The 55,331-nt window shown below is 67.1% G+C and carries 51 protein-coding genes and 1 riboswitch (1 of these 52 only partly in view); of the genes, 23 read left to right on the top strand and 28 right to left on the bottom strand.

Annotation, left to right across the window (positions count from 1 at the left end; all coding sequences use genetic code 11):
- Positions 1–37 precede the first annotated feature (37 nt).
- Complete coding sequence (locus tag P7F68_RS13990) at positions 38–1,042, top strand: glycosyltransferase family 10 domain-containing protein (protein WP_277834019.1); 1,005 nt, start codon at positions 38–40, stop codon at positions 1,040–1,042.
- 56 nt (positions 1,043–1,098) lie between these two features.
- Positions 1,099–1,971 (top strand): alpha-1,2-fucosyltransferase, encoded by an 873-nt coding sequence (locus P7F68_RS13985; protein ID WP_083491484.1) that lies wholly within the window; start codon positions 1,099–1,101, stop codon positions 1,969–1,971.
- Between the two features lie 44 nt (positions 1,972–2,015).
- Here the strand turns inward: P7F68_RS13985 and P7F68_RS13980 are convergent, their stop codons facing one another.
- The 12 genes from P7F68_RS13980 to cobU all read right to left on the bottom strand — a co-directional run bounded on the left by P7F68_RS13980 (position 2,016) and on the right by cobU (position 11,090).
- A complete protein-coding gene (locus P7F68_RS13980; RefSeq protein ID WP_277834015.1) occupies positions 2,016–3,068 on the bottom strand; it encodes a glycosyltransferase family 10 domain-containing protein in 1,053 nt (350 codons plus the stop codon).
- 30 nt (positions 3,069–3,098) lie between these two features.
- Positions 3,099–3,923, bottom strand: a complete 825-nt coding sequence (locus P7F68_RS13975; protein ID WP_002942635.1) for a glycosyltransferase family 25 protein — start codon at positions 3,921–3,923, stop codon at positions 3,099–3,101.
- Entirely contained in the window at positions 3,920–4,690 is a 771-nt protein-coding gene (locus tag P7F68_RS13970) for a hypothetical protein (RefSeq protein ID WP_277834013.1), read from the bottom strand. Before P7F68_RS13970 ends, P7F68_RS13975 begins: the two co-directional genes overlap by 4 nt.
- A complete protein-coding gene (locus P7F68_RS13965; protein WP_002942639.1) occupies positions 4,687–5,856 on the bottom strand; it encodes a glycosyltransferase family 4 protein in 1,170 nt (389 codons plus the stop codon). Before P7F68_RS13965 ends, P7F68_RS13970 begins: the two co-directional genes overlap by 4 nt.
- A gap of 7 nt (positions 5,857–5,863) precedes the next feature.
- On the bottom strand, positions 5,864–6,184 hold the full coding sequence (locus P7F68_RS13960) for a type II toxin-antitoxin system YafQ family toxin (RefSeq protein WP_002942641.1): 321 nt from the start codon (positions 6,182–6,184) through the stop codon (positions 5,864–5,866).
- On the bottom strand, positions 6,162–6,434 hold the full coding sequence (locus P7F68_RS13955; protein WP_198291823.1) for a type II toxin-antitoxin system RelB/DinJ family antitoxin: 273 nt from the start codon (positions 6,432–6,434) through the stop codon (positions 6,162–6,164). The genes P7F68_RS13960 and P7F68_RS13955 overlap by 23 nt, the downstream gene beginning before the upstream one ends.
- Positions 6,435–6,521: 87 nt before the next feature.
- The gene (locus P7F68_RS13950; RefSeq protein ID WP_277834007.1) at positions 6,522–7,115 is read right to left on the bottom strand and encodes a Uma2 family endonuclease; all 594 of its coding nucleotides are present in this window, start codon (positions 7,113–7,115) and stop codon (positions 6,522–6,524) included.
- Between the two features lie 57 nt (positions 7,116–7,172).
- Complete coding sequence (locus P7F68_RS13945; RefSeq protein WP_277834005.1) at positions 7,173–8,075, bottom strand: mitochondrial fission ELM1 family protein; 903 nt, start codon at positions 8,073–8,075, stop codon at positions 7,173–7,175.
- Between the two features lie 12 nt (positions 8,076–8,087).
- Entirely contained in the window at positions 8,088–8,642 is a 555-nt protein-coding gene (cobC, locus tag P7F68_RS13940) for an alpha-ribazole phosphatase family protein (RefSeq protein ID WP_277834004.1), read from the bottom strand.
- 8 nt (positions 8,643–8,650) lie between these two features.
- The gene (locus tag P7F68_RS13935; protein WP_002942652.1) at positions 8,651–9,433 is read right to left on the bottom strand and encodes an adenosylcobinamide-GDP ribazoletransferase; all 783 of its coding nucleotides are present in this window, start codon (positions 9,431–9,433) and stop codon (positions 8,651–8,653) included.
- Positions 9,434–9,439: 6 nt separating this feature from the next.
- The gene (gene cobT / locus P7F68_RS13930) at positions 9,440–10,486 is read right to left on the bottom strand and encodes a nicotinate-nucleotide--dimethylbenzimidazole phosphoribosyltransferase (protein ID WP_002942661.1); all 1,047 of its coding nucleotides are present in this window, start codon (positions 10,484–10,486) and stop codon (positions 9,440–9,442) included.
- Between the two features lie 55 nt (positions 10,487–10,541).
- Positions 10,542–11,090 carry a bifunctional adenosylcobinamide kinase/adenosylcobinamide-phosphate guanylyltransferase gene (cobU, locus tag P7F68_RS13925; RefSeq protein ID WP_277834000.1) on the bottom strand — a complete coding sequence of 183 codons (549 nt, stop codon included), beginning with the start codon at positions 11,088–11,090 and terminating at the stop codon, positions 10,542–10,544.
- Between the two features lie 92 nt (positions 11,091–11,182).
- A riboswitch (cobalamin riboswitch) is annotated at positions 11,183–11,416 on the top strand.
- A 140-nt stretch (positions 11,417–11,556) separates the two neighbouring features.
- Here cobU and P7F68_RS13920 point away from each other — a divergent pair.
- From P7F68_RS13920 to P7F68_RS13900, 5 genes are all read left to right on the top strand, one after another.
- The gene (locus tag P7F68_RS13920) at positions 11,557–13,386 is read left to right on the top strand and encodes a TonB-dependent receptor domain-containing protein (RefSeq protein WP_277833998.1); all 1,830 of its coding nucleotides are present in this window, start codon (positions 11,557–11,559) and stop codon (positions 13,384–13,386) included.
- A gap of 31 nt (positions 13,387–13,417) precedes the next feature.
- The gene (locus tag P7F68_RS13915; protein ID WP_002942667.1) at positions 13,418–14,404 is read left to right on the top strand and encodes a FecCD family ABC transporter permease; all 987 of its coding nucleotides are present in this window, start codon (positions 13,418–13,420) and stop codon (positions 14,402–14,404) included.
- The gene (locus P7F68_RS13910) at positions 14,401–15,207 is read left to right on the top strand and encodes an ABC transporter ATP-binding protein (protein ID WP_002942672.1); all 807 of its coding nucleotides are present in this window, start codon (positions 14,401–14,403) and stop codon (positions 15,205–15,207) included. Before P7F68_RS13915 ends, P7F68_RS13910 begins: the two co-directional genes overlap by 4 nt.
- A 235-nt stretch (positions 15,208–15,442) precedes the next feature.
- Entirely contained in the window at positions 15,443–16,291 is an 849-nt protein-coding gene (gene cobA / locus P7F68_RS13905) for a uroporphyrinogen-III C-methyltransferase (protein WP_002930826.1), read from the top strand.
- Positions 16,288–17,604, top strand: a complete 1,317-nt coding sequence (locus P7F68_RS13900; protein ID WP_277833992.1) for a cobyrinic acid a,c-diamide synthase CobB — start codon at positions 16,288–16,290, stop codon at positions 17,602–17,604. Before cobA ends, P7F68_RS13900 begins: the two co-directional genes overlap by 4 nt.
- A 357-nt stretch (positions 17,605–17,961) precedes the next feature.
- Here P7F68_RS13900 and P7F68_RS13895 read toward each other — a convergent pair whose 3' ends face one another.
- On the bottom strand, positions 17,962–18,852 hold the full coding sequence (locus tag P7F68_RS13895) for a LysR family transcriptional regulator ArgP (protein ID WP_277833991.1): 891 nt from the start codon (positions 18,850–18,852) through the stop codon (positions 17,962–17,964).
- A gap of 152 nt (positions 18,853–19,004) precedes the next feature.
- Between P7F68_RS13895 and P7F68_RS13890 the strand changes: the two genes are divergently transcribed.
- The 3 genes from P7F68_RS13890 (at position 19,005) to P7F68_RS13880 (ending at position 21,208) form a co-directional block, all read left to right on the top strand.
- Positions 19,005–19,610 (top strand): LysE/ArgO family amino acid transporter, encoded by a 606-nt coding sequence (locus P7F68_RS13890; RefSeq protein WP_002942677.1) that lies wholly within the window; start codon positions 19,005–19,007, stop codon positions 19,608–19,610.
- Between the two features lie 71 nt (positions 19,611–19,681).
- On the top strand, positions 19,682–20,539 hold the full coding sequence (gene asd / locus P7F68_RS13885; RefSeq protein WP_002930833.1) for an archaetidylserine decarboxylase: 858 nt from the start codon (positions 19,682–19,684) through the stop codon (positions 20,537–20,539).
- A gap of 234 nt (positions 20,540–20,773) precedes the next feature.
- Positions 20,774–21,208, top strand: a complete 435-nt coding sequence (locus tag P7F68_RS13880; RefSeq protein WP_002942689.1) for a CBS domain-containing protein — start codon at positions 20,774–20,776, stop codon at positions 21,206–21,208.
- 51 nt (positions 21,209–21,259) lie between these two features.
- Here the strand turns inward: P7F68_RS13880 and P7F68_RS13875 are convergent, their stop codons facing one another.
- The 5 genes from P7F68_RS13875 to P7F68_RS13855 all read right to left on the bottom strand — a co-directional run bounded on the left by P7F68_RS13875 (position 21,260) and on the right by P7F68_RS13855 (position 29,640).
- The gene (locus P7F68_RS13875; protein WP_277833987.1) at positions 21,260–22,558 is read right to left on the bottom strand and encodes an acetyl-CoA hydrolase/transferase family protein; all 1,299 of its coding nucleotides are present in this window, start codon (positions 22,556–22,558) and stop codon (positions 21,260–21,262) included.
- Between the two features lie 87 nt (positions 22,559–22,645).
- Positions 22,646–24,577 (bottom strand): sensor histidine kinase, encoded by a 1,932-nt coding sequence (locus tag P7F68_RS13870; RefSeq protein WP_277833985.1) that lies wholly within the window; start codon positions 24,575–24,577, stop codon positions 22,646–22,648.
- A complete protein-coding gene (locus P7F68_RS13865; RefSeq protein WP_277833983.1) occupies positions 24,578–25,678 on the bottom strand; it encodes an ABC transporter substrate-binding protein in 1,101 nt (366 codons plus the stop codon).
- Positions 25,675–27,918 carry a GGDEF/EAL domain-containing response regulator gene (locus tag P7F68_RS13860; RefSeq protein WP_277833981.1) on the bottom strand — a complete coding sequence of 748 codons (2,244 nt, stop codon included), beginning with the start codon at positions 27,916–27,918 and terminating at the stop codon, positions 25,675–25,677. Before P7F68_RS13860 ends, P7F68_RS13865 begins: the two co-directional genes overlap by 4 nt.
- 183 nt (positions 27,919–28,101) lie before the next feature.
- Positions 28,102–29,640 carry a DEAD/DEAH box helicase gene (locus P7F68_RS13855; protein WP_277833979.1) on the bottom strand — a complete coding sequence of 513 codons (1,539 nt, stop codon included), beginning with the start codon at positions 29,638–29,640 and terminating at the stop codon, positions 28,102–28,104.
- A gap of 266 nt (positions 29,641–29,906) precedes the next feature.
- Between P7F68_RS13855 and P7F68_RS13850 the strand changes: the two genes are divergently transcribed.
- Positions 29,907–31,079, top strand: coding sequence for a M48 family metallopeptidase (locus P7F68_RS13850; protein WP_277833977.1), 1,173 nt, complete (start codon positions 29,907–29,909; stop codon positions 31,077–31,079).
- Between the two features lie 23 nt (positions 31,080–31,102).
- Here the strand turns inward: P7F68_RS13850 and P7F68_RS13845 are convergent, their stop codons facing one another.
- Genes P7F68_RS13845 through cbiB form a run of 3 tightly spaced genes read right to left on the bottom strand, consistent with a single transcriptional unit; the run spans position 31,103 to position 34,062 of the window.
- Positions 31,103–32,065, bottom strand: a complete 963-nt coding sequence (locus tag P7F68_RS13845; RefSeq protein ID WP_002940066.1) for a cobalamin-binding protein — start codon at positions 32,063–32,065, stop codon at positions 31,103–31,105.
- A 45-nt stretch (positions 32,066–32,110) separates the two neighbouring features.
- Positions 32,111–33,115: a threonine-phosphate decarboxylase CobD gene (cobD, locus tag P7F68_RS13840; protein ID WP_277833975.1), complete on the bottom strand. Its 1,005-nt coding sequence runs from the start codon at positions 33,113–33,115 to the stop codon at positions 32,111–32,113.
- Positions 33,112–34,062, bottom strand: a complete 951-nt coding sequence (cbiB, locus tag P7F68_RS13835; protein ID WP_002930324.1) for an adenosylcobinamide-phosphate synthase CbiB — start codon at positions 34,060–34,062, stop codon at positions 33,112–33,114. Before cbiB ends, cobD begins: the two co-directional genes overlap by 4 nt.
- 183 nt (positions 34,063–34,245) lie before the next feature.
- On the opposite strand from cbiB, the gene P7F68_RS13830 reads away from it, so the two are divergent.
- The 3 genes from P7F68_RS13830 (at position 34,246) to P7F68_RS13820 (ending at position 37,052) form a co-directional block, all read left to right on the top strand.
- Positions 34,246–35,763 carry a cobyric acid synthase gene (locus P7F68_RS13830; RefSeq protein ID WP_277833972.1) on the top strand — a complete coding sequence of 506 codons (1,518 nt, stop codon included), beginning with the start codon at positions 34,246–34,248 and terminating at the stop codon, positions 35,761–35,763.
- A complete protein-coding gene (gene queF / locus P7F68_RS13825) occupies positions 35,760–36,608 on the top strand; it encodes an NADPH-dependent 7-cyano-7-deazaguanine reductase QueF (protein ID WP_002930332.1) in 849 nt (282 codons plus the stop codon). Before P7F68_RS13830 ends, queF begins: the two co-directional genes overlap by 4 nt.
- A gap of 135 nt (positions 36,609–36,743) precedes the next feature.
- The gene (locus tag P7F68_RS13820; protein ID WP_002930334.1) at positions 36,744–37,052 is read left to right on the top strand and encodes a c-type cytochrome; all 309 of its coding nucleotides are present in this window, start codon (positions 36,744–36,746) and stop codon (positions 37,050–37,052) included.
- A gap of 66 nt (positions 37,053–37,118) precedes the next feature.
- Here the strand turns inward: P7F68_RS13820 and P7F68_RS13815 are convergent, their stop codons facing one another.
- From P7F68_RS13815 to P7F68_RS13800, 4 genes are all read right to left on the bottom strand, one after another.
- A complete protein-coding gene (locus P7F68_RS13815; RefSeq protein ID WP_277833967.1) occupies positions 37,119–39,293 on the bottom strand; it encodes an EAL domain-containing response regulator in 2,175 nt (724 codons plus the stop codon).
- A 52-nt stretch (positions 39,294–39,345) separates the two neighbouring features.
- Positions 39,346–41,301 carry a sensor histidine kinase gene (locus P7F68_RS13810; protein WP_277833965.1) on the bottom strand — a complete coding sequence of 652 codons (1,956 nt, stop codon included), beginning with the start codon at positions 41,299–41,301 and terminating at the stop codon, positions 39,346–39,348.
- Between the two features lie 101 nt (positions 41,302–41,402).
- Positions 41,403–42,539, bottom strand: coding sequence for an EAL and HDOD domain-containing protein (locus P7F68_RS13805; RefSeq protein WP_002930339.1), 1,137 nt, complete (start codon positions 42,537–42,539; stop codon positions 41,403–41,405).
- A 22-nt stretch (positions 42,540–42,561) separates the two neighbouring features.
- A complete protein-coding gene (locus P7F68_RS13800; protein WP_277833963.1) occupies positions 42,562–43,584 on the bottom strand; it encodes a CDP-6-deoxy-delta-3,4-glucoseen reductase in 1,023 nt (340 codons plus the stop codon).
- 21 nt (positions 43,585–43,605) lie between these two features.
- Here P7F68_RS13800 and P7F68_RS13795 point away from each other — a divergent pair, with 21 nt between their 5' ends.
- The 5 genes from P7F68_RS13795 (at position 43,606) to mobB (ending at position 49,033) form a co-directional block, all read left to right on the top strand.
- Complete coding sequence (locus tag P7F68_RS13795) at positions 43,606–44,493, top strand: NAD-dependent epimerase/dehydratase family protein (RefSeq protein WP_277833961.1); 888 nt, start codon at positions 43,606–43,608, stop codon at positions 44,491–44,493.
- 59 nt (positions 44,494–44,552) lie between these two features.
- Complete coding sequence (locus tag P7F68_RS13790) at positions 44,553–44,963, top strand: CopD family protein (protein WP_277833959.1); 411 nt, start codon at positions 44,553–44,555, stop codon at positions 44,961–44,963.
- Positions 44,964–45,003: 40 nt separating this feature from the next.
- On the top strand, positions 45,004–46,425 hold the full coding sequence (locus tag P7F68_RS13785; RefSeq protein ID WP_277833957.1) for a sigma-54-dependent transcriptional regulator: 1,422 nt from the start codon (positions 45,004–45,006) through the stop codon (positions 46,423–46,425).
- A gap of 103 nt (positions 46,426–46,528) precedes the next feature.
- Complete coding sequence (locus P7F68_RS13780; RefSeq protein WP_277834060.1) at positions 46,529–48,520, top strand: sensor histidine kinase; 1,992 nt, start codon at positions 46,529–46,531, stop codon at positions 48,518–48,520.
- Between the two features lie 21 nt (positions 48,521–48,541).
- Complete coding sequence (gene mobB, locus P7F68_RS13775; RefSeq protein ID WP_277833955.1) at positions 48,542–49,033, top strand: molybdopterin-guanine dinucleotide biosynthesis protein B; 492 nt, start codon at positions 48,542–48,544, stop codon at positions 49,031–49,033.
- 30 nt (positions 49,034–49,063) lie between these two features.
- On the opposite strand, the gene P7F68_RS13770 is transcribed toward mobB, so the two are convergent.
- The 3 genes from P7F68_RS13770 to P7F68_RS13760 are packed head-to-tail and all read right to left on the bottom strand — an operon-like array spanning position 49,064 to position 51,533.
- Positions 49,064–50,014, bottom strand: a complete 951-nt coding sequence (locus P7F68_RS13770; protein ID WP_277833953.1) for a helix-turn-helix transcriptional regulator — start codon at positions 50,012–50,014, stop codon at positions 49,064–49,066.
- Positions 50,007–50,654: a molybdenum cofactor guanylyltransferase MobA gene (gene mobA / locus P7F68_RS13765; protein WP_277833951.1), complete on the bottom strand. Its 648-nt coding sequence runs from the start codon at positions 50,652–50,654 to the stop codon at positions 50,007–50,009. The genes P7F68_RS13770 and mobA overlap by 8 nt, the downstream gene beginning before the upstream one ends.
- A gap of 45 nt (positions 50,655–50,699) precedes the next feature.
- On the bottom strand, positions 50,700–51,533 hold the full coding sequence (locus tag P7F68_RS13760; protein WP_002930359.1) for a formate dehydrogenase accessory sulfurtransferase FdhD: 834 nt from the start codon (positions 51,531–51,533) through the stop codon (positions 50,700–50,702).
- Positions 51,534–51,711: 178 nt separating this feature from the next.
- On the opposite strand from P7F68_RS13760, the gene P7F68_RS13755 reads away from it, so the two are divergent.
- The 4 genes from P7F68_RS13755 to P7F68_RS13740 all read left to right on the top strand — a co-directional run.
- Entirely contained in the window at positions 51,712–52,179 is a 468-nt protein-coding gene (locus P7F68_RS13755; protein WP_002930360.1) for a DUF3305 domain-containing protein, read from the top strand.
- Positions 52,176–52,784, top strand: a complete 609-nt coding sequence (locus P7F68_RS13750; protein WP_277833946.1) for a DUF3306 domain-containing protein — start codon at positions 52,176–52,178, stop codon at positions 52,782–52,784. The genes P7F68_RS13755 and P7F68_RS13750 overlap by 4 nt, the downstream gene beginning before the upstream one ends.
- A gap of 159 nt (positions 52,785–52,943) precedes the next feature.
- The gene (locus P7F68_RS13745; RefSeq protein ID WP_277833944.1) at positions 52,944–55,052 is read left to right on the top strand and encodes a 4Fe-4S binding protein; all 2,109 of its coding nucleotides are present in this window, start codon (positions 52,944–52,946) and stop codon (positions 55,050–55,052) included.
- Positions 55,049–55,331 carry the 5' portion of a TorD/DmsD family molecular chaperone gene (locus P7F68_RS13740; protein WP_277833942.1) on the top strand. 350 nt of this gene lie beyond the right edge of the window, so the window shows 283 of its 633 coding nt (coding positions 1–283); it begins with the start codon at positions 55,049–55,051; the stop codon falls past the right edge of the window. Before P7F68_RS13745 ends, P7F68_RS13740 begins: the two co-directional genes overlap by 4 nt.

The following is a 55,331-nucleotide window of genomic DNA, read 5'->3' as shown; positions in this document are numbered from 1 at the left end:
AACGCCACAAAACCACGGCCTTGGGGCAGCTGTATCGATGAGTGAATCGACCGATCGCGGGGCAGATCTTGTCCTGCGCCTGAATATGGACATCGCCCCGGCCAGCCTGAACTTGCTGAGTCCGGGAGGCCGCATGCGCTGGGGGCGTTGGAAGCTCGAGCTCAACCCGCCGCCGGGTGGTCGGGCCGATTTTTCGGTCGTTCTGGCCAACGCAAGGCCCTATGACAAATTCCGCTGCGCACCGCAGAACACGCTGTTCATTGCGGGCGAGCCGCTGGAAAAGAAGCTCTACGCGCAGGGTTTCTATAAGCAGTTCGGGCACATACTCGACACCCACCCGATGTCTCGCCATCCCGGCTTGATTCTGGGGGCGCCCGGGCTCAATTGGCATGTTGGGCTCGACTTGCAGACACGCACTTACCGCTTCGGCTACGACCATCTCAAGGCTTTGCCGCGCCCTGCAAAGGACAACCGTATCGCGGTCGTATGCTCGAGTGCCAACTTCACGCCCGGGCAACGGCACCGCTTGGCCTTGCTGGATTTTCTGAAGCAGCGCCTTGGCGACCGGATTGTTCACTTCGGCAGGGGATTTCAACCTGTGGATGACAAGATGGACGCGATTCTGCCTTATCGATTCCATCTGGTACTCGAGAATACTCAGGCGCCGAACTACTGGACCGAGAAGTTGGCCGATGCTTATCTGGGGTGGGCATTTCCCGTGTATCTCGGGTGTCCGAATCTGGATGAGTTCTTCGCGCAAGAAGCGTTCTGCGCGATTGACGGCGACGATTTCGAGTCGGCAGCGGTTCGCATAGAGAGATTGCTGGATGCCCCTGAGACAACGGATGAGGTGACCGCAGTCGCAGGTGCGCGCAATCGGGTGCTGGATGAGTACAACCCCTTTGCCTGGGCCGCGCATTGGGCCGATGCCCTTTACCGGCCTGTATCCGAGTCCGATGTGGTAGTCCGGATTCACAAGGCGTTCCGACCGTTTCCGCGTGGCTTGATTTACCGGCTTCGCCATGCGCTTGGCGGCATGTAGGCCGAGAAGGTTTCGATGATCTTTGCAGCAGGAATGTTCGGGTGGGTTGCCTTGCGATGACGGATCGTGTGCTGATTGCTATCGTGAAAGGAGGGCTGGGTAATCAGCTTTTCATTTACGCCACAGCCAGGGCGCTGGCGCTGAAGACGGGTCGGAGTTTGTATCTGGACGCAGTTCGCGGATACGTGGCCGATGATTTCGGTAGAAGCTATCGACTGAATCGTTTTGGGATCGACGCAGCGTTAATGCCGGAGTCGTGGAGAGTGGCGCCAGATTTGCGGCACCCTCGTGCGAAGTTGATCAGGGCGCTGAATAAGTTTATTCCAAAGAAATGGCGCTTCTATGTGGCAGAGCGGAGTGATACGCGACCCGGTGAGCTCCTGAAGCATGGGTGTAAAGCCAAGCGTGTGACGCTTCTCGGGTACTGGCAAGACGAAGCCTATTTTACCGATTGCGCCTCCCGTTTGCGCGAGGAGCTTTGCCCGCCGACGCCTGATTCTAGCGCGGTTCGTGCGCGTGGCGAACGCTTCAGAGGCGTCGAGTCGGTGTTTCTCCATGTCCGGAGACATCGATACTCCCCACTATTGGATGTGGGCTACTATCAAAAGGCGGTTGATAAGGCTTGTGCTGAATTGCTCAATCCCGTATTCGTCATTTTTGGCGACGACATCGAGTGGGTCGTCAATAATGTCGACTTCCGTGGTGCTAGCTATGAGCCCCAAGATTATGACGGTGGTGACGAACTCACGGACCTTTGGCTGATGACTCGTTGCCGTCATGCGATTATTGCGAACAGCTCCTTCAGTTGGTGGGCTGCTTGGCTCGGGGGCGCGGCTGGTTCGGAGCGCCGCGTATGGGCGCCCAGTCGATCCGGACTGCCGCTGAAGCGTGCCGAAGGCTGGGAGCCTGTCGAGGCAGAGCCCGCGTAAGCTCAGCCGGTTCTCACGGTTCTCGACTGGGCATGGGCTGCATATCAGAGTCTTGCTCTACTCAGCTGCTTTTCGATCAAGTACCGCAAGGCATTTATTGGATTCTTGTTGACTCTTCGTCGGCTCTTGATCGTTGCGGAGCGTGAGACGAGGCTTGATCTCGAAGGTGTATGGTGCTCATTCACGAGTCTCGCAATGGTTGCGATAGTGCCATATTTTTCGAGAACGAGATTTCTGCTCTCAAGGATGGCAGGTAGCCTTTTCTCGTACCAATTTTCGCGGATCGCCTGCTCCAGGAGCTTGGCTGTGCCCTCGGGGTCGGTTATATCGATAAGGACAAAGCTCTCCGATGGGAAGTAGTCGTGAAGGTTCGTGCAGCCGTAGTAGAACGGCAGACAGGCGCCAAGAAATGCATCCGCGAGTTTTTCGGTCCAGTGATGGGGGCCAGAAAAATTCTCGATAGCGAGGTGATAACGGTAGTCGTCAAGTGCATCTGCTTTGTCGATGAGCGGCCTTACGCCGTGGCCGTAAATGTCGATTGAGGGCAGCTTCGCCTTGAGTGCCTGGGTGAAGTCGTAGCGCGCTCGGTGCAGGGTGTTGCCTTGTCGCTTGGACGAGCAGACGGTCGAGACATCCAAGGTTTTCTCTGTCGGAACGTGACTGACGAGTGTGTCGTAATCGCAGCGAGGGGGCGTGTCTGCATAGAACCAGATCAGCGCGGGTTGCTCGAATATCTGACCGGGGTGATGGCCCAAGGCCCAGCTTTCCTGTGACGACAGAATCCACTGATATTGCTTGAGATAAGCTCTGCCGTAGATCTTGATTGAAGAGGGCTCTGTTGTGATCAGCAGTGTGTTGCGCGGGTCGCAGGCGAGACGCTCTTCCCATAAGGGGTGCCGCTCGCCTGCGATTGAGGGCAGGTCATCATATACAACCAGCCAATCGTATTCCTGACAGTGGCGGTCAAATATGAACGTGCAGTTTCCCCAGTGCTGAAAATTGCCAGGGAACATTTTTAGCCAGCCTTCACCGTCGTGGCCGGGTTTGTACTTGCTGAGGAACTTGATGCGGATTTCCGCGCAGGGTGTTAACGCCATCTTTGGCAATCTGTGCTCGCTTGCAGGTTATCAAAAGCCGCGACGTCGTTTGACCCATCCGCGGCCTGCATCGTAAATGCCCTCCAGTGCGAACAGACTGCGTCGCAGCGCGCGTCCGATGGCATAGGATAGCGCGGTGGATCCCGGTTGCGGCAGGGCAATCAGATGGAGATTCTCGTAACTACGCCCCGTTATGTCGGAGATGCCGTCCCTCTGGGTGACGATTGACGTGCTGATAGCTAGTACAGTCAGCGTCTTGGACAGGGTGCGTGCATACCAGCGGTCAATCGCGCGGTTGCGGGTAAGCCATTTCCAGATGGTGCGCTCAGTGGGAAGTTTGGCCAGTAGGGTGGAGTAGGCGCTTTCGTTGACGATATAGGCATGTGCTGCATTACACCCATAGATTTCGCATAGCTCATAGTGCTTTGGGAGTTGTAAGCGCTTCATGAATGGTCCGATGGGGTCTGTGTAGCCGAGATAGCAGATGTCCCATTGGAGCGTATCCAGGGCTTGTTCAATTGGGGTGAGTAGGTCGTCGAAGTCAGGCTCAAGCTGGATGTCGTCTTCGAGGACAAGTACTCTTTTCCAGCTGTTTCTCGACGCATGCTCGATTGCTGAGCGGTGCGAAAGCGCGCAGCCGGCGCGGCCCGCCCAGGTCTTGTCGCGCTTGTGACCGTGGAAGAAGGGTTTCTCTCCAAAGCCAGGAAGGGCGACGCCCTTCACTGCGGACAAGCGTGTGGGTACCAGAGGGCGTAGTCGATCTGCGGCCTGATCCAGGAAGCTCTGCCACCGATCGGTGCGCTCGTCGAGGTTGATGACCAAGACGCCGTCGGCAAGGCGCGATGCAGCGCTCATCCCTGTTCACTCCAGTACTTTGACAGCCATGGGGCAGCTCGGATGTAATGGTGCGGCTTTCCGTCGGAGTAGCCAGTGATCGCCTCTGCTGGGTCAGGTCGCCCATGAAAGACCAGAATCCGGCAGTCTGGCGCAACTTTTGGAGTGACGAACAGATTCAGTGGGAAGATGGGGCGGCAGTTCCACTTGTAGCTCTGCACCCACTCTTCGGGCCACCAGTTCACCTTCTTCATTGCGTGGGTGAGGAAGGCTTGCTCAGTGTTGAATATACGACGGTCTTCTGCGTGCGCCATTTCGCGCAGAAAGGTCTCATACACCTCGTTAGATTTCCCCGCATCGAAGCGGAAAACCGACGAGTTGCCCACCGCAGGGCGACGGCCGAGCAGCTCTTTGCGGCGGCTCACCCAGTTGTGGATGATGCAGTACTCGCCCGGCTTGTAGTCGAAGAAACAATCGAGCTTGCCCATGATGATTAGGTCAACATCCATGAACAGGGTTGGGCCCTGCAGGTTGCCAAAGCCGTCTTGAAGCACCATGAGCTTGACGAGGATGTCGGGCCAGCCGCGCTTGACGCCCGGATTTTCTGGAAACGGGATAATGCGGATAGCGGGGTCGAGGCCTGTAGGGTCGTCGGTGCAGCAGTGGAAAAGAAAGGGGCGGTCCAGGTTTCTCGAAACCGAACGGTAGAGGGTATTGACGTAGTGCGCGCCGTAGCGTGTGCCCCATTTGAGGCAGAGGATGTTCACCGGGTCTGGGCGAGTGGTCACGAGCAGTCGCTTCCTTTGTTGTCTCTGGGCTGTCTTGGATATCCGGTCAGGCTTGAGTATAGCGACAGGGTCGCCGATTGCATTTCGTCCAGCAGGTAACGGTAACTGGGGCCAACCGTGGCGTTCAGTCCGGTAAGTGCGTGTTTGATGCTGCGGGCAGCGCCCTCCACGTCCCCCTTCGCCACCGCCCCCTGCGGAAACAGCTCCGCCAGAATTTCCGCCACCCCCCCGTGCGCATACCCCACCACCGGCCGCCCCATCGCCAGCGGCTCGAGCACCGTGCGCCCGAACGACTCCGGTGTGCTCGACAGGCTCAGCACGCAGTCCGAGATCGCATAGATTTCGCGGACGTCGCTTCGATGCCCGGTAAACACGATGCGCTCACCCAGCCCTTCGGCCTGCACGCGCTCGCGGATTTCCTTCGCGTAGCCGGGCCGCTTCGGGTCATCGCCGCCGACGATCAGCCCGACCACGTCCAGTCCGTCCGCGACCAATTTGCCGGTGAGGGTGATGAAGTCGTGATGTCCCTTCAGCCGCGTGAGCCGCCCCGGCAGCGTCAGCACCTTGCGCTGGCCGATCCGGGGGAACTCGGCGTGGAAGCGCACCAGCCACTCTGAAGATGGCTGGTAGTCGCGTGGAAACTCCGCCGGGTCGATGCCGCGCGGGATCACCGTGATGCGGTCATCTGTGAGATGCGGCCAGCGCGCCGGCGGGTAATGCGTGCGGATGTAGTCGCGCACCGTGTCGCTGACCGCGATCACGCGCTCGCCAGCGCACATGATGGCGCTGTATCGGCTCACCGAGTGCATGCCGTGCACCGTGGTGACGAAGTGCGGTCGGGCGCTTTCCGGCATGCCCCGCCAGGCGAGCCAGGCCACCCAGGCGGGCAGGCGCGAGCGCGCATGCACGATGTCGAAATGCTCGACCTCGAAAAGCCTGCGCAGCGCGCGGTACTGCAGGAAGGTGGTCGGCGATTTGCGCCCGAGGTCGAGCATGATGTGGCGCGAGCCCTCGCGCTGCAGCGGCTCGACCAGCCGCCCGCCCTTGGACAGCACCACTGATTCATGCCCGGCCGCGACCAGCGCGCGTGCGATCTCCAGCGTGCCGCGCTCGACGCCGCCGCTGTCGAGCGCAGGGAGCAGTTGCAGGACCTTGAGGGGCTTCATTTACGCTTCAACCCTCGAAGAGGTCCGTGTGCGTGCCGGTGCGGACGAAGGTGATCTGCTTTTCGTCGGCGGTGTAGATGAGCAGGAAGTCGCCGCCAACGTGGCATTCGCGGTGATCGGCCCAGTTGCCCTTGAGCGGGTGGTCGAACCACTCGGGGCCGAGCGGGGCGTCGTTGGCAACGAGCAACAGCATGACCTCCTTGAGCCGCTTGAGGTCGAAACGGCCGGAGCGGCTGAGTCGTTCCCAGTCCTTGTGGAAGGCTTTGCTGAAATCTGCCGCGCGCGGCAGCGATGCCCGCTTGGTTTTAGCGGGCTTTTTCGAGCGCATCGAACAGGGCGTCGGTCGATTCGAAACGTGCCTGGCGCGCCTTCATCATGGCGCGTGCCTCTTCCATGGCGGCGCGCGTTTCGGCGTTGGGGACCTTGAGCTCGAGGGGAAAGGCCTGGTCGTTGACGACGCGCTTCAGGAAGATGCGCACGGCGTCCGACATCGACAGGCCCATGGCGGCCAGCGCCTCGGTGGCCTGGGTCTTGGTGTCGTCGTCGACGCGGATGTGGAGCATTGAACTCTGTGCCATGGCTTCCTCGTTTGCTGTGTGCGGATTATGTATCGCATATGAGATGCGATCAAGGCGCGTGGTTCCTTTCCGAGGGGGTCCGTGGCCTCAGTATTCCGGCTTTGGCAGCCTGGCCACGAGCGCATCCCACGCGATCGACACGCCGGGCAGCACGCCGATGGGGGTTTCGTCCTTCAGCTCGTAGATCTCCGGACGGCCGTACTGGCTGTTTTCGAGCACATAGACCGTCAGCGTGCGGTCGCCCGGATGGACCAGCCAGTATTCGCGCACGCCGGCGCGCTCGTAGGTGCGGCGTTTGGCGATCTGGTCGTGGGCGGCCGTGCTGGGGGAGAGCACCTCAAGCAGCCAGTCGGGCGCACCACGTATGCCGCGGCGGTCGATCTTGGCCGGGTCGCACACCACCAGCACGTCGGGCTGGACCACGGTGTCGATGGCGTCGTCGGCCTCGTCCTTGCGCGGCAGGCGGACGTCGACCGGGGCGATGTAGGGGCGGCAGGGCTGGCCGTCGAGCTGGCTGCGAAGCTGGTAATAGACGTCGCCCGCGACTTCCTGATGCTCGATGAGCGGCGCGGGCGCCATCAGGAAAGCTTCGCCGTCGATGAGCTCGTAGCGCGCGTCGTCCGGCCACTTGAGGTAGTCGGCGTAGGTGTGGTGCTTTTCCTCTTTCAGTGCGAGACCCATGGCGGTGCCCCTGGCGGGTTGCGACGATGTCCGTATTCTAGGCGATCGTGCCGCGCGCTATTGCGGCCATCGAGACAGGACCGCGTCCGCGACGCGGTCGGCCTCGCGCAGAGGCGTTGGCGGCGTGTGCAGCCGGCCCTCACGCTGCCAGCCCGCGAAAGGCGTAACGAAACCCTCCTGCTGCAGCTGCGCCACCCCGGCCGTGATTCGCGTCTCGCCCAGCCGCGGCACCGCGAGCAGGCCGGTGGCGGCGCCGGCGGTCAGGCTCTCGTACACCATGGATACGCTGTCTTCCGTCACCCAGGACTGGGCACTGCGCGCCACCTGCGCCATCGCCCAGCCGGGCGGGGTGTCGGCCACCGGCCGCACGTCGACCCCGCGTTCGCGCAGGGTGAGCAGGGCGGCTTCCGTTTCGGCCGGCGTGCGCCGCGAGGTGGTGAGGGTCCACCGCATACCGGGCGTGGCGGCGAGGATGGCGTCGATCTGGGTGAGCAGGCCGGGGGTGTTCCAGCCGTGGTGTTTCGATGGACCGCCAATCAGGAACAGACCCGTGTCGGCCTCGCGCTCGGCGCTGGGACGGGCGGTGTTGAGCACGCCGCGGGTGGCGAGGACATTGGTGCGGGCGGGCGGCTTGTCGTGCTGCGGGATCACGCACAGATCGAACCAGCCCAACGGCAGGCTGGGCCGCATCAGCGCGACCAGCTTGCCGCCGCGTGCGCGCCGGGCGGCGAGGCCGGCGAGGTGGGTGCGGTGGCCGGCGACGAGGATCAGGTCCGGGGCGGGCAGGTCTGCGCCGGCTGGGAAGCGGCCGCTCAGCCAGTGCCACAACGCGCTGCGACCCGCCGGTGCTTCGATCCAGTGCGCGTCGATCGCCACGCGCGCAGCCAGCGCCTGCGCCAGCCCCTGCAGCTGGCTGCGGTGGCCGGGCTTGTTGTCGGTGATGAGCCAGAGGGTGAGCATGTCAGGGCGACCTCAGCGGTTGAACCACTTCAACACCACCCCCCAACGCTCGACGTCGATCCGCGTCACCTGCCCGCAGCCGAAGTCGAGCCCGATCCAGCGTTCGGGCGGCATGCCCAGCAGGTGCCCGGCGATTGCGCGCAGCGGCCCGCCATGGGCCACCACGACGAGTCCATCTTCACCATTTCCGGCTCCGGTCACCTCCTCCAGCCACGTCAGTACCCGTGCCGCCATCTCGCGCGGCGACTCGCCGCCCGGTGCGCGAAAGCCGAGCGGGTCCGCTGCCCAGTCGTCGATCGCGCTACCGATGTCGGCGAAGCTGCGGCCCTCCCAGTCACCGAAGTGGATCTCCTTGAGGCGGTCATCCTCGCGCGGCGTGCCGAGCGCTTCGGCGAGCAGGCGTGCGCGCGCGAGCGGGCTTGTGTGCAGGGCGAAGGTTTCGGGCAGCAGCGGGCGCAGGCGCTCGGCGACGGTGGCCGGGCATTCGGCAAGGCCAAGGTCGGTCTGGCCATAGCAGATGCCGGGCGCGACAGCGGGACGGGGGTGGCGGATGAGATGGAGTTGCACCGGAAGGCTCAGCGTAGGGCTGGACTGAGGGTGGTCGTGACGATGCCCACATAGCAGGCAAGCTCGGTCACCTGCTGCACGGCGCCGAGCAGGTCGCCGGTGTGCCCGCCCAGACGGCGCAGGCAGAGGCGGGCGAGCCATACGGTGAGGAGCGCCGCCAGGCTCAGCGCAGCCAGCGCCGGCAGCGGTGCGAGCAGCACCAGGGCGGGCAGCAGGCCACAGGCGGCGGCGATGGCGAGGTCGTTGCGGCCGAGGCGGCGCACCACCGCAGCCGCCTTGCTGCCATCGTCGCTGCGCGCGTAGGGCAGGGCGTGCAGCACCGCCGTGGCGGCCAGGCGTGACAGCGCGTGGGCCACGAACAGGGCAATCGCAGCGGCAGCGGGGCTGGCGCTAGCCAGCTCGATCAGGGCCGCAGCCTTGGCGAGCAGCATCAGCACCAGGCCGATGGCGCCATAGCTGCCGATGCGCGAGTCCTTCATGATCGCCAGGATCTGCGCCTTGTCCCAGCCGCCGCCGAGACCGTCGCAGCTGTCGGCGAAGCCGTCTTCGTGGAAGGCGCCGGTAAGGCGGATCGTCACTGCCATGGACAGGATCACCGCCAGGCTGGCCGGGAGGAACTGGGCGAACAGCAGCAGGCTTGCCGCACCTGCGCCACCCACCACCCAGCCCACCAGCGGCAGCCAGCGTGCGGCGTGGGTGAGGCGCTCCGGTGCCCACGCCACCCAGCCCGGCACCGGGATGCGGGTGAAGTAGCCGAGGGCGATGCAGAACAGTTCGAGCTGCGTGCGCATCGGGCTTCAGCTCTGGTCGCTGACGCCAGCCGACTCGAAGCTCGCCATTTCGTTGAGGAAGTTGACCGCCGCCTGCACCAGCGGGAAGGCGAGCGCTGCGCCAGTGCCCTCGCCCAGGCGCAGGTCGAGCTCCATCAGAGGCTCGACCTGCAGGAAGTCGAGCTGCACGCGGTGCCCCGGCTCCTGCGATCGGTGGGCGAACACGCAGTAGGCGAGGATGCGCGGATCGATGGCGTAGGCGACAAGCAATGCCGAGGTGACGATGAAGCCGTCGATCAGCAGCAGCATGCGCTTTTCGGCCGCGCCGAGCATGGCGCCGGCCATCATCGCGATCTCAAAGCCACCGTACTCGGCCAGCACTGCCAGCGGATCGCTCGGCCGGCCGCCGCGCTCGAGCGCTTGCGCCAGCAGGCTGCGCTTGCGGAAAAGGCCGGCGTCATCCAGCCCGGTGCCGCGGCCGGTGACGTTGTAGAGCTCGGCGTCGTGGTCGGCGCCCACCAGGCAATGGGTGATCAGGGACGCCGAGGCGGTGTTGCCGATCCCCATTTCGCCGAAGCCGATGCAGTTGCAGCCGTTGCCGGCGAGTGCATGGGCGATGCCGCGCCCACGCTCGAGGGCGGCATCGCGCTGCGCCGGCGTCATCGCCGGGCGGTCGATGTAGCTCGCCGTTCCGGGGCCGATCTTGGCGTCGATCAGGCCTGGGCGCTTGCCGAACTCATGATTCACGCCTGCGTCGACCACGCTCAGCCCCAGCCCCATCTGGCGGCTGAAGACGTTGATCGCGGCCCCACCGGCGAGGAAGTTCTCCACCATCTGCCAGGTCACGTCCTGCGGGTAGGCCGATACCCCGGCGCGTGCCGCGCCATGGTCGCCGGCAAAGACGACGATGTGCGGTTGGTGCAGCTCGGGGGCAGGCGTCTGCTGCACCAGTGCGATCTGCAGCGCGAGCGCCTCGAGCCGCCCGAGCGCGCCCACTGGCTTGGTCTTGCGGTCGATCTTGTGCTGGATGGCGGCGCTGAGCAGGGTGTCGGGCTGGGAGAGCTGGAAGTTCATGATTTACGGATGCCGGGTCGCGGGCCTGCCGGATGCAGACGGAATGAGCGCGAGTTTAGCCGTCCTTGAGCACCAGCGGCAGCCCCGCAGCGACGAACACCACGCGTGGGCACGCTGCCGCAACCGCTTGGTTGAGTCGGCCAGCCTCGTCGCGGAAGAACCGGCCAAGCGCGGTCTCGGGGACCAGCCCCAGGCCGACTTCGTTGGCGACGAGGATGATGTGCCCCGGCAGGGTCGGCAGCACGGCCAGCAATGCGTCGCGCTCGCGACGGAAGGCAGGCAAGTCTTCGGCGCTCGCGCCCGGGGGCAGGTGGTGGGCATCGGTGAGCAGGTTGCTCAGCCACAGCGTCAGGCAGTCGACCACCAGGCAGTGCCCGGGGGCGGAGGCCTCGCGCAGCGTGTCCGCGAGCGCAATCGGCGCCTCCACCGTGCGCCAGCCGGCGGGGCGGTCGGCCTGGTGGCGCCGGATGCGCGCAGCCATCTCCGCATCCAGCGCCTCGGCGGTGGCGATCACCGTCACCGCCAGCCCCGACGCCGCCGCCCGGCGCTCGGCCTCGCGGCTCTTGCCGGAGCGGGCGCCACCGAGGATCAGTTCGCATGTCATTGTTCTGGCGGGTCCTTGTGTAGGGAACGTCTGTATCTTATTGCAGTGCACGATACCGCCCCGTACGGTATCATCCGCGCCGACTGCCCCGGAAGGGGCAACGCGTTATCGGTGCCCACGGGCGTTTCTCGCCCAGGGTTAAACGGGAAACAGGTGCGCGGCCCCTCGCAAACGAGGCCGCAATGCCTGTGCTGCCCCCGCAACGGTAAGTGCGCGCAAGGTGGGTCATGCAGCCACTGGGTCCTCGACCCGGGAAGGCGATCCATCCGTCCGGCTCAGCCGGCACAGCGCACGAGCCCGGAGACCGGCCGGAGCGCGAAATGGCGGATGTGCCGCGGGGTGGCGGCGACGGGCGTGGTGGTTTCTCTTTCTGCTCTCTTCGGTTCTACCTGGGTCGCGGTGCGTCCATGTGCTGGATGGCTTGTCGCATGCGGGGACGCATTGCGCAGCTCAGGGAGTCTTTTCGATGAATCTGCGTTATTCCCAACTTGGCCTCTGTATTGGCGGCCTGGCGTCGGCAGTCCTTGCCGTGCCGGTCTACGCTCAGGAGCACATTGCACCGACGGTTGTCGTTACCGCAACGCGTCAGCCGGTCAAGGCCAACGAACTGCTCGCCGACGTCACCGTGATCGATCGCGCCCAGATCGAGCGCGCCGCGGCATCCAACGTCGTCGATCTGCTTAGCCGTCAGCCCGGTGTCCAGTTTGCCCGCAATGGTGGTCCCGGCGCATCGGTCAGCCTCTACCTGCGGGGCACGAAACCGGATCAGACCAAGATTCTGGTCGACGGTGTCCCGTTCAACTCCACGGCCTTGTCGGGTTCGTCGCTGCAGTACCTGTCGCTCAACAACGTAGAGCGTATCGAGATCGTCCGTGGGGCCGCGAGTGCGATCTACGGTGCGGACGCCATTGGCGGAGTGATCAACATCATCACCCGCACGGCTGAGCCCGGGCTGCGCCTGGACGGATATGCCGGTGCTGGCAGTCGGGATACGCGTCAGGGCGATCTGGCAGTGTCGGGCGGGGATGAGCGGTGGCGCTTCCGCCTTCACGTCAACTCGCTGAACACCGATGGCTTTTCGTCCCGCAGGGGCGCCAGCAATCGCGATGCGGATGACGATCGTTACCGCAACGAGGGCTATGGTGGTGCGCTGTCCTTCCATCCTGCCGAGGGGCACGAAGTGGGCGTTTCCTTCCTTGAACAGTCGGGAACGGTGCAATACGACAGCTTTGGCGGTAGCGGCAACTTCGATGACCGTGCGAGCTTCAAGACCTCGGTATTCAACGCATTCGTCCGTAACCGCCTGACCTCGTCGTGGTCCAGTCGCCTGTCGTATGGGCGCACCGACGAGGATCGTGCGGACTACAGCGAGCCCGCGCCCTGGGATCCTTTGGGCATCACCCGGCGGGAGAGCACCAATGAGACCTTGAGTTGGCAGAACGACATCGCGCTGCCGATCGGGACGGGACTTGTCGTGGTCGAACGCTTCGAGCAGGTGGCGCGCCCGCGCGAGACCTTCGCCGAGGGAAATGTGCAGATCGACTCTCTTGGCCTGGGCTGGACTGCCGATCTGGGGCCACATAGCTGGCAGGCAAATGTCCGCCACGATGACCATAGCCGCTACGGGGACAAGCTTACCGGCGGGGTGTCCTACGGCTATCAGCTTGCGCCCGACTTGCGTGCAAGCGCAGGCGTCAGCAAGGCATTCAAGAGTCCGAGCCTTGACCAACTCTACAACGTCTCCTATGGCAATCCGGACCTGAAGCCGGAAAATGCGCTTAATCGCGAACTGGGGCTGACCTGGGCAAGCGGTAACCAGCTGGTTTCCGCGACCTATTTCATCAACACGATCGAGGACATGATCGGCTGGAGCGGCGGCTACGCGAACGTAGACAAGGCCAGGATCCGTGGCCTCACGCTCGCCTATGCGCTCAACGTCGATGGTTGGGACTTCGCAGCCAACGCGGACTTCCTCGATGCAAAGGACCGCACGACCGGGTTCCGGCTGGGGCGGCGTGCCAAGCAGTCGATGAATGTCTCTGCCACGCGAACGATTGGGGCATGGACGCTTGGTGGGGAGTGGGCGCTGGTCGGGTCGCGGTACGACACCAACTTCGAAACCAACCGGCTCGGCGGCTACGGACTCGTTAACCTGACCGCACGCTATGCAATCGATCGCGACTGGTCAGTCGAGGCGCGCGCAGACAATGTGTTCGACAAGCAGTATGAGACGGCGCGTGGCTATGGAACACCGGGTGCTGGCGTGTTCATCGGTGTGCGCTATGCGCCGCGCTGAGTCCTGAAGTCGCGCATTCGGGGGCCCGGCCATGTCATGTCGTCGCCGGCACGTGCTTTCGCTGATCGCGCTTGCAGCGCTGGGCTGCGGCGCATTGTTCGCAGCGCTGGTGGCGGGTGAGATTCCGATGGGGCTTGCAGATGTTGCTGCCGCTTTGAGTGGCGCGCAGCATCTGCAGGCCGCCATCATCCTCGAGCTCCGCCTCCCGCGCGCCGTCGCGGCGTTCGTCAGTGGCGGCCTCCTCGCCACCGCGGGCGCGCTCATGCAGGTGCTGCTGCGCAACCCGCTTGCCGACCCCTACATCCTTGGCATCTCGGGTGGGGCGGCGGTGGGGGCGCTGGGAGCAATCACGCTCGGGGCAGCGGCGTTCTGGATCGATGCGATGGCCTTTGCCGGTGCGCTCACGGCGATGCTGGTGGTGTTCGGCCTGGCGCACGGCGACGGCAGCTGGACGCAGACGCGGCTGTTGCTCACCGGCGTCATCGTCGCAGCCGGCTGTGGCGCGGCGGTGTCGATGATGCTGGCGCTGGCATCGGATACGCGGGTGATGCCGATGCTGTTCTGGATGATGGGCGACGCCAGCGCGGCGGCGCGGCCGTGGCCGGCAGTGGTCGTGCTGGTACTGGCGCTGCTGGCGGTGATGCCGTTCGCGCGCGATCTGAACGTGCTCGCGCGTGGCGAGCTTACGGCGCGTGCGCTCGGCGTGCGCGTGCAACGGCTGCGCATCGTGCTCTACGTGCTGGCCTCGCTGCTTACCGCCACCGCGGTCACGCTGGTTGGCTCGGTGGGTTTCGTTGGCCTCATCGTGCCGCACCTGGTGCGGCTCGTCCTCGGCAATGACCAGCGCGTGCTCATCCCCGCGGCGGCGCTGGTGGGCGGCACCCTGCTCACCCTGGCCGACACCGCGGCGCGCACCATGCTGGCGCCGCAGCAACTGCCGGTGGGCGTGCTCACTGCGATGATCGGCGTGCCGGTGTTCCTGTTCCTGCTTTCGCGCAGTCCGCGCAGCAGCACATGAACGCTGCTCGCCGCCTGCCCGTCGATGCCGCGCCCTTGCTCGAGGCCGAACGCCTCGCACTGCAGGTGGGAGAGCGCTGGCTGTGTTGCGAGTTCAGCCTGAGCCTGGCCGCGGGCGAGTGCCTGGTGCTGCTCGGGCCCAATGGCGCTGGCAAGACCACGCTGTTGCATACGCTCGCCGGCCTGCGCGAGCCCACGGTGGGGCAGGTGCGCCTGGGCGGCCTGCCGTATGCGGCGTGGCCTGCACTCGAGGCCGCGCGCTATCGCGGTCTGCTCGCCCAGCAGCAGCCCGACCCCTTCGCCGCCGGTGTGCTTGAGACCGTGCTGGTGGGGCGCCACCCGCACCTCGGGCGCTGGGGCTGGGAGGGCGCGGAGGATGTTGCGATCGCGCGCCGGACGCTGGCCGAGGTGGGGCTGGCGGGCTTCGAGCAGCGCGCGGTGCATACGCTGTCGGGCGGCGAGCGCCAGCGCGTGGCGATCGCCGCACTGCTGACGCAGGCGCCGCGGCTGTTCCTGCTCGACGAGCCGCTCAACCACCTCGACCTGCACCACCAGATCGCCACACTCGAGCTGTTCCAGCGCCTGGTGCGCGAGCCTGGAACGGGGCGCGGCAGCGTGATGGTGCTGCACGACATCAACCTTGCTGCACGCTATGCCGACCACATCATCCTGCTCGATGGCCGCGGTGGAGTGATTGCCGGGGACCGCGACACTGTGCTGCGTGCCGACCTGCTTGGCCAGGCTTTTGGTCACCCGTTGCGCCGCATCGAGCACGAAGGGCGGGTGGTGTTCCTGCCGGACTGAGGTGCCCCGGCGAGTGAAGCCGTTGAAGCTGATGCAGAGGCCGAGCGCGTCTGCCCGGATGCGCGCCACAGAAGGCGCCTTAGCCTGTGGCCGAGCGTGCATTGCGCGTCGTAAGGACGTACGCTCTCGCCCTCTGGACGCGACCTGGCACGCCGGGCTGCGTCATCGACATGAAGCTGGACGCATTTGACCTCGCCGCAGGGGTGAAGGCGGCGGCCGGTATGGAGCAATTGACATGACTATTCCCGATCTTGCCGTTCATCGTCCCGGTCCCCAGCCCGGCTGGGTGTATCTGGTGGGGGCAGGCCCTGGTGATCCGGAGCTGTTCACGCTGCGCGGTGCGCGTCTGGTGGCCGGGGCGGATGTCGTCGTGTACGACAACCTCGTTAGCCCAGCCATCGTCGAGCTCGCGCCTGCCGCGGCGGAGCGTATCTACGTCGGCAAGAAGGCCGCCGACCACTCGCTGCCTCAGGACGAGATCAACCAGCTGCTGCTGGAGCTCGCGCAGCAAGGCAAGCGTGTCGTGCGCCTGAAAGGCGGCGACCCCTTCATCTTCGGTCGTGGGGGCGAGGAGATGGAGGTGCTGGTCGATGCGGGCATCCCGGTCGAGGTCATCCCCGGCGTAACCGCGGCGGCGGGTGTCGCCGCGTACGCGGGCATTCCGCTCACTCACCGCGACCACGCCCAGTCCGTGGTGTTCGCAACCGGCTTCCTCAAAGAGGGCAAGGTCGATCTCGACTGGCCGATGCTGGCGCGTCCGCATCAGACTGTGGTGATCTACATGGGCATTTCGCGGTTGGCCGATATCTGTGCGCAGTTCGTCGCCCACGGCCTGCCGCCGGAGACGCCGGCCGGGGTCATTGAGCGCGGTACCACGCACGCCCAGCGCGTGGTGGTGGGTAACCTCGCGACACTGGCGCAGCGTGTGCTGGAAGAAGGTGTGCGCCCGCCCTCGCTGACGGTGATCGGCAGCGTGGTCGGCCTGTACCCCAAGCTCGCCTGGTTCGAACCCCAGGACCAGCCCAAGTCCTCGCCGCTGCCGCATGCCGGTTGCGCCGTGGTGCACGGCAAGGGCGCAGCGTGAGCGCTGCAGGTGGGCGTGCCTGCCCGGCGCTGCTCGTTGCCGCACCAGCCTCCGGCCAGGGCAAGACCACCATCACCGCGGCGCTTGCGCGCATGCACACCCGGCTCGGACGGCGGGTGCGGGTGTTCAAGTGCGGGCCGGACTTCCTCGACCCGCAGATCCATGCGGTGGCGAGCGGGGCTCCGGTGCATAACATCGACCTCGGCATGTGCGGCGAGGCCGACATTGCTGCGCGCCTGCACGCTGCCGCCGGCGAGGCAGACCTGATCCTGGTCGAAGGCGTGATGGGGCTCTACGATGGCACCCCTTCCGCCGCCGACATTGCACGCCGTTTCGGGATCCCGGTGATGGCCGTGATCGACGCACGCGCGATGGCGCAGACCTTCGGCGCCGTCGCACACGGCCTGGCGCACTATCAGCCGGGACTGCCCTTTGCGGGTGTACTTGCCAACCACGTCGGTAGCGCGCGCCATGCCGACATGCTACGTGCGGCGCTGCCTGCGGGCATGCGCTGGTTCGGCGCAGTCATGCGCGACGCCGAGGCTGCGCTGCCCGAGCGCCACCTTGGCCTGCTGCAGGCGGCGGAGATTGCCGACCTGGACGAGCGCCTCGACCGCCTTGCCGATCATCTGCAGCAGACGGGCGCGGCCGCGCTGCCGCCCGCGGTGAATTTTCCACCAATGGCGCTGCCCGCCCCCCCGCCGTTGCTGGCGGGGCGGCGCATCGCCATTGCTCGCGACGCTGCCTACGGCTTCATCTATCCGGCCAATCTTGACACCTTGCGCGCACTGGGTGCCGATCTGGTGTTCTTCTCCCCGCTCGCGGGCGAGACGCTGCCGGCGGGCAGCGCCGCGGTATGGTTGCCCGGTGGCTATCCCGAGCTGCATGGCGCGGCGCTGGCGGCCAACGTGCGCCTGCGCGCCGACCTCCATGCCCACGTGGCGGCCGGACGGGCGCTGCTTGCCGAGTGCGGTGGCATGATGAGCCTGCTCGAAGCTGTAGTGGACAAGGCAGGCGTCGAGCACGCCTTTGCCGGCGTGCTGCCGGGGCGGGCGATCATGCAGCAGCGTCTGGCTGCGCTTGGCATGCAGCAGGCGGACCTGCCCGAAGGGCGTATCACCGGTCACACCTTCCACTATTCGAAGACCGTGACACCGCTCGAGCCCTGGCTGCATGCGCAACGGCCGGATGGCGGCGAGGGCGAGGCGGTGTATCGGCTCGGCTCGATTACCGCCTCCTACATGCATTTCTGGTTCCCTTCCAACCCGACCGCCGTTGCGGCCCTGCTGGCTGGCAACGCCCGCGCGGCGTAGGCACCTCGCGCCGCCCGATGGCGTGCCGTAGGAGCGACGCAAGTCGCGAGCCTTTCGTCGTCCCGCCACCCCCATCGCCTTCAGCCCCTCGCGGCTGGCGCCGCTCCTACGGGGGGCGCACGCGGTGTGCTGTAGGAGCGACGCAAGTCGCGAGCCTTTCGTCGCACCCGCCCACCCCCATCGCCTTCAACCCCTCGCGGCTGGCGCCGCTCCTACGGGGGGCGCGCGCGGTGTGCTGTAGGAGCGACGCAAGTCGCGAGCCTTTCGTCGCCCCGCCCACCCCCATCGCCTTCAACCCCTCACGGCTGGCGCCGCTTTCCACCGAACAGCGCGGTAAGGGCGATTGCCGGGGGCTGGTCATCCGGGCGTACCCAGCGCTCTCGCGGCGGCTTCCGCGATCGCGCCTGCGAGCCGCGCCATCACCGGGGACTGTACCTGCCAGTGGTGCCAGTAAAGCACCACCTCCTCACGTTGCGGGGCGAGGTCGATCAGCTCGCCGCGCGCCAGGTGGGCGCGGGCCTGGATCTCGGGGATGAAGCCGTAACCCAGGCCGGCGACCGCGAAGGCCATGAAGCCCTCGGAAGAGGGCACGACGTGGTGAGGGTACTGCCCGGTATCCAGCCCGAAGTGACGCTGCAGGAAGGCCTCGTGCATGTCGTCGTTGCGGCCAAAGATGATCGCCGGCGCGTGCGCCAGCGCGCTGCGGCTGAGGCCGCGCGGGAACCAGCGTGCGCGGAAGGCCGGCGAGGCAGCGCACAGGTAAGGCATCTCGCCAAGCCGGATCGCTGCGCAGCCGCGCATCGGATCCGGGCGGGTGGAGACGCAGCCCAGTACCTCGCCGTCGGCCAGCAGGGCATGAGTGTGATCCTGGTCGTCCACCACGCAGTCGAGGACCAGGCCCTCTTCACGGACCACCTCGGCGACGGCGCCTATGAACCAGGTTGCGAGCGAGTCGGCGTTGACGCCAACCGCAAGGCGCATCGGGCCGTGGCGCTGTCCCGGCTCCAGGGCGCGTCGCGCTTCGGTCTCCATCAGTCGTAGCTGGGCGAGGTAAGGCAGCAGGCGACGGCCGGCCGGCGTCGGGCGCGCCGGCTTGCTGCGCACCAGCAGCACCTGGCCGAGTTCGGCCTCCAGCAGCTTCACCCGTTGCGACACCGCGGACTGGGTGAGCGCCAGGCGGCGCGCGGCGCGCTCAAAGCCGCCTTCCTGCAGCACGGCTTCGAAGGCGAGCAGGCGATGGTCGATCATTAGCAGTTTTTGTCGAAAATGAATTAAATCGATTTTACTTAATAGTGCGTTTCTGCGGCGCTACATTGGGTCATTGCGGTGCTGCACCGCTCGCTGCATACAAAGGATCGCGCGGGCGCTGCCGCCGACCCATAACGACAACGGAACGCATCATGAGCAATGTCTACTTCAACGGCTTCATTCTCACGCTCGGCCTGATCATGGCGATCGGTGCGCAGAACGCCCACGTGCTGCGCCAGGGGCTGCGCGGCGAGCACGTGCTGCTGACCGTGAGCGTGTCGGCACTGTGCGACATGGCGCTGATCCTGGTCGGCATCGCAGGGCTTGGCAGCCTTTTCGTCGCCAGCCCGGACCTGATGGCAATGGCGCGCTACGGTGGCGCCGCATTCCTGCTCTGGTACGGTGGCCGCGCCCTGCGCTCGGCGCTGCGCGGGGGGCGGGAAATGAACCTCGCCGAGCACAAACGCATGTCGCGAGGCCAGGCCCTGCTCGCGGCGGCCGGTTTCAGCCTGCTCAACCCGCACGCCTATCTCGATACCGTGGTGCTGCTCGGCTCGATCGGTAGCCAGCAGGCGGAGGATCTGCGTCCGCTTTTCGCCGCCGGTGCGATCAGTGCGTCGATCGTGTGGTTCGTGCTGCTCGGCTACGGTGCGCGTCTGCTCGTGCCGCTGTTCTCCCGTCCGCTGGCGTGGCGCGTGCTGGACGGGCTGGTCGCCCTGATGCTGTGGGGGATCGCCGCATCGCTGCTGCTGGCATAGGGTGAGACCGGGGCGGCCGCTATAATCGTGGCCTTGGCGCCTGCTGCGCCGCTCTTGTCCAGGATCTCGCCGTGTCCGAACGTCTCACCGTTGCCCTGCAGTACGTCCTGCCCAAGCGTCTGCTTACCCAGCTTGCCGGCAAGCTGGCCGGTCTCGAGGGCGGACGCGTGACCACTGCCGTCATTCGCTGGTTCATCAAGCGCTACGGCGTGGATATGGCCGAAGCGGCCAATCCCGACCCGGCAAGCTACGCCAGCTTCAACGCCTTTTTCACCCGCCCGCTGCGCGAAGGTGCGCGGCCGCATGCCGAGGCCGACTTCGTGTGCCCGGTGGATGGTGCGATCAGCCAGTTCGGGCCCATCGAGCGCGACCAGATCTTTCAGGCCAAGGGGCACTTCTATTCCACCGCTGCGCTCGTGGGTGGCGACCGCAGCCTGGCTGCCTGCTTCGAGGACGGTGACTTCGCCACCCTGTACCTGTCGCCGCGCGACTACCACCGCATCCACATGCCCTGCGCGGGACGCCTCACCCAGATGATCTACGTGCCTGGCGAACTGTTCTCGGTCAATCCGGCCACCGCGCGTGGCGTACCGGGCTTGTTTGCGCGTAACGAGCGTGTGGTGTGCGTATTCGAGGGCGAGTTCGGGCCCTTCGTCATGGTGCTGGTGGGTGCGACCATCGTCGGCAGCATGGCGACCGTATGGCACGGCGTCGTCAATCCGCCGCGGCGACCGGACATCGAGAAGCGCGCATACGCCGAGGGCGAGGTCGTGCTCGAGCAGGGCGCTGAAATGGGGCGTTTCCTGCTCGGTTCAACCGTGGTGATGCTGTTCCCGCGCGACGTGCTGCGTTTCAGTTCCGAGTGGGTCGCAGCGCGGCCGGTACGCATGGGCGAGGCCATGGCGCAGTGCAAGAAGGTTGAGGACTGAGCATCCTCGCTTGCACCGTCGCGGTGCGAGCCATGCTGCCCATGCACGCTGGTGAGGCATGCTGCAGGCGGGATATTGCGCTGCAATATTCTTGTAACGTCATTATGCTGTCAAAAAGATGCGCTAAAACAGGTGCTTGGCGCCTGCTGTCGGGTTACGGCAGAGGGTGCCGAAGCTGGCACGGTTGAAGCTTTGATAACTGTGCCTTTCCACAAGAGCATCAGGAGACAGATCATGCCCAGCCGTCCGATCCATCAGGTTCTCGCCGAGCGTCCCTTCGTCAGCGTCTCGGTCTTCAAGCCGGTGCGCGAAGTCACCCGCATGATGCAGGACCTGCACTGCAGCGCTGCCCTCATCACCGAGCATGGCGTGCTCACCGGCATCTTCACCGAACGGGACGCCACTTTCCGCGTGCTTGCCGCCGGCCTCGATCCCGACGCCACGCCGGTCGGTGAGGTGATGACCCACAACCCGCAGACGCTGACCGATGACAAGCCCTTCGGCCATGCCCTGCATCTGATGTTCGAGAACGGCGTGCGCCACGTGCCGGTAGTCGATGCCGACCGTCGTCCGCTTGGCGTGGTGACGGCGCGCGATGCGCTTGCGCTCGATGCCCTGGACTTCGGTTCCGAGCTGGTGCGTCGCGAGGAAATCACCGTCATCCTCTGAGCGATCCGTGCTGCGGGGCGACAGCCCTGCAGCACGACTTCCCGGTTTCGCTTACAGCAGCCCCATGCGCTTTGCAGCCTCGCGCAGTTCGGCGCGGAAGTCGGGGTGGGCAATGCCGATCAGCGCTTGCGCGCGTTGCTTGGCGGTCTTGCCGCGAAGTTCGGCGACGCCATACTCGGTCACCACGTAGTTGATGTCGTTCTTGCTCGTGGTGACATGAGTGCCGGGCGAGAGCACTGGCGCGATCCGCGACACGGTGTCGTTCTTTGCCGTCGACGGCAGCACGATGAAGGCCTTGCCGTCCTTCGAGCGGTTGGCTGCGCGCACGAAGTCCACCTGGCCGCCGGTACCCGAGTAGGGCAGGTGGCCCAGGCTCTCCGAGCCGCACTGGCCGAGCAGGTCGATCTGCAGCGTGGCGTTGATCGCGCACAGCTTGTCGTTGCGCGCTGCGATGTAGGGGTCGTTGGTGAAGTCCACCGGGTGCATCTCGACCGCCGGGTTGCGATGCAGGTGGCGATACAGGCGCCGCGAGCCAAGCGCAAAGGTGGCAACCGTCTTGCCCGGCATGAAGGTCTTCTGGCGGTTGGTGACGGCGCCGGATTCGATCAGCGACAGGATGCCGTCGCCGATCATCTCGGTGTGGATGCCGAGGTCGCGCTTGTGCTGCAGCTGCATGACGACCGCGTCGGGGATGCCGCCGTAGCCGATCTGCAGTGTGGCGCCGTCGTCGATGAGGTCGGCGACGTACTTGCCGATGGCTTCCTGTACCGGGCCGATCTGCGGCAGGCCGACCTCGAACAGCGCCTCGGCGCTTTCGACCAGGCCGGTGACCTGCGAGATGTGGATGTGGCAGTTGCCGTTGGCGAACGGCACGTTCGGGTTCACTTCGAGCAGCACCACGCGGGCGCGCCGGATCGCTGCCATCGTGTAGTCGGGCGCCAGCGCCAGGCTGAAGTAACCGTGCTCGTCCATCGGCGAGGCCATCGACACCACCACGTCGGCCGGCGACAGGCCGCGGTCGATCAGCATCGGCAGCTCGGAGAAGTAGGCGGGAATGAAGTCCACCCAGCCCGCCTGGCCACCGGCACGGGTGGCACCGCCGAAGAAGTAGGCGTCGTGGCGGATGTTCGCGCGCGTCTCGGGGTCGAGGTAGGCAAACTTGCGCAGCGGCAGGATCTGGCTCACCGCGACGTTGCGCAGCGCGTTGCGGCGTTCGGACAGTGCGTGCAGCAGCGCGGGCGGCTCACCGACGCCGGTGGGTACGACCACCGTGTCGCCGTCGCGCACGAAGCCGGCGGCATCGGCGGGTGTCATGCGCCGTTCGAGATAAAGGGCTTGCGGCTCGGTCATGCTGTCCTCCGTGGCAACGGTGCTTTTAGTGGCGTAACCGCGGATTATACCGGGTTCCATACTGGTGCGTATGGATGCGATGTGGCGTCAGGCTGTCGCGCCTGTTTCGCTCATGCTTGGGGCAATCGCTGGGATGCGAAGTTCGAAGCAGCTGCCCCTGTCCTTTGTGCTGCTGGCCGTGAGGCTGCCGCCCAACACGTTGGCGACGGCGTTGAAGGCGATGTGCAGGCCCAGTCCGGTGCCGCCGCGCCCCTTGCGCGTGGTGAAGAAGGGTTCGAACACCTGCTCCAGTACGCTTGCGTCCATGCCTTGTCCATCATCGCTGACGGTCAGCCTGATGCGTCCGTCCTCAGCGCGGCGTGCGGCGATGACGATCGTGCCCTGCTCGCGATCTTCGAATGCGTGGATCAAGGCGTTGTTGATGAGGTTGGCCAGGACCTGCCCGAGCGGGCCCGGATAGCTGTCGAGTTCCAGGCCGGGCTGGATGTCGGTCTCGATCGAGAACGGCAGGCGTCTGATCGAGGGCCGCAGCGTGATGATGATCTCGTCGACGACCTCGTCGAGCATGAAGCGACGGCGCTGGGCACTCGACTGATCCACGGCGACCTGCTTGAAGCTGGTCACAAGGTCGGCGGCACGGCTCAGGTTCCGCGTTGCGATGTCTGCCGCCTGGTCTACGTTGAGCAGGAAGGCATCGAGGTCCGCGCGCCGCAGCCCGGCCTGCATGCAGCGGCGGAAGTCGCCGGCCTGCCCCTGCAGCGTGCTCACCGCCATCAGCCCGTTGCCGATCGGAGTGTTGAGTTCGTGGGCGACGCCGGCCACCAGGCCGCCGAGGGCCGCCATCTTTTCGGCGCGTACGAGTTCGTGCTGGGTACGCTCGAGCTCTGCCAGCGTGGCCTGCAGCGAACGGTTGCTTTCGGCGAGGGCCTCGGTGCGCTGGGCTACGCGCTGCTCCAGGTCGAGGTTGAGCGATTGCAGGTGCGCGGCCATCGCCTCAAGGTCGCCGGACAGGGCATTGAGCTCGACCACCGGGCCACGCGGCCAGTGGCCCTGCCTGCCGTGCGCTGTGTCGCGGGCCTGGGCAATGATGCTGTTCAGTGGCGCGAGCAGAAGCTGCGCGAGGCTGCGTGACAGCAGTACGCCGAGCAACAAGGCGATCGCGAACGCCGCCCCGATGGCGATCACCATACGGCTCACACGTGGGTTGTCGAGGCCGGTCGGGGCAATGGTGACGAAGCGCCAGTTGAGGGCCTCCGAGAGCGCCAGCCCGGCGTGGTAGCGCTGCCCTTCGAAGTCGATGTAGGGGGGCAGGGGGGTGCCTGCAAGGCTGGCCTGCAGAAGCGGCAGGCCGTTGAGATTCATGCGTCGGGCACCCGGGCCGTGGCGGGACTCGGTGATGACCTCGCCACGGCTATCGATTACCCAGAGTGCGGCAAGGCGAGTGCTGCCGGTTTCTTCCAGGGTGCTCAATACGGCGTCGAGCGGCACCTCGCCGATCAGTACGTGCGAGTCACCGGCCGGTGTCGCGACGCCAACGGTGAGCACCCCCGAGAGTGCGGACAGGTAGGTGTCACTCCAGGTCGTGCTGCGGGTCGCCTGGGTTGCGCGCAACAAGGGGGTGGATGACAGATCGCTACCGAGGATCTCGTTGCGTAGCCTGCTCATCGACGAGTCCAGTCCTGCCGCTGTCACACGCCCGTTGGCATCGACGAGGTAAAGCGCTCGCAGCATCGGAGTGCGCGCGATGATCATGTCGAGGACGCCCGCGAATACCTCTGCGTCAACCAGAGCATGACTCTCGCCTACCACCTCCAGGCGCGACTCAAGAGCACCGAGCACGATCTGTGTGCGGTTGGCGTGGTCGTTGGCCTGCAACTGCACTTCGCGCTGGGTCTCATCTTCGAGAGCGGGAATGCTGATCGCGAGCAGGGCCGCTACCACCAGCACCACGACCATGACGGTCGTGGCGGCCATGATGGCAACGACGAAGCTGCGCAGCCGCCAGTTCCGGAGGGTCATTCAGCGCACCAGGACGAACTGGCCGTCGCGGATCTCTGCGAAATGGATCGGCCGCGTGCTGTCGCCGAAGGCGTCGATCTCGATCAGGTGCTGCAAGCCGGGGTAGGGGCCGTGGCGCAGGACGGCGTCCTTCACGGACTGCCCGCTCTTGCGCCGTTCCAGCGCCTGGAACAGCACGATGCCGGCATCGTAGCTGGCGATCGCGCTATAGCCGGGGTCGCGCTGGAAACGGGCCCGGTAGGCGTCGCGGAAGGCAGTGAAGCGAGGCGCTTCGTTGGTGCGATCGTGGGATTGCGCGATCAACAGTCCGTTCACGGCCTGGCCGCCGAGCTCCACCAGCTGTTCGCTTGCGGCCCATTCCGCGGCAGCGAGCGGCACGTTTGGTGAGAGCTTGCGCGTCTGTTGTGCCAGCCGCGCGACATCCACTGCATTGGCGATGAACAGCAGCCCATCGGGTTCGGTTTCGAGAAGGCGTGCGGCGACCTCGCTGAACATCGTATCTGCGGCGGATTCGAACTCGACCGCGGCAATGACCTCTCCGCCGTAGGCTGGGAACTGGCTGCGCAGTTCGGCGAGCCAGGACTCGGAGAATGCCCGGTTGCGTACGTCGTAAGCCACAGCCAGCCGGTGCAGGCCGCGTTCGGCTAGCACGCGGGCATAGTCCGCGGCATTGTCGCGCGTGCTGCGGTTGAGCCGGATCAGCATGTCGTCCTTGCCGACGAAGTGCATTGCCGTGATGACAGGGCTGAGGACAACGACGCCTGCTGCGTCGGCCAGCGGGAGGATGACATCGGCCATCGCGCTGGTGTACGGGCCGACAATCACCGCCGGGCGGGCACGGATCAGCGCTTGCATGGCTTGGTGAGCAGTGGCAGCGTCCTGGCCGTCGTCACCGACCAGCAGTTGCAGTGGACGGCCTCCGATGCCACCCGCCGCGTTGCGCTCCTCGATGGCAAGGGTGAGCGCATTGCGCGCCGCTTCGCCGGTGTCTGTGGTGCGATTGGAGAGGCCGGCGATGAAGCCAATCACGATCGGCTCGGGTTTGCCGCATGCGGCCAGCAAGGCCGCGAGCAGAAAGATGAGGATGCGTTGTACGCTCATGCGACTCTTGTCCGGTATGTCTGCAGCCACTGCAGGAGCGCATCGAGCGGCATCGGTCGCGCGTAGAGGTAGCCTTGCGCTTCGTTGCAGCCCATCGCGCGCAGGCGTTCGGCCTGGCATTCGGTCTCCACACCCTCGGCAAGCACCGCGATGCCAAGGCAATGGCCGAGGGGTACGATCATCTCCGCAATGCGGGCGCCGGGGCGGCAGCTGTCGAGCAGGGCGATGAAGCTGCGGTCGATCTTGAGCCGGTCCACCGGGAGCTGGTCGAGGTAGGACAGCGATGAAAAGCCGGTCCCGAAATCATCGATCGCGATCTCGACGCCCAGTGCCTTGACTTCGGCGAGAAGCGCGGACACCCGGGCCATGCCCATGACGGCCACTGACTCGGTGATCTCCAGTTCGAGCAGCCCTGGCGCCACCCCGCTCTCCTGCAGGGCGAGGCCGAGCTGTTCGGCATAGCTGCGGTCGCGCAGCTGAGCGGCCGAGACATTGATGGCCATGCGGATGTCGCTGAAGCCGGCGTGGTCGAGTTGCGCGAGTGCGCCCAGCGCCGTGCGCATGACCCAGTTCCCCAGCAGGGTGATGATGCCGGAGCGCTCGGCTACCGGGATGAACTGGTCTGGCGGGACGAAGCTGCCATCGGCCCTGCGCCAGCGCAGCAGGGCCTCCACGCCGGTGACCCGTCCGCTTTCCAGTGAGAGCTGCGGTTGGAAAGCGAGAAAGAGCGCATCGCTGCCGAAGGATTGCTGCAGTTCGTGCAGCAGCCGGGTGTGCTGGCGCGATTCCAGCCCGATTGCCGAGGTGTAGAACTCATGCTCGCCCTGTCCGCGCGCCTTGGCGCGCTTGAGCGCGATGGATGCATCCTTGAGCAGTTCGGCCCCAGCGCTGGAGCCGGTGTCGGCTCGCACGAAGCCCATGCACGCCGACACCGGACGCTCGATGCCGTCGAACACGTAGGGGGTATCGAACAGCGGTGCGAGGTGGGCGGGCGACACCAGGGTTTCGTCGCCGCAGATCGCGAACACATCGCCCGAGACCCGCGCGATCGTGCACGAGCCCGGCAGGGCCTTGCGAAGGCGGCTGGCGATGGCGCCAAGCAGGCGGTCGCCATAGACGTGGCCGAACATGTCGTTCGTCTCGGCAAACTGGTCGAGATCGATGAGGGCGATCGTGCAGCCCGCGAGGGCGTCGGCCTCGATCGCAGTGTCGAGGTGCTGGACGAAGGCGCTACGGTTGGGCAGACCCAGCAAGGGGTCGACAAAGGCGATCTCGCGCAGCCGGGTGACCAGTTCGACGTTGTCTGCGCACAGCGAGATGTTGGTGCAGAACACGCCGAGCAGTTCGCGATCGACGTCGCCCAGGGGTTCGGGTGAATCGATGAACACGGCATAGCGGGTATCCTCGTGGCCGGAAAAGCACAGCGTGACACTGGTTTCGGTTACGAGGTTGCGCTGTTCGCGCAGGCAGCGGGTGAGGTTCGAGATGATCTGCGGATCGCCGATCTCGGAGACGGGGTGCTGGACGAGGTGGCTGAAGCAGCCCGCCGCGGCGATGATCCTGAGTTGTTCTGCGGTCAGGCTGTTCGGGTCGCCGCTGGCGCTTGCGCACACCAGGCCCTCCGAGGGGATGCCGAACAGGCCGGCGATCTGGGTGATCACCCCGGCGGCGAAGCCCTGTACGCCGTCGTGCGCCATCAGGTGGTGGCTGGAGGCCACGATCTGCTCCAGGCCCCTGCGGCTCTCGTCGAGCTGACACAACTGCGCGTAGGAGCGGATTGCCGCGGTCAGCGAGGTAAACAGCTTGGTGCGAGTGAGTTCGCTCTTGGTCTTGTAGTCGTTGATGTCGTAGCGGCGGATCGTGTCGATCTCGGGCGCCTGGCCGGGCTGGCCAGTGCGCAGGATGATGCGCGTGTTGTGCAGGCCCAGTTCGCCGCGGATGCCTTCCACCGCGACGAGCCCGGCGTCGGAGGCCTCCATCACCACGTCGAGCAGCACGACCGCGACGTCGCGCTCGGCGCGCAACACTGCCATGCATTCCGCCGCCGAATGGGCGTGGAGCAAGCGCAGTGGGCGCTCCTCTATGTCCAGGCCGCGGAGGGCGAAACGGGTGCTCTCATGGACGTCCTCGTCGTCGTCGACGATGAGAACGGTCCAGCTGCGTCTTCCATGGGCCGGCGCAGGCCCAGGCAGAGGGGAGTCGTCGATGAACTCGACCAGATCGTCGCCATGAGGCCCCATGAGTCGTTCCGCCTGGATGAAGAAGCGCAAAGCGAATGCCCGCCACGGGTCCTGGTACGCGCAGTGCGTACCAGGACCCGTGTCAGGCGTGGATGCATCCTTGCTTCAATCTTAAACGGTCTCTGCAGGCGCTGCGAAGGGGGCGCCTGACAGGGATTACCCGGGGTGGGGCCCCCGGGGAGGTCAGCGGTTGCCGCTGCCGGGCTTGGCCGCGAACAGGGCCGGACGCTGGGCAGGTCGTCCGCTCGTGCCGCGGCCCTGCCCGTGCGGCGCGCGGTTGCCGTCTGCGCCTGGGGCGCGCCCGCTGTTGCCGCGGTTGCCATCGAAGCGGTTGCCATCGACATCGGGGCGGGGCGCCGGCCGGCGATTGCCGTCGACGTCGCCATGGGGGCGCGGCTGAGTGCGGCCGTCGGTCTTGGCGACCGATGAGCTGCGCCCGCCGTTGCCACGATTGCCGCCGCGCGCTGCGTCGCCGCTGGCGGCACGCCCCTGGCCCTGGCCGGGGCGCCCGCCGCCACGACGCTGCAGGGGTTCGCGCTGATGGTCGGCATCATGTGCAGCCTCGGCGCCGGCACTGGGGATGAAATCTTCCGCGGTCGCACGCTCGATGCGGCGCTTGATCAGACGCTCGATCGCCGTCAGCAGCTTGAGCTCTTCCCGGTCGACCAGCGAGATCGCGTGGCCTGCGGCACCGGCGCGGCCGGTGCGGCCGATGCGGTGTACGTAGTCCTCGGGCACATTGGGGAGCTCGAAGTTGACCACCTGCGGCAGCTGATCGATATCCAGGCCGCGTGCGGCGATGTCGGTGGCGACCAGCACGGGCAGCGAGCCGTCCTTGAACTGCGCCAGTGCGCGCGTGCGTGCGGCCTGGCTCTTGTTGCCATGGATGGCGGCCGCAGGGATGTCGTGCTTGCTGAGGTACTCGGCCAGCTTGTTGGCGCCATGCTTGGTGCGGGTGAACACCAGCGCCTGGAACCACTGCTTCTCCTTGATCAGGTGCGCGAGCAGTTCTCGCTTGTGCTTCTGGCCCACTTCGTAGACGGCCTGGTCCACTCGCTCGGCCGTGGTGTTGCGCGGTGCCACCTCCACGGTGCCAGGCTTGTGCAGCAGGCCGTTGGCGAGTTCGCGGATCTCGTCGGAGAAGGTCGCCGAGAACAGCAGGTTCTGGCGCTTCTTGGGCAGCAGGGCGAGGATCTTGCGGATGTCGCGGATGAAGCCCATGTCGAGCATGCGGTCCGCTTCGTCGAGCACCAGGATCTCCACGCCCGACAGGTCGAGCGTGCGCTGGCTGACGTGGTCGAGCAGGCGGCCCGGCGTGGCGACCAGGATGTCCACCCGCTTCTTCAGCGCACTGATCTGCGGGTTGATGTTGACACCGCCGAACATGACCAGCGAGCTCAGCGGCAGGTGCTTGCCATAGGTCTTGACCGACTCCTCGACCTGCGCTGCGAGCTCGCGCGTGGGCGTGAGGATGAGGCAGCGCGGTCGCCCGGGCGGATGCGGGTGTGCATGGGTGGCTGCCAGCATGTGCAGCACCGGCAGGGTGAAACCTGCTGTCTTGCCGGTGCCGGTCTGGGCCGCTGCGAGCAGGTCACCGCCGGCAAGCACCTGGGGAATGGCCTGGGCCTGGATGGGCGTGGGGTGGGTGTAGCCCGCCTCGCCGATGGCGCGCAGGATGGGTTCCGCCAGCGCGAGGCTGGCAAAAGTCAGTTCGGGGTTCATTCGATGGTCCGGCGCGAGCCCGTCGCGCGTTGTACGGCGACACCAATCCGGGCTGCGGGAAAGGGATCCGGGCCGAGGCCGTGCGGATCGTTTCAGGAGACGCTGCGAACGACTGGTGCACCGCAGCGAGGCTGGACTATAAGCGCTTCGTGTCCGTTTAGCGAGGTCTTTCGCACGTGCACCAAGGTAGGGGGCGGCCCACGGCTGCGCAGGGCGTGATTCTTGGTTACACTCCCCGGCTCGTCCACGACCGTGCGCCCGCCCGAATGCACGATTTCGAACCCCGATCCAGCGTCATCCGCCTGCGCGCCCGGCTCGCGCGGCGCCTGACGTGGTGGGCGATCGGCGGCGTGGCCGTGGTGCTGGCGACCGGCTTGCTGGTGTTGGTGGTCGCTGCGGCATGCGCGGCACGGGCCTGGTTGGCGATCGAGTCCGGTCAACCCGTGGAGACCGTGATGTGGGTGGGGGCGATGCTGGTCATGGCCCTCGCCGCGGTCGGTTTGCTGAATGCCTTGTCGACGGGCGTCCCAGTTGCGGAGGGTGTCCGCCTGCCGAGGGCGGTTGCGCCCGATCTGTTCGCGCTGCTGGACGAACTTGCGGCGCAGACTGCGGTAGCCCCGGTGCACGTCGTGCGCATAACCGGCGAAATCAACGCTGCCGTGATGCAGCGCCCGGCGCTTAACCTGGTAGGGCCGCTGCGGACCGAATTGCTCGTCGGTTTGCCCTTGGTGCATAGCGTCTCCCCCGAGCAGTTCGCTGCCGTGCTGGCGCACGAATTCGGCCATCTGGCTGCGCAGCGACGCGGGCGTGACGGCTGGTCCGCTCATGTGCGCGCATGGTGGGCGCGCATCCTCAATGCCGTGATCGATGATGAGGCCGGCGATGGTCGCTGGCTCGATCGTGCGGCGGAGCGCTACTTCCTGGACATGCAGCGGCTTGCGCGGATGGAGGAGTTCGAAGCCGATGCGGTGGCCGCGCGACTGGTTGGCGCCGAGTTGGTCGGCGAGACCCTCGTCGAGTTGAGCCGCAAGGCGCATTTTCTCGAGCACGACTACTGGCCGCGGGTTCAGGCCTTGCGGTCATCGGACGCCGGCTCGCGTGTGCGTCCGTTCCGTGAGATGGGGCACGGCGTGCTCGCCGGCTATGCCCAGGCTGCCGCTACCTGCGCGGATGTCGTGGAGGGCGTGCGCGACCGGCGCCACGACCTCCACCCTACGCCGCGGCGCCGCTTGCGTGCGCTGAGGGTCGCCTGCCGGCAGTTCCAGCTGCCGTTGCCGCAGGGTGCCGGGTCGGCGGCCGAACGCTTTTTCGCCGGGCTGGTACCGACCCTGGCCTGGGTCTTCGATCGGGAGTGGTGCGAGTGCAGTCGCAGCCCCAGGCACCCGATGCTTGGTCCGGAGCAGGTGGCGTCGGTGCAGGGTTTTGTAGCCAGGCGCTGAGCGGTCTCCGGTCTTCCCGATGTTCAGCGTTCCTGGGTGCCCGCCGCGGCAGGTTGGGCTGAGGCGCGCCGGCTGCGCGCGGTCTCGAGGTGCGCACACAGTTGCTGTGCGCCGTCGAGGATGCGCGGCGTGTGGCGCTGGAGCAGGTCGGGCGGTACGAAGAACAGGTTGTCTGCAGTCGTGGCGGCCAGGGCCGGCCAGCGCTTCCATTCGTCCAGCCATTCGGGGCGCGCCTCGCCCATGCCGCTGGCGACGATCGCCTCAGGATTGGCAGCGAGTACGCCCTCAACGCCGATGGTGGGGGCCAGCTGCGGCAGCGTCCCGAATACGTTCTGTCCGCCGCAAAGACGGATCACGTCTGCGATCAGGTGCTCGTCGTTGATTGTCATCAGCGGCCGATTCCAGATCTGGTAGAAGGTGCGTACGGGCGCTTGCTCGCTGTAGCGTGCGCGCAGTTCGGCGTGGCGCTGGCGAAAGGCGCTGGCGTTGGCGTTGGCCACTGTGCTGCTGCCAGCCAGCGCGCCCAGGGACTCCAGGCTGCGGGCCACGTCGTCCAGGCTGCGCGGCTCGTTGATCCAGATCGGGATGCCGAGAGCCTGCAGGCGCTCGAGGTGCTGGCCGCGGTTGCCGCTGCGCCAGCCGACGACCAGGTCGGGGCGCAGTCTCGCCACCGCCTCAAGGTCGACCTGGGTGTAGCTGCCGACCTGGGGCAGTTCGCGCGCCGCCGGGGGGTAGTCGCTGTAGGCCACTACGCCGACGACATGCTCGCCTGCGCCGGCCGCGAACAGGAGTTCGGTGACGTGCGGCGCAAGGCTGACGATGCGCTGTGCAGGGCGTTGCAGGCGCACGACCTTACCGGCATCGTCGGTCAGTTCGATCTGCGCCAGCGCGGTGCCGGAACTGGCCAGCACCAGCGCGGCCGTCACGCGGGCGGCGGTGCTCAGGCACGCGCCGATGTGGCGGGTGGGGGACGATGCTTGATTCATTACGACGATGTTCCTCGGGTTGCGGTGACGGCGGGCCAGCACGGATCAGGTGTTGCTGGCAGCGGCGATAGTACTGGCGGCGCAGGCGCTGAGGGCAGTTTCGAGGCGCGCCCACTCCGCCTCGTTGGCCGGTAGGCCGAAGCGCACGGCGGGTGGGTGTTCGAACAGGCGGGTGAGAATGCCTTGCTGCGCAAGTCGCGCGTGCAGCACACCGGCGTCGCTGCGCGCGATCCATTTGAACAGGGCCGGGCCGCGCGGCTGGCCGCAGCCGGTGTCTCGCAACAGGCGCGCCAGGCGCGCTCCGGCCATATCCAGCCTGCGCCGAGTGTCGTCCTGCCAGGCGCGGTCCAGCAGGGCATGGCGGGCGGCATGGCGGGCCGGGCCGCTGACGGTCCAGGGGCCCAGCCGTTCGGCCAGTGCTGCACGCACTGTGGCGGGTGCCAGCACGAAGCCGACGCGTGCGCCGGCGAGGCCGAAGAACTTGCCGATCGAGCGTAGCACCACCAGGCCGTCGGTGCCCGCCAGCGTGGCCAGGCTGGCCTCGGGGGTGGTATCGATGAAGGCCTCGTCGACCACCAGCCAGCCACCACGTGCGGCGAGCCGGCGGTGCGCGGCGAGCAGGCGTTCGCGTGGGAACAGCGTGCCGGTGGGGTTGTTTGGCTGCACCACGACGACGATGTCGTTGCTTGCGGCGACATCGTCGAGCGCTTCGGCAGCAAAGCTGCTTGCATTGTGATGGCGCCAGGCGTGCGCATGCTCGGCATAGCTGGGGGCAAGCACGCTCACGCGCACACCCGGGATGACTTGGGGCAGGGCCTGGATCGCCGGCTGCGAGCCGGCCACCGGCAGCAGCGCAGCGGTGCCGAAGTAGCCTGCAGCGGCGGCTTCGAGGCCGTCGTCGTCCTCCGGCAGCCGTTGCCAGGTCTCGGCCGGAATGGGCGGCACCGGATAAGGGTGCGGGTTGATGCCTGTGGATAGGTCGAGCCAGTCCGTGAGCGCGATGCCGTACTGCTGTGCGGCTCGCCTGAGCCGACCGCCATGTTCGATCATGCCTGCAGTCCTCCATGCACCTGCACGGCCAGAGCGAACAACAGTGCGAGCCCCAGCCACAGCAGCACGCCGTGGCGCACGAGGGCGACGGCGGCGCGGATCGTCGCCGCATCGGGTGCCGCGCCGGTGCCCAGCGGTGGGCGCTGTTCGAGCTTGCCGTGGTACACCGCGGGGCCGCCGAGGGCGACGCCAAGTGCGCCCGCGCCTGCAGCCATCACTGGACCGGCATTCGGGCTGTCCCAGGCCGGGGCCTGGCGGCGCCAGCATGCGAGCGCACTGCGGGTGCGGCCAAGCACAGCATAGGTGAGCGCGGTGAGGCGGGCAGGCACGAGGTTGAGCAGGTCGTCGATGCGTGCGGCCGCCCAGCCGAAGCGCAGGTAGCGTGGGGTGCGATAGCCCCAGCTCGCATCCAGCGTGTTGGCCAGGCGGAACAGCAGGGCACCGGCGCCGCCGGCGACGACGAACCAGAACAGCGCGCCGAACACCGCGTCGTTGCCATTCTCGAGCACCGATTCGGTCCCGGCGGCGGCTACGCCGGTGGCGTCCAGACTGGCGGTGTCGCGGCTGACGATCCAGCCCACGCGCTCGCGCGCCTGCGCCAGCTCGCCGGTGGCGAGTGGGGCTGCGATCGCCTCGGCATGCTCGGCGAGGCTGCGCGCGCCGAGTGCGAAGTAGAGCAGGGCGATGTCGACCACCCAGTGCGCCCACGGCGTCAGAGCGCGCAGGACGAGCACGAGTCCGACCCAGGGCAGTACCGCCACCGACCAGGCCAGCACGCCGGCCAGGCGCCCGTCGCCGGCGATGCGGCGTACAGCGGACTCGACCGCAGCTGCCCAGCGGCCGAAGCCGACGAGCGGGTGCAGGCGGCGTGGCTCGCCCAGCAGGCGGTCGGCGAGCACACCGGCGGCGAGCTTGCAGGTGAGGACGAGGGCGGGCGTGATCGGCATGGGGCGGTGGGTAGCGCTTGGCGCTTCAATCAATCGTGGGAGCAAGCGGCGCCAGCCGCGCGGTATTGGTCGTCCAGGCGCTTGCCTCGACATGCATGCAGGGGGCGGTCATCTCTGCCCGGGACCCGCAGTGGCGGAATCGGCGATAATCCGCCCCCTTCCTGAAGAACGTGATTTTACGCGATGTCTCCTCCTCTGACCCTGATGGTGCAAGGCACGACCTCCGATGCCGGCAAGAGCACGCTGGTGGCAGGACTGGCCCGCGTGCTGCGCCGGCGCGGCCTGAAGGTGGCGCCGTTCAAGCCGCAGAACATGGCGCTCAACTCAGCGGTCACCGCCGACGGTGGCGAGATCGGTCGTGCCCAGGCGCTGCAGGCCCTGGCCGCCGGCGTTGTGCCGCACACCGACTTCAACCCGGTGCTGCTCAAGCCCTCGAGCGACATCGGCGCCCAGGTCATCATCCACGGGCGCGCCACGGCGAACCTGTCGGCGCGCGATTACCACGCCTACAAGCCCACCGCGATGGCCGCCGTGATGCAGAGCTGGGGCCGGCTGTGCGCCGCCTACGACGCCGTGCTGGTGGAGGGGGCAGGCAGCCCGGCCGAGATCAACCTGCGCGACCGCGACATCGCCAACATGGGCTTTGCCGAGGCGGCCGACGTGCCGGTGGTGCTGGTCGCCGACATCGACCGCGGCGGTGTGTTCGCCCACCTGGTCGGAACCCTGGAACTGCTTTCCGCGAGCGAGCAGGCGCGGGTGAAGGGCTTTGTCATCAACCGTTTTCGCGGCGACATCGGCCTGCTGCAGTCCGGCCTGGACTGGCTCGAGGCGCGCACCGGGCGCAAGGTGTACGGCGTCATGCCCTACCTGCACGGTCTGTTTCTCGATGCCGAGGACGGGCTCGCCGACGCCGCCGCCGACGTGGCGGCCGGCAGCGGAGCGCTCAAGGTGGTGGCGCCGGTCTACCCGCGCATCTCCAATCACACCGATCTCGATGCCTTGCGCCTGCATCCGCAGGTCGATTTCCACTGGGTCGGGCCCGGGCAGGCGATCCCGCCCGCCGACCTGATCGTGCTGCCGGGCTCCAAGAGCGTGCAGGCCGACCTCGCCTGGCTGCGTGCGCAAGGCTGGGAGGCGGCCATCCTGCGCCACCTGCGCTACGGCGGCCGCGTGGTGGGCATCTGCGGCGGCTTCCAGATGCTGGGGCAGACGCTGGCCGACCCGCTTGGGCTCGAGGGCCCGCCTGGCAGCAGTGCCGGACTCGGTCTGCTCGACATGGACACGGTACTCGAGTGCGACAAGCAACTTTGCAACGTGAGGGGCAGTCTGAGCGTGGAGCTTGACCACGGCCAGGCTGCAGTTGCCGGCTACGAGATCCACATGGGGCGGTCGGCAGGGCCGGCGCTGTCGCGCCCGGCCCTGGTGATCGATGACGGCGCCGGCGCGCGTGCCGATGGCGCGCTGTCCGCCGATGGCCGCATCCTCGGCACCTATGTGCACGGGTTGTTCGATGCGCCGGAGGCGCTGGCCGCGCTGCTCGCCTGGGCCGGGCTGGAGCGAGTGCAGGCAGTGGACCTGGCGGCGCGTCGCGAGGCCGACATAGACCGCCTCGCCGATGCCGTCGAGCGCCATCTCGATGTCGACGCCTTGTTCGACGGCAAGCTCCCGGCACTCAAGATCAACGCACAGGATTTCGCATGACCGAGCCGACCCCCACTCCCGCACACGGCGCCGAGGCCTCCCCGCTCGGTCGCCCGGTGGCGTATCGCGACACCTATGCGCCCGAGCTGCTGTTCCCGATCGAGCGCCAGCTCAAGCGCGCCGAGCTTGGCATCGCAGTCGGCGCGCTGCCCTTCTTTGGCGAGGATTCATGGAATGCCTACGAGCTGTCCTGGCTTGACCCCCGCGGTAAGCCGGTCGTAGCGCTGGGCGGGTTCCGCGTGCCGGCAGATTCGCCCCGGCTGATCGAGTCGAAATCGCTCAAGCTCTATCTCAACGCCTTCAACCAGCAGCGCTGTGCTTCGCTTGAAGAGGTGACGCAAACGATCGCGCGCGACCTGTCCGCTGCCGCCGGCGCGACTGTCGCCGTTTCCGTCGTCCCGCTCTCGGCGCGGCCGCAGCGCCACAGCGCCTATCCGGAGGGGCACTGCCTCGATGAGCTCGATATCGGTATCGATCGCTACCAGCCCGATCCCGGCCTGCTGTCTGCGGCAGGCGAGGAGGTCGCCGAGACGCTCTACTCGCACCTGCTGAAATCGAACTGCCTGGTGACCGGCCAGCCCGACTGGGGCACGCTGGTGGTGCGCTACCGCGGCCCGGCGATCGATCGCGAGGGCTTGTTGCGCTACATCGTCTCCTTCCGCGACCACAACGAGTTCCACGAGCAGTGCGTCGAGCGTGTGTTCTGCGATCTGATGGCGCGTTGCCGGCCTTGCGAGCTGGCGGTGTGGGCACGCTACACGCGGCGCGGCGGACTCGACATCAACCCTTTTCGCGCCAGTCACGCCCATCTGCGTGCGGACGAGGCGATGGAGGTCAGGCAGTAAGTGACGCTGTCCTTGATTTTCGTCGTGGATTAATGCGCAACAGCGTTTTGCTTATGAGGTGGATCAATAGGCAAGGGGGGGCGGGCTGGGTTAACATCGCGAGGCTGTCTCAACCAACACCACGAGGTAAGGAAGATGAAGGTTTTCGTTGCTGCTGCAGTTGCTGCAGGTCTCCTCTCCGCTGCGCCGGCGTTCGCGTCCGCCGAGCTGGCCAAGGCCAAGAACTGCATGGCCTGTCATGCAGTGGACAAGAAGCTCGTCGGCCCCTCCTACAAGGATGTCGCTGCCAAGTACGCAGGCCAGGGCGATGCGGTCGAAGTGCTCGCCGCCAAGATCCAGAAGGGCGGTTCGGGTAACTGGGGTCCGGTGCCGATGCCGCCCAACCCGCAGGTGAATGACGCCGACGCCAAGGCGCTGGCCGAGTGGGTGATGGCGCAGAAGTAAAAGCGCGTTACGCCACCGCCGCAGCGGTGGGGATCGTGCATCGATGGCCGGCCTTGCCGGCCATTTTCAATGGGGTTGGGCGAACAGCAACTCGGGGCTGCGCAGCCAGGCTTCGGCCGCGGCAGCGGGTGCCGGGCGCGCGAACAGGTAGCCCTGCATGACATCGCAGCCCAGCGTGCGCAGTGCGTCTGCCTGCTCGATGTTCTCCACGCCTTCGGCCACCAGGTCGAGTTCGAAGCCGCGCGCAATGCCGGTGATCGCCGAGATGATCGGGTTGGTCATCGGCCCTTCCAGGTCGCGCACGAAGCTGCGGTCGATCTTCAGTGTGCTGACCGGGAACTTCTGCAGGTAGGCAAGCGCAGAGTAGCCGGTGCCGAAATCGTCGATGGCCACGCTCAGGCCCGCGGAGCGCAGGCCGCGCACCTTGCTGGCGACACCGGCCGTGTCGTTCATCATGATGCTTTCGGTGATCTCGATCTCGAGCGCCGCTGGCGCGACCTCGTGGCGGTCGAGGCAGGCGGTGATGGCGTCGACGATGTCGGTGCGCAGGAAGTCGTGCGCCGACAGGTTGATCGACATGCGCGGGGGTTCGACGCCGTTGCGCTGCCATTCGGAAATCTGGTTGCAGGCGCGCTCGAGCACCCAGGCGCTGATCTCGCCGATCAGCCCCACCTCCTCTGCGACCTGAACGAAGGTGCCTGGGGGCACGGCGCCGAGCGAGGGGTGGTTCCAGCGCAACAGGGCTTCCAGGCCGACGATGCTGCGCTTGCTGAAGCTGACCTGGGGCTGGTAATGCAGCTCGAGCTCATTGCGGGCGATCGCGCTGCGCAAGTCGTTCTCGAGTGCGATGCGGTCGCGGTGGCGGCTGTTGAGCTCCGGGTCGAAAAAGCGGAAGGCGTTCTTGCCCGAGCGCTTGACCTGATACATCGCGACGTCGGCGTTGCGCGTCAGCTCTTCGGCCGTGCTGCCGTCGCGCGGGAAGAGTGCGATGCCCACGCTCACCGTGGCGCGGAAGTCGCCCTGGCTCAGCTTGATGGGCGGCGTCAGCGTGTCGAGGATCTTGCGTGCGATGACCTTCGCGTCCTCGGGCTGGTTGATGTCGGGCAGCAGCACGGTGAACTCGTCGCCGCCGAGGCGGGCCAGGGTGTCGCCGCGGCGCAGCGTTGCCGACAGGCGGCTGGCGATCGAGCGCAGCAGGTTGTCGCCCTCGGCATGGCCGAAGGTGTCGTTGACGAGCTTGAAGCGGTCCACATCGATGAACATCACCGCCAGCGCGCCGGTACGGCGCTGGGCCTGGGCGATGGCCAGTTCCAGGCGGTCCTTGAACAGCACGCGGTTGGGCAGGTGCGTGAGCTGGTCGTGGTAGGCCTGGAAGGAGATGATCTCCTCGGCGCGCTTGCGTTCGGAAATGTCGCGCGCCACGCCATACAGGCCGACCACCCGGCGGTCGTTCTCGTGGGTGAGCATCGGAATGCCGGTGAGCGATACGGTGACGCTGTCGCCATCGCCGTCGGGGTGGTGGCGACGCAGGCGCAGTTCGACGTTGAAGCTCTCCCCCGGCAGGCTGCTCGGCTGGCTGAGCAGGCCGAAGATGCGGTCGAGGTCCTCGGGCATCACCAGCGTGGTGAAGGGGCGCCGCATGAGTGCGCTGCGTTCGTAGCCGAGCAGGGCCTTGACGCGTGGGTTCAGGTAGCTGAAGCGGCCCTCGCTGTCGAGGGTGAAGATGAGGTCGGGCGAACTCTCGACCAGGTAGCGGTGCAGCCGCTCCGAGGCCTTGAGGCGCTGGCTCATCAGGCGGTTGGTCTTTTCGAGCGCGCCCTTGTGCAGTGCGCCGTCAACCGCCCGCTGCAGCTGGGCGACGTGGTAGGGCTTGCGCACGTAGTCGTCGGCGCCCTTGCGCAAGGCGCCGATCGCCGCGTCGATCGTGTCTTCGCCGCTGATGATGACCACGGCCTCGTCACGCTGGTTGTCGCCCAGCCAGTCGAGCAGCGCGAGGCCATTTGCGTCTGGCAGACGGTAATCGAGCAGGATGAGGTCGTAGTGACGCTGCAGCAGGCGGTCTATGGCCTCGCCGATGCTGCCGCACTCGTCGAATAGCCGCCCCGGGCGCGCGAGCACGTGGGGAAAGGTCCGGCGCAAGGCCGGATCATCATCGACGACGAGGATGCGGAAGGTGGCGGTGTCAGTGTCCGCAGCGCCTTCGACCTGAGGCCGGAACGGTTGCTCAGCCGGAGTGACCATGGCTCTCAGGGCAGTGTAAGCAGATGTGTTGTCCGCTCTCATGATGCAACACTCAGGCCGTTTGTTCCAGCGGAACGAAGATCTGGAAGCTCGTCCCGGTGCCCGCCTGGCTCCGGCACAGCAGCGTGGCGCTCCACTGGGCGAGGATGTCCCGCACCACGGCAAGCCCGACACCCTGGTGGTTGCCGCCCTTGGCGCTGGGGCGCGCGCTGAGGAGGTCGTCGAGGCGGTCCGTCGGCAGGCCCGGGCCGTTATCGACGAAGCGGATCTCGAGGCAGTTGCGGCCGTCTACATTGACCTGCGGAAATACCGAGATGACCAGGCGCTGACCAGGCTGCAGCGCCTCCGATGCATTGCGCAGCAGGTTCAGCAGGACTTGCTTGAGTGCCGACGCGGGTATTGCGGCAGTCGGTACGTCGCGTGCGGCGCGCAATTCGAGCTGAAGATCGCGGCTGCCGAACAGCGGCTCGCCGTACAGCGTACGCATGTCGAGGAGCAGTTCGGGAACCCGGCAGTAGCGCGGCTCGGCTGTGTCGGTGGGGAGCTCGGCGGCGCTGCGCAGCAGGTTGTCGATGCGGTCGAGCTCGGCATTGAGCAGGCTCATTTCGTCCTGCAGCGGAGCGTCCTCCGGGCGTTGCTGGACGAGCATGCCGAGCCGGCTCTTGAGGACGGTCAGCGGGTTGGCGGCCTCGTGGGCAATCTTGCGCACATGCTCGCGGAAGCGTTGCTGCAGCATCGCCTCGCGCGCGGCGATCTCGTTGCGCTGGCGGGCAACGTTGCGCAGTGCACGGGCGGCGGCACCCAGCAGTGCGGCGTAACGCCAGCGCAGCTCGCTGTCGAGCGCGTTCTCCGAAGGCGCCGGGATGAGTGCCACTGCGGCATCGTGGCCGCTGGACAGCGGCAGGCAGTGGAAACCATGCTGGCCCAGCCAGCGTGCGATCTGCCAGTCGGCCACGCTGCGCCCCGGTGCGCCGCCGGCGGGAATGAAGGAGGTGGGCAGTTCGCTGCGCGTGCTGAGTGCGATGCAGCTGGCCTCGTCTTCGAGGCGCAGGCTCAGTTCGGCAATCAGGGCCTCGGTGCTGCCGCAATCGGCCTCCAGCAGCGGGCGCAGCAGTCCGTCGCCGTCGACACCGAGCAGGACCGGGGGCGTATGCAGGCCGAACAGCGGGCAGGCCAGCTGCAGGCGTGCCTTGATGGTGGCCGTGTCGAGGTCTACGAATGCCGCGGTGAGCAAGCCCAGCATGCCTGCGCTGCGATAAGGGTCGTCGGACAGCCGCGCAGGCGGGTGGGGCGTGGTTTGCAGGGGTGATCCTGCGGGCGGATAGACGGCATGCCCCGACACGATGTAGCCGACATCCGTGCGCAGGCTGAGCACCGCTTCCGCTGGCAGGCCGGCGAGTCCGGAGACGCGTGCGATGTGCGCTTCCCAGTCGTCGGCGGTGAGCAGGTCGGCGGCGGTGAGGAGCGCGAGCAGGGGGTGAGCACCGGTTGCGCGTTCATCGGCCAGGCCAGCGAGTTCGAGGCCGTCTGCGAGGCTGGCGGGCAGGCCGCAGTCACGCATCAGGCCGTGGTACGGGGGACGGCGGCCGTCGCGGCATGAGCCGGGGCGGGACAGCCCGCGCCACAGGCCACCCAGATAGGCCTCGTCCGGGCGCGGGTAGCCGGACTCGATCGCCAGGTGCATGGCGCACTCTGCGCGCAGCAAGGCCTTCGTGCCGGCTTCGGCATTGCCGTTGCCGAGGTGGCCGAGACCCAGTAGCCAGGCGCGCAGCAGGTCGGTGCCGATATCCTCCAGCCTGCGCCGCAGGGCGCTGTTGATCCCGCCGTCGAGCTCTCCGGCGGCAAGCGGGCGCGCGATCAGCAGCGCCAGGCTGAGTGCCGGGTCGCGTGCAGCGACCAGGGCCACCTCGGGCCAGTTCGGCGCCGCTGCGGCGAGCAGGCGCAGGATGGTGGATGCGCCATCCGGAACGGGCTGCAGCTCGAAAGCACTGAAGGTGGCAGGGAGCATTCGGTGGCGAGGCGGTTGGAGGGCGCAGGAGCCACGATTCTAGCCCGAGCCATGTGCAGCGGGCGTGATCCATGCCGCGGCCGCGTGTGTGCGGGCTCGGCTCAGGCCTGCATGCTGTCGGCGAAGTTCAGCCCCAGCAGCTGGGCCCGGTTGATGCGCTCGAAGGGGATGTGCAGGTCGGCCGCGACCTTGGCGAGGGTGCTGGCGTCGAAGCTTTCGCAGGCTTGTGCAAGCTTGAGGAAGGGGCCGAACTCGCCCTGGCCGTAGAGCAGTGCTTCGCTGACGTTGGCGGGCAGGTTCATCTGCTCGAGCACTTCCTGCATGGAGGTGCCGAGCAGCAGGTGCAGCAGCGAGAAGGCGCCGGTGATGAACAGGTTGTCGCGCTCGGATGCGTCGAAGTACGCCGAGCCCACCTCCTCCATGAAGCGGCCACGCGCGATCGCCGTCTGCATCATCGCCGGCGCGCTGGGATCGCGGCTGGCCGTGACCAGCAGCAGCGACAGCCACTTGTTCAGGGCGTCGTAGCCGAGGATGCTCACTGCGTGGCGGAAGGACTGGATCTCGCACATCAGGCCGAAACCGGCCGAGTTGATGTAGCGCAGCAGCTTGTAGGACAGCGCCACATCCTGCTTGAGCACCGCCTCGATGTCGCGCACCTCGCTGTTGTTGCGGACCAGGTTGAGCAGCCGCACGATCTGTGCGTGCCCGGGATTCAAGGCCTTGGCGGGCGGGTTGCCGTGCAGGAAGAACCATCCCGAGGCGCCGTCGAAGCCCGCACCGACGGCTTGGCGGAAGGCGCCGATATCGGCCAGGCCCCAGGCCATGGTCAGGCCGGGTGAGCCGGCAGGGGCGGTGTTGCGACGCCCGTCCATGAGCACGAAACGCCAATCCACGCCGGCTGGCAGGGCGGTGCCGGGCGAGAACCAGGTCAGGCACATGCCCGTGCCGGCTTCCTGCAGCCGAGCCATGAGCGCCTGTGTCTGCGGGTGTGCCAGGGTTTGCGCCGGGATCTCGATGGTGGCGTTCTCGGGCAGCGCCCACTCGAGCAGCTCCGGGGTCGGCACCAGGCGGCCGAGACTGACGAACACCGGGTGATGACTGGGCCAGACTTCGGTCTGGGTCGCGAGCGCCTCGACCACCGACGCCACGTTGGGGCCATGGGCGATGATGCGGTTGGCCGTGATGGCGCGGTTCTTGTTGACGACCGGCTCGCGGGTCAGCAGGGTGGTCTGGCTCATCGAGCGCTCCAGGTGGGGCGGTTCAGTTCGTCGGCTGGGCGAAGGTGAAGGCGTCGGCGAAGAACGCGTCCTCGGGCAGGCTGCGGCTGGCGACGAAGCTCGAGCGCGCGGCGTCGATCATCGCCGGAGCGCCACAGGCGTAGATCTCGTGTGTCGAGAGGTCGGCAAAGTCGTCGAGCACGGCCTGGTGGACCAGGCCGCGCCGTCCTGTCCAGGCGTCGTCGGGCTTCTCATCGGACAGTACCGGGATGTAGCGGAAGCCGGGCAGGCGGCCTTCCCAGTCGCGCGTGAGCGCGTCGAGATAGAGTCCGGCGCGGTCGCGCGCGCCCCAGTAGAGCGTGATCGGGCGCTGCAGGCCGATGTGCAGTGCATGCTCGATGAGTCCCTTGATCGGTGCGAAGCCGGTGCCACCTGCCACCATCACGATCGGTCGGGCGGAGTCCTCGCGCAGCCAGAAGCTGCCGAGCGGACCTTCGAAGCGCAGGATCTCCTTCTCCTTCATGGCCTCGAAGACGTGGTGCGTGAAGCGGCCGCCATCGATACGGCGGACATGCAGCTCGAGGTGGCCGGCGTCATGCGGGGCGTTGGCGATCGAGAAGCTGCGCCGGGCGCCGTCGGCGAGCAGGATGTCGATGTACTGGCCGGCGCGGAACTTGAAGGCTTCGCTGGCCGGCAGCTTGAGGTCGATCAGCATCACGTCGTCGGCCAGGCGCTGCAGCCGCTGCACGCGACAGGGCAGCTTGCGCACCGGGATGTCGTCCGCACGGCTTACATTGCGTGCCTCGATGACGAGGTCCGAGACCGGCTGCGCGCAACAGAACAGCGCGTAGCCCTCGGCGCGCTCGGCCTCCGGGAGGGCGCCTTCGGAGTGCGGGCCGTGTACCACCTCGCCTTCGAGTACCTTGCCCTTGCAGGCGCCGCAGGCGCCATCGCGGCAGCTGTGCGGGAGCAGCAGTCCCGCGCCAAGCGCGGCCTCGAGCACGGTCTGTCCGGCTTCGGCGTCGAATTGGTGGTTGCCGGGCTGAAGTGAAATCCGGTGGTTCATGGTGCGTGAGATAATGCCCTGATGAAAAGAGTCCTGATCGTTGGCAGTGGCGACGTGGCCCGGCGCGCACTGCCCTGGCTGACGCGTCGTTTTCGCGTTTTTGCGCTCGTTCGCAATCGCGAGGCATGCGCTCAGCTGCGTGCCGCCGGTGCCATCCCGATCGTGGCCGATCTCGATGATGCGCGCAGTCTGGCCCGTCTGGGTGGCGTCGCCGACGCCATCCTGCACTTTGCACCGCCGCCCGGCGCCGGTGAGGGCGACCCGCGGACGAAGCGCCTGCTGGCTGCGCTCGGAGCGCGCCGAAGTCTACCACAGGCCCTCGTATACATAAGCACGACAGGGGTTTACGGCGATTGTGCAGGTGCGCGGGTGGACGAGCTGCGGCCCTGTCGGGCGCAGACGGCACGTGCGCGGCGCAGGGTCGATGCAGAGCAGCGTCTGCGCGCTTTTGGCGGACGCACAGGGGTGCGGGTATCGGTGCTGCGCGCGCCTGGCATCTATGCGGCCGATCGCCTGCCGCTCGACCGGCTGCGGCGCGGTGATCCGGTGCTGTGTGCCGAAGACGATGTCCATACCAACCACATCCATGCCGTGGATCTCGCCCGCCTGGCCTGTCTGGCGCTCTTTCGTGCGCTCCCCGGTCGTGTGTATAACGTCAGCGACGATTCGGACATGAAGATGGGCGACTACTTCGATGCGGTGGCCGATGCGTTCGCCTTCGCGCGGCCGCCTCGCCTCGATCGGCGACAGATCGTCGAGCGACTGTCGCCCGTCACGCTGTCCTTCATGAGCGAATCGCGCCGGATCGACAACCGTCGCATGAAGCGGGAACTGCGTGCGCAGCTTGCCTATCCGACCATCTCTGCTGGCCTGGCTGCAGCGCGTGAGTGCGTCGTTGCGCCCGGCTGAGGCGCTGCCTACGGCTGCGCCGTCTGGCGACACCCTTTTTTCTGGAGCACGTTCTGCACATGCTGACTCTCAAGGCCTTGCACATCATCTTCGTCGTGAGCTGGTTCGCCGGCCTGTTCTATCTGCCGCGTCTGTTCGTCAATCACGCGATGGTCGACGACATCGCGACACGCGAGCGCCTGGCGATGATGGAGCTGAAGCTCTATCGCTTCATGACTCCGCTCGGCATCCTCGCCGTCGGCCTGGGGCTCTGGCTGTGGTTCGGCTACGGATTTGCCGGTGGCTGGCTGCATGTGAAGACCTTGCTCGTGCTGGTGCTCGTCGGTTATCACCTGTACTGCGGCCGGCTGATGCGCGACTTCGCCGCAGGCCGCAACGCCCGCTCGCATGTCTGGTACCGCGTGTTCAACGAGGTTCCGGTGCTGATCCTGTTCGTCGTCGTCTTCCTCGTTGTGCTCAAGCCGTTCTGATGGTGGGTTCAGGCAAGACGAGGGATCAGGAGGAGACACGATGCTGCAAGAGACAGCAGGCATGACGGACAGGCCGGTCGACCTGGCCGAGTACAACTGGCAAGCCCATTCGGTCCTCGTCGTCGATGACGAGGAGGGCATGCGCAACTTTCTCGAGCGCACGCTCGCGCGCCGCTGCGGCATGGTGCAGAGCGCGGGCGATGCCGAGCATGCGGCCGCGCTCATGGCGCGCCTGCATTTCGATCTGCTGGTGCTGGACATCGCGCTGCCGGGCAAGTCGGGCATCGAGTGGCTTCATGAGCTGCGCGAGCACGGCTATACCGGCGATGTGATCCTGATGACCGCGTTCGCCGACATGGAGACTGCGATCGACGCGCTACGGGGTGGTGCCTCCGACTTCATCCTCAAGCCTTTCCGGGTCGATCAGATCCTGAACTCGATCAAGCGCTGCTTCGAGCGCGCTCGTCTTGCACGCGAGAACTTCGTGCTGCGCCGCGAGCTCGCCGGCCTGGCTGCCGATCCGATGGGGCTGGTGGGCCACTCGGCGGCGATCGAGCAGTTGCGCGGGCTGGTGCGGCGTGTCGGGCAGATGCCCAGCACTGTCCTGTTGCTCGGTGAGTCGGGCACGGGCAAGGAGGTCGTGGCGCGCGCATTGCACCAGACCAGTCCGCGTGCGCAACGGCCCTTCGTGCCGCTCAATTGCGCCGCGATCGCCTCCGAGCTGATCGAGAGCGAGCTGTTCGGTCATGTGAAGGGCGCGTTCACCGGGGCGGGCGAGAGCCGCAATGGCTTGTTCTACTACGCTCACGGCGGCACCTTGTTCCTGGACGAGATCAGCGAGCTGCCGCTGGCCATGCAGACCCGGCTGCTGCGCGTGATCGAGGAGCGCAAGCTGCGCCCGGTCGGTTCCGAGCGCGAGGTGCCGGTGGACGTGCGCATCATCGCCGCTTCCAATCGCGACCTCGCGGCCGAGGTCCAGGCCGGGCGCTTTCGCCAGGATCTCTACTATCGCCTTGCGGTGGTGGACATGCGCCTGCCGCCCTTGCGCGAGCGCGTCGAGGATATCCCCGATCTCATGCATCACTTCATGGGCCCGCTCGCGGTCCAGCTCGGCGTGGCGCAGCTGCCGCTGTCGCACGGCGTCGTCAGCCGCTTGCAGCGCTATGCGTGGCCGGGCAATGTGCGCGAACTGCGCAACTACGTCGAGCGTTCGATGATCCTCGGTTGCTTCGCCACCGATTGCTTTGCCGAGACAGACCACGACACCGCTCCGCCTGCGGACGAGCTCGAGCTCACCTTGTCCGCGGTCGAGCGCCGCCACATCGAGCGTGTTACCGAGGCCTGTGCGGGCAACAAGACCGAGGCCGCACGCCGCCTGGGGGTGTCGCGCAAGACCCTGGAGCGCAAGTTCGCCGAGTGGGCCGAGGAGGCACCTGCGCCTGATCTCGTGCGGCGTGCATGAGCCGGGCAGGCATCAACGGCGGGCGAGGCTGAGCGTGCCCGGGCTGGATTGGTTGCGCAGCTCGGTACGGGCCAAGCTGCTTTGCCTCGTGCTGGCGCCGCTGATGCTCGGTTTCCCCGTCATGATGGGGCTGGTGTGGTACTGGGGCGAGGCCTACTACCACCGTCTGATGGTGTCTCGTGTCGGCAGCGACCTGGTCACGGCCAACGCCTACTTCCAGCGCGTCATCGACGGTGTGGGCGGCGGCGTCGACGCGCTGGCGGCGTCACAGGCGCTGTCCGTCGCGCGCGAGGGCGACGCACTGCCGGCCTTGCTTGGGGCGCAGCAGACCCGGCTCGGACTCGACTTCCTCAACCTGCTGGACGCCGAAGGCCGCGTGCTGCACGCCGCGACCGGGACGGCGGCGGGCAGTGCGCGCAGCGCCTGGCCGATCGTCGCACGCGCGCTCGAGTCGGGCGGCGGCGCGGTGATCGAGCGCTTTGAGCCTGATGACCTGCTGGCGCTCGCGCCGGCGCTGCGCGAGCGCGCACGCCTGCCTTTGATCGCGACCGAGCGCGCGCAGCCCGACCTGCGCCAGGAAGAGTCGCGCGGTCTCGTCATCCACGCCGCGGCGCCGGTGCGCGATGCGCTTGGCAGGCAGGTCGGCGTGCTCGAGGGCGGCGTACTGCTCAATGGCAACCTCGGCTTCGTCGACACGATCAATGCCATCGTCTACCGCGAGGGGGCCCTGCCCGAGGGCAGCGAGGGTACGGCCACGCTCTTCGTCGATGACACGCGGATCGCCACCAATGTGCGTCTGTTCGCGGATGTGCGCGCGCTCGGCACGCGGGCGTCGGCAGAGGTGCGCGAGCACGTGCTCGGCCAGGGGCGGACCTGGCTGGAGACCGCCTTTGTCGTCAATGACTGGTACGTGTCGGGCTACGAGCCCGTACTCGACAGTCGCGGTGAGCGTGTGGGCATGCTCTATGTCGGGTTTCTGGAAGCCCCTTTCCGCGCGGCCAAGCGCATGTCCTTGCTCATCGTCGCGGTGGTGTCCTTGATGGTGAGCTTCATCGGTGCCCTGCTGACGCTGCACTGGGCGCGCAGCATCTTCCGCCCGATCGAGCGCATGCATGCCACCATCGAGTGCGTCGACGGCGGCAACGAGGCCGCGCGCGTCGGCAGCGTGGGCAGCCGCGACGAACTGGGCCGCCTGGCTGCTGCGCTGGATCACCTGCTCGACGGCCAGGCCGCGCAGCGCGGCGAGCTGCAGGCCCTCAATGCGTCGCTCGATCGCAAGGTGGCCGAGCGCACGGCCGATCTCGCTGCTGCCAATGAGGATCTGCGGGCCGCGCAGCACCGCCTCGTGATGAGCGAGAAGCTCGCGGCCATCGGTGAGCTCACTGCGGGGGTCGCGCACGAGATCAGCAACCCGACGGCGGTGATCCAGGGCAACCTCGACGTGTTGCGCGAGGAGCTGGGGCCGGCGGCCCGCCCGGTTGCCAACGAGATCCGCCTCATCCATGAGCAGGTGCACCGCATCCGCCTGATCGTGACCAAGCTGCTGCAGTTTGCCCGCCCCGGTGAGTTTGCCGGCTACGTCGAGGCGGTCGATGTCAATGCCGCGCTTGCCGACTGCCTGGTGCTTACCCGCCAGCACCTGGCGCGCAGCGAGGTGCAGCTGGTGCAGCGCCTCGAGGCGCGTTGTCCGGTATTGATCAACCTGCAGGAGTTGCAGCAAGTGTTGATCAACCTCATCGTCAACGCCGTGCAAGCGATGCCCGAGGGCGGTACGCTGACGCTGGAGACGGCGGATCGCGATCCCGCCACCGATGCAGCCGGTGTCGTCATCGTTGTCCGCGATACGGGCAGAGGCATCGCGCGGGAAGACATGGCGCGCATCTTCGACCCCTTCTTCACCACCAAGAAACGCCAGGGCACAGGGTTGGGGCTGTCGATCAGCCATACCCTGGTCGAGCGCTACGGCGGACGCATCGGCGTTGACAGCGAACCCGGCCAGGGCAGCGCCTTCATCGTCAGCCTGCTTGCCGAGCCGGTCTATCGCCGTGACGCTGCGCCGGACAATGCTGCCAGCGGTGCGCCCATCCACCCCTAACCCAATGGAACATGCAGCAAGATGAAACTGATCGGGTTCGCCGGCTGGTCCGGCAGCGGCAAGACCACGCTCGTCGAGCAGGTGGTCGGCGTGCTGAGCGCACGCGGTCTCGTCGTGTCGCTGGTCAAGCATGCGCACCATAGCTTCGATATCGACCATGCTGGCAAGGACTCCTGGCGTCATCGCCAGGCCGGCTGCCGTGAGGTGCTGGTGAGTTCGGCGCAGCGCTGGTCGCTCACCCGCGAGCTGCGCGGGCAGCCCGAGGCCACGCTCGATGAGTTGCTTGCCCATCTGGGGCCCTGCGATCTGGTGCTGGTCGAGGGTTTCAAGCGCGCGCAGATTCCCAAGATCGAGGTGCATCGGGCGGTCGTTTCCGAGCCATTGCTGCATCCGGATGACCCGAACATCATCGCTGTCGCCACCGATGTCGACCTGGTCACGCCCTTGCCGCGGCTGAACATCAACGACCCCGTGAAGGTGGCCGACTTCATCGTCGACTGGATGCAGGGCTGAGTCCGCTCGCCCTCGTGCAGGAGGCCTGCTTCAGTCCAGGGTGAGTACGCGACCGAGCGGCGATAGATCGTAGCCGCTCAGGCGCAGTGACAGGGACTGCGCGCGGGCGTTGCCGTAGGCGCTGAGCAGGTCCTGGAACAGGCGGCGGAACAGGATGTCGCGCGGCAGTGCGAGATCGAAGGCCTCCCAGCCCAGGGGCAGGAAGCCCAGTCCGAACTCCGCCGCCGCCGCGCGCGTGCCCGGTGCGCAGTCGGCGTCCTCGCGTGCGACCACCGCAGCGGCTTCGCGCTCGCTGCGTGCTTCTGCCACCACGCTGCAATCGGCGGCGGAAAACCCGCGGCTGGCGAGGGCCGACTCCAGGAAGTGGCGCGAGCCGGCGCCGGCCTGGCGCATCGCCCAGCGGTAGTCGAAAGCAACAAGCGTCTCGAGACCGTCGACCTCCAGCCCGCGGCGCAGGATCACGCCCTGCTCACGCAGGGCCAGGCGCACCAGGGTCCAGCCGCGACTGGCGCCGAAGCGGCGCAACAGGAGCGCATGCTGCTGCGCGCTGTGCTCGACCCCGCCCCAGTGCAGCGCACACACGTTGGCTCGGCGGCGTGCGAGCAGTTCCAGGCCGGTGAGCGTGCCGGTGGGGCTGTAGGCGACCAGGCCTTCGGCGCCGAGTTGGGCGGCCAGCGCCGCGGTGGTCGCGGCCAGCAGCGGGTCGTCACTGCCGGTGATCAGCAGGCGGTCGGTGAGTGCGCCACCATGGGCCTGCTCGAGCAGCCACTCCTCCAGCAAGGCGCGCGGGAACAGCCACTTGCCGCCGATGCGTGCGGCCGGAATCTCGCGGCTATTGGCGAGCTCGTAGAGCTTCTTCTCGTTGAGCTGCAGGAAGCTGGCCGCTTCGCGCGCGGTCAGGCAGGCTGCCGGGAGCGCCACATCCTGCGGTGCACGCTGCGTCAAGGCCGGGCCCGTCACCCGCTTGTCCCTGTCAGCCATGGCCTGCGGGCAGCTCCTGCCCTGCAGCGGCGAGCTCGTCGCGGGTGTTGATGTTGCGGAAGGCTGCCTCCTCGTCGTCGAAGCTCACCTCGACCACGTCGAGGCTGCCGTACCAGCGATCGATCCTGCGCCCGCCACTGGCGAGGAAAGTGCCGAGGTGCTCGGCGAGATCGCGCCGGCACAGGCAGAACACCGGGTGGGGTTGGTCGAAGGTCTTTGCCACGGCAAGCTGTGCCTTGGCTGCATGCAGTGCGCTGGCGAGACGCTCGACAAGGTCATGGGGCAGGAAGGGCGAGTCGCAGGGCGCGGTGACGACCAGGGGGTGCCGAGCGCGCGTGAGTGCTGCGTGCAGCCCGGCCAGCGGCCCCGCGAATCCGCCGATGTCGTCGCCGAATACCGGATAGCCGAATGCTTGCCAGGCTTCGAGGTTCTGGTTGGCGTTGATGATCAGCGCATCGACCTGGGGGGCGAGGCGCTCGAGCGCATGTGCGGCCATCGGCCGTCCGGCGAGCTCGACCAGACCCTTGTCGACGCCGCCCATCCGGCTGCCCTGGCCGCCCGCCAGTAGCACGCCGGTGATGCGCCGATCGGCGGGGCGGCCGGAGTCCGGGAGGCTGGCAGGCGTCGTTGTCGCGGTCATCGTCTGGGCTCCTTCGGTACGCGGTTGGCTTTGTTTGTGGTGGCTTCAGTCGCGCTCGAAGCGGTCGGCGCCGGTGAAGAGCAGGTAGTGCTTGCCCTGTGCCCGCCCGATCATGGTGAGGCCGATGCGCTGCGCGATCTGCCAGCCCATGTGGGTGAGGCCGGAGCGCGAGACAAGGAAGGGGATGCCCATCTGCGCCGTCTTGATCACCATCTCGGAGGTCAGCCGGCCGGTGGTGTAGAAGATCTTGTCTCCGCCATCCAGGCCGTCGAGCCACATCTGCCCGGCGATCGCGTCCACCGCGTTGTGGCGACCGACGTCCTCGAAGAACATCAGGATCTCGCACCCGCCCGGCGTGGCCTGGGCGAGGGCGCAGCCGTGCACGGCGCCAGCCTGCTTGTAGATGGACTCATGGTGACGTACCGCGTCCATCAGCGCATACAGGGTCGACTGTCTGAGCGTGCGCTCATGGGCCAGGCGGATCTGGTCGATTTCGTCCATCAGCCCGCCGAACACCGTACCCTGGCCGCAGCCGGTGGTGACGGTGCGGCTGCCGAGCTTGTCGTCGAGGTCGCGCAGCCCGGCGCGGGTGGTCACCGACACGGCGTCGACCTCCCAGTCGACCTGGACCGCGGCGATCTCGTCCAGCGCGCGCACCAGGCGCTGGTTGCGCAACCAGCCGATGGTGAGCGCCTCGGGCGCTGCGCCGAGGGTCATGAGGGTGACGATCTCGCGCTTGTCGACATACAGCGTGAGCGGGTGTTCGCCGGCAATCGAGGTCGGCACGACGTCGCCGTGTTCGTTGATCGCCGGGATGTCGACCGTGAGCGGGCGGCTGGCCTGGCTCAGCAGGGGAGGGTTCGGGGGAGGCGCATTCATGGGCGGATCGCTTGTTGCACGCGGGGCTGCAGGCCCTGGAGCAGCGGATTGTAGCGGCAAGCGGGGCGCTGCGTGGCGGTGCTGCGATCACCGGGCCGCAGTGCCCGATGGTCGCCGGCTCGAGGCTGCGGACGTATGCTGTAGACAGAGTTCGGTTCCACAAGTCAGGTGAAGAGTCATGAACGAGTTTCCGATCGCGGTGATCATGGAGTGTCGCCGCCTGAACAATCCCTGGGTGGATGAGGCCTGGGAGGCGGTCGGGGTGGTGCCTGCCTTCGCCGACCCCGGGCCGGGGGTCGCCGAGATCGTCTCCGAGCCGGAGCGGCGGCAGTGGCGGATTGGCGGTCACGCGCTGGCGCTCTTTCGTGACGAGGTGGACAACTATTTCCTCAACATGAGCTCGCCGATTCCCAAGGTGTTCGTGATGTGGCGCAAGGAAGGCGGCCAGGCGCTGCCTGCTGCCGTGTCAGTGAGCTATGGGGAGGCGGCGCGCTGGCTCGACTCGGGCGAGCAGGTCGATGGGGTGGCGATGTCGCGTGAGATCGCCGACTGGGTGGGCGATTTCGTCAATACCCATTACAAGCCAGCTCCGCGTCGCAAGGTGAGGCGCAACGATCCGCTTGCGCAGGACAGGAGGCCGCAGTGAGCGGTGGCTTCCTGTCGCGTTGGTCGAAGCGCAAGCTCGCAGCGGGGGGCGCGCCCGTGCGCCCTGTTGCCGAGCCGCCGGTTACGGTCGCGGATCGACCTGCCGATGGCGGGCTGGACGAACATGCGGATGCAGCCCTTGCCGTTCCGGCGCCCGCGGCGGTCGAACTGCCCCCGGTTGAAGCGCTGACGCTGGCGTCGGACTTCACCGCCTTCCTCAAGGAGGAGGTCAGCGAGGCCGTGCGCCGCCAGGCGCTCAAGAAGCTCTTTGCCGACCCGCATTTCAACCGCATGGACGGGCTGGACGTCTATATCGACGACTACAACATCGCCGACCCGATCCCGCCGCACTTGATGGAAAAGCTCAAGCATGCGCGCGAGTGGCTGGGGGATGCGCCGGCTGCAGAGCAGACGGAGGCGCCCGAAGAAACTCTGGCTACACCCGCCGCCGCGTCCGCAGCGGGCGTATCCGAGGTGCTCGTGCCCGAGGGCGCCTCGACGCCCCCGCCCGGCGAGCAGGCGTCGGCTGCAGGCCTTGCCGAGGCTGCGCCTGCAGCCGGGAGCGCGGCCAAGGTGCAGACCAACGGCGCTGCCGGGGAGGCGTAGCCGGCCCGGTGGGACAAAACGGGGCGTCCGGGACAATTTGTCTGTACTGAGACCAGTTGGCGCCCCAGTGTGGTCTTTTGCGGTTTGTTTTGTGGTCCAGGGTTCCGTTTTGGCTGGCCCGCCGAGTGCTTCGAATCGGTGGATTAAACGGACGAATCGATGCACGACAATCAAGAGCGGATCCGCCTCTGCGACTGTAATCGCAGTTTCTCGCTGGACGCCGGGCAGCTTGCTGCTGCCGGCGTCGTTGCGTCCTGTCACCACGCGCTGTGCGCCCAGGACTTGCCTGTGGTGGACGCAGACCTTGCCGCCGGGCGCACGGTCTTCGTGTCCTGTACGCAGGAAACCGCGCTGTTCGGCGAACTGGCCGACACGCACGAGGCCGGTCAGCGCATCCACTTCTTCAACCTGCGCGAGAACGCCGGCCGCTCGGCCGAGTCGGCGCAGGCGGCGCCCAAGCTGGCCGCGCTGATCGCGGCAGCGACCACCTTGCCTGCGCCCGAGCCCGTGCCTGCGGTGCAGATGCAGGCTGGGCGCAGCCTGTTGATCATCGGCGAAGCAGGCGCCGCGCTTGGCTGGGCAGAACGCCTGGCAGGCAGCTTCGATCCGGCGGTGCTCATTACCCAGCGTGCTGGCGAAGTCGAACTGCCCGCGGCCAATGAGTACCCGGTGTGGTCGGGCAAGGTGCTGAGCTTGTCCGGTCACCTCGGCGAATTCGAGCTGCAATGGCAGCAGCGCAATCCGATCGACCTCGAGCTTTGCGTGCGCTGCAACGCCTGTGTGAAGGCCTGTCCCGAGGGCGCGATCGGTTTCGACCTGCAGGTCGATGTCGACGCCTGTCGCGGCCACCGCGCCTGCGTCGCCGCCTGTGGCGAGATCGGCGCGATCGATTTCGCGCGCACCGATACGGCGCGCAGCGAGCGCTTCGACCTCGTGCTCGACCTGTCCGTCGAGCCTCTGCTCAAGCGCATCGAACTGCCCGACGGCTACGCGGCGCCGGGCCGCGATCCCTTCGAGCAGGCGCTGGCGGTGCAGTCGCTGGGCGAGTTCATCGGCGAGTTCGAGAAGCCGCGCTACGTTGCCTTCGATGCGGGCCTGTGCGCGCACAGCCGCGCCAGGAAGACGGGCTGTACCAACTGCATCGAGGTCTGCTCCACCGAGGCGATCCGTTCCAACGGCGACGTGATCGCCGTTGATCCCTGGTTGTGCAAGGGCTGTGGCACCTGCAGCACGGTGTGTCCGTCGGGGGCGCTGGGCTTCCAGTTTCCGCGCGTGCCCGATGTGGGCCTGCGTGTGAAGACCCTGCTTTCTGAGTACGCCCGCACGGGTGGCCGCGACGCCTGCATCGTGTTTCACGCTGCAGAGGACGGTGCCGCTGCCATTGCCCGTCTTGCGCGCCGTGGTCGCGGCCTGCCTGCGCGCGTGATCCCGGTCGAGGTGTGGAGCGCGGATGCGGTCGGGCTGGACCTGATGCTCGGTAGCCTGGCGCTGGGGGCCTGCCAGGTCGCCGTACTCGCTGCCGGCAGTCACGACGCCGCGCCACTCAAGGCCCAGGCCGGCTACGGCCAGACCATCCTGTCTGCACTCGGCTACGCGGGCGAGCATCTGCGCATCATCGAGGCCGATGCCGAGGAGTGGCAGGCACTGGAGCGCGCCCTGTGGTCGTGGGCGCCCGCAACCGGCATTGCCGTGCCGGCGCGTTTCCGCCTGCTGCCGAAGAAGCGCGAGACGCTGGACTTCGCGCTCCGCCACCTTGTCCAGCACGCTCCCGCGGCGCAGGCCGCGCCGGGCCTGCCCGCCGCGATCGCACTGAAGGCCGGCGCGCCCTTCGGTCAGGTCGTCGTGTCCGACGCATGCACGCTGTGCATGGCCTGTACCGGCGCCTGTCCGGCTGGCGCCCTGCGTGCTGCGACCGACAGCTACCGGCTCGACTTCATCGAGCGCAACTGCCTGCAGTGCGGCCTGTGCGTCGCCTCCTGTCCGGAGTCGGCGCTGGCGCTCGAACCCCGCCTGGCGCTGGGCGAGGAGGCGCGTCGGGCGCGTGCCCTGCGTGAGGCCGACATGTTCCACTGCACCGCCTGTGGCAAGGCGATGGGGGCCACGCCGCTGATCGAATCCATGATCGCCCGCCTGTCCGGGCATTCCATGTTCGCCACCGAGGCTGAGCGTGCCCGCCTGCGCATGTGTGCGGATTGCCGTGTCATCGACATGATGAAGTCCGAATCGACCTCAAGTTCGGCCGTGAAGGCCTGGGATCTGTCCGAATGAGCGCCGCTACCATCCCCGTCCATGCCCAACCCAGCTGGTCCGAGGAGGACCGTGCTCGCGCCGAGCACTACGCACTGCTTGCGCGCCTGCTCCATGGCGCGCCGGATGCGCCGCTGCTGGCTGCGCTTGCAGCGGCGGCGAGCGCCCTCGGCGGTACGGCCGGTGCCTTGCCGCAGGCCTGGGCCGCACTTGGCGCTGCGGCTGGTGCGCCCTTGCAGGGGGTATGCGACGAATTCAACGCCCTCTTCATCAGCGTTGGCAAGCCGGTGGTGATGGCCA

It is taken from the genome of Thauera mechernichensis, assembly GCF_029588855.1.
In the GTDB taxonomy this organism is placed as follows: Bacteria; Pseudomonadota; Gammaproteobacteria; order Burkholderiales; family Rhodocyclaceae; genus Thauera; species Thauera mechernichensis.
The sequence above is the reverse complement of the archived record's forward strand: the minus strand, read 5'-3'. Positions and strand labels throughout refer to the sequence as shown.

Excerpts from the sequence above, each read along its gene's own strand:
- P7F68_RS13860 (WP_277833981.1), bottom strand. The coding sequence starts at position 27,918 with ATGGGGCCTCATGGCGACGATCTGGTCGAGTTCATCGACGACTCCCCT.
- P7F68_RS13945 (WP_277834005.1), bottom strand. The coding sequence starts at position 8,075 with ATGCTCACCCTCTGGCTCATCACCGACAACAAGCCCGGCCACCGCAGC.
- cobU (WP_277834000.1), bottom strand. The coding sequence starts at position 11,090 with ATGACATGCGAACTGATCCTCGGTGGCGCCCGCTCCGGCAAGAGCCGC.
- P7F68_RS13910 (WP_002942672.1), top strand. The coding sequence starts at position 14,401 with ATGAACGCTGCTCGCCGCCTGCCCGTCGATGCCGCGCCCTTGCTCGAG.
- P7F68_RS13915 (WP_002942667.1), top strand. The coding sequence starts at position 13,418 with ATGTCATGTCGTCGCCGGCACGTGCTTTCGCTGATCGCGCTTGCAGCG.
- P7F68_RS13955 (WP_198291823.1), bottom strand. The coding sequence starts at position 6,434 with ATGGCACAGAGTTCAATGCTCCACATCCGCGTCGACGACGACACCAAG.
- P7F68_RS13935 (WP_002942652.1), bottom strand. The coding sequence starts at position 9,433 with ATGCGCACGCAGCTCGAACTGTTCTGCATCGCCCTCGGCTACTTCACC.
- P7F68_RS13800 (WP_277833963.1), bottom strand. The coding sequence starts at position 43,584 with ATGAACCACCGGATTTCACTTCAGCCCGGCAACCACCAATTCGACGCC.
- cbiB (WP_002930324.1), bottom strand. The coding sequence starts at position 34,062 with ATGCCGATCACGCCCGCCCTCGTCCTCACCTGCAAGCTCGCCGCCGGT.
- P7F68_RS13950 (WP_277834007.1), bottom strand. The coding sequence starts at position 7,115 with ATGGGTCTCGCACTGAAAGAGGAAAAGCACCACACCTACGCCGACTAC.
- P7F68_RS13975 (WP_002942635.1), bottom strand. The coding sequence starts at position 3,923 with ATGAGCGCTGCATCGCGCCTTGCCGACGGCGTCTTGGTCATCAACCTC.
- P7F68_RS13745 (WP_277833944.1), top strand. The coding sequence starts at position 52,944 with ATGCACGACAATCAAGAGCGGATCCGCCTCTGCGACTGTAATCGCAGT.
- queF (WP_002930332.1), top strand. The coding sequence starts at position 35,760 with ATGACCGAGCCGACCCCCACTCCCGCACACGGCGCCGAGGCCTCCCCG.
- P7F68_RS13895 (WP_277833991.1), bottom strand. The coding sequence starts at position 18,852 with ATGATCGACCATCGCCTGCTCGCCTTCGAAGCCGTGCTGCAGGAAGGC.
- P7F68_RS13855 (WP_277833979.1), bottom strand. The coding sequence starts at position 29,640 with ATGAACCCCGAACTGACTTTTGCCAGCCTCGCGCTGGCGGAACCCATC.
- mobB (WP_277833955.1), top strand. The coding sequence starts at position 48,542 with ATGAAACTGATCGGGTTCGCCGGCTGGTCCGGCAGCGGCAAGACCACG.
- P7F68_RS13875 (WP_277833987.1), bottom strand. The coding sequence starts at position 22,558 with ATGACCGAGCCGCAAGCCCTTTATCTCGAACGGCGCATGACACCCGCC.
- P7F68_RS13790 (WP_277833959.1), top strand. The coding sequence starts at position 44,553 with ATGCTGACTCTCAAGGCCTTGCACATCATCTTCGTCGTGAGCTGGTTC.
- P7F68_RS13985 (WP_083491484.1), top strand. The coding sequence starts at position 1,099 with ATGACGGATCGTGTGCTGATTGCTATCGTGAAAGGAGGGCTGGGTAAT.
- P7F68_RS13870 (WP_277833985.1), bottom strand. The coding sequence starts at position 24,577 with ATGACCCTCCGGAACTGGCGGCTGCGCAGCTTCGTCGTTGCCATCATG.
- P7F68_RS13890 (WP_002942677.1), top strand. The coding sequence starts at position 19,005 with ATGAGCAATGTCTACTTCAACGGCTTCATTCTCACGCTCGGCCTGATC.
- P7F68_RS13770 (WP_277833953.1), bottom strand. The coding sequence starts at position 50,014 with ATGGCTGACAGGGACAAGCGGGTGACGGGCCCGGCCTTGACGCAGCGT.
- cobD (WP_277833975.1), bottom strand. The coding sequence starts at position 33,115 with ATGATCGAACATGGCGGTCGGCTCAGGCGAGCCGCACAGCAGTACGGC.
- P7F68_RS13850 (WP_277833977.1), top strand. The coding sequence starts at position 29,907 with ATGCACGATTTCGAACCCCGATCCAGCGTCATCCGCCTGCGCGCCCGG.
- P7F68_RS13785 (WP_277833957.1), top strand. The coding sequence starts at position 45,004 with ATGCTGCAAGAGACAGCAGGCATGACGGACAGGCCGGTCGACCTGGCC.
- P7F68_RS13965 (WP_002942639.1), bottom strand. The coding sequence starts at position 5,856 with ATGAAGCCCCTCAAGGTCCTGCAACTGCTCCCTGCGCTCGACAGCGGC.
- P7F68_RS13755 (WP_002930360.1), top strand. The coding sequence starts at position 51,712 with ATGAACGAGTTTCCGATCGCGGTGATCATGGAGTGTCGCCGCCTGAAC.
- P7F68_RS13960 (WP_002942641.1), bottom strand. The coding sequence starts at position 6,184 with ATGCGCTCGAAAAAGCCCGCTAAAACCAAGCGGGCATCGCTGCCGCGC.
- P7F68_RS13820 (WP_002930334.1), top strand. The coding sequence starts at position 36,744 with ATGAAGGTTTTCGTTGCTGCTGCAGTTGCTGCAGGTCTCCTCTCCGCT.
- cobA (WP_002930826.1), top strand. The coding sequence starts at position 15,443 with ATGACTATTCCCGATCTTGCCGTTCATCGTCCCGGTCCCCAGCCCGGC.
- mobA (WP_277833951.1), bottom strand. The coding sequence starts at position 50,654 with ATGACCGCGACAACGACGCCTGCCAGCCTCCCGGACTCCGGCCGCCCC.
- P7F68_RS13780 (WP_277834060.1), top strand. The coding sequence starts at position 46,529 with ATGCTCGGTTTCCCCGTCATGATGGGGCTGGTGTGGTACTGGGGCGAG.
- P7F68_RS13845 (WP_002940066.1), bottom strand. The coding sequence starts at position 32,065 with ATGAATCAAGCATCGTCCCCCACCCGCCACATCGGCGCGTGCCTGAGC.
- P7F68_RS13880 (WP_002942689.1), top strand. The coding sequence starts at position 20,774 with ATGCCCAGCCGTCCGATCCATCAGGTTCTCGCCGAGCGTCCCTTCGTC.
- P7F68_RS13805 (WP_002930339.1), bottom strand. The coding sequence starts at position 42,539 with ATGAGCCAGACCACCCTGCTGACCCGCGAGCCGGTCGTCAACAAGAAC.
- cobT (WP_002942661.1), bottom strand. The coding sequence starts at position 10,486 with ATGAACTTCCAGCTCTCCCAGCCCGACACCCTGCTCAGCGCCGCCATC.
- P7F68_RS13865 (WP_277833983.1), bottom strand. The coding sequence starts at position 25,678 with ATGAGCGTACAACGCATCCTCATCTTTCTGCTCGCGGCCTTGCTGGCC.
- P7F68_RS13990 (WP_277834019.1), top strand. The coding sequence starts at position 38 with ATGAGTGAATCGACCGATCGCGGGGCAGATCTTGTCCTGCGCCTGAAT.
- P7F68_RS13815 (WP_277833967.1), bottom strand. The coding sequence starts at position 39,293 with ATGGTCACTCCGGCTGAGCAACCGTTCCGGCCTCAGGTCGAAGGCGCT.
- P7F68_RS13760 (WP_002930359.1), bottom strand. The coding sequence starts at position 51,533 with ATGAATGCGCCTCCCCCGAACCCTCCCCTGCTGAGCCAGGCCAGCCGC.
- P7F68_RS13810 (WP_277833965.1), bottom strand. The coding sequence starts at position 41,301 with ATGCTCCCTGCCACCTTCAGTGCTTTCGAGCTGCAGCCCGTTCCGGAT.
- P7F68_RS13920 (WP_277833998.1), top strand. The coding sequence starts at position 11,557 with ATGAATCTGCGTTATTCCCAACTTGGCCTCTGTATTGGCGGCCTGGCG.
- P7F68_RS13795 (WP_277833961.1), top strand. The coding sequence starts at position 43,606 with ATGAAAAGAGTCCTGATCGTTGGCAGTGGCGACGTGGCCCGGCGCGCA.
- P7F68_RS13830 (WP_277833972.1), top strand. The coding sequence starts at position 34,246 with ATGTCTCCTCCTCTGACCCTGATGGTGCAAGGCACGACCTCCGATGCC.
- P7F68_RS13980 (WP_277834015.1), bottom strand. The coding sequence starts at position 3,068 with ATGGCGTTAACACCCTGCGCGGAAATCCGCATCAAGTTCCTCAGCAAG.